General features: G+C 34.6%; 48 protein-coding genes (1 of these 48 only partly in view). 36 read left to right on the top strand and 12 right to left on the bottom strand.

What is annotated here, in order from left to right; translation table 11 throughout:
- Nucleotides 1-323: 323 nt before the first annotated feature.
- From IRZ78_RS20705 to IRZ78_RS20690, 4 genes are all read left to right on the top strand, one after another.
- Nucleotides 324-845: a hypothetical protein gene (locus tag IRZ78_RS20705; protein WP_194618335.1), complete on the top strand. Its 522-nt coding sequence runs from the start codon at nt 324-326 to the stop codon at nt 843-845.
- 11 nt (nt 846-856) lie between these two features.
- A complete protein-coding gene (locus IRZ78_RS20700) occupies nt 857-1,669 on the top strand; it encodes a hypothetical protein (protein WP_194618334.1) in 813 nt (270 codons plus the stop codon).
- A gap of 21 nt (nt 1,670-1,690) precedes the next feature.
- Nucleotides 1,691-2,482 carry a hypothetical protein gene (locus tag IRZ78_RS20695; protein WP_194618333.1) on the top strand — a complete coding sequence of 264 codons (792 nt, stop codon included), beginning with the start codon at nt 1,691-1,693 and terminating at the stop codon, nt 2,480-2,482.
- Between the two features lie 129 nt (nt 2,483-2,611).
- Nucleotides 2,612-3,019: a hypothetical protein gene (locus tag IRZ78_RS20690; RefSeq protein ID WP_194618332.1), complete on the top strand. Its 408-nt coding sequence runs from the start codon at nt 2,612-2,614 to the stop codon at nt 3,017-3,019.
- A gap of 525 nt (nt 3,020-3,544) precedes the next feature.
- Here the strand turns inward: IRZ78_RS20690 and IRZ78_RS20680 are convergent.
- Nucleotides 3,545-4,093, bottom strand: coding sequence for a type 1 glutamine amidotransferase domain-containing protein (locus IRZ78_RS20680; protein WP_194618331.1), 549 nt, complete (start codon nt 4,091-4,093; stop codon nt 3,545-3,547).
- 450 nt (nt 4,094-4,543) lie between these two features.
- Here IRZ78_RS20680 and IRZ78_RS20675 point away from each other — a divergent pair, with 450 nt between their 5' ends.
- The 9 genes from IRZ78_RS20675 (at nt 4,544) to IRZ78_RS20635 (ending at nt 14,260) form a co-directional block, all read left to right on the top strand.
- Nucleotides 4,544-4,771, top strand: a complete 228-nt coding sequence (locus IRZ78_RS20675) for a DUF2683 family protein (RefSeq protein WP_194618330.1) — start codon at nt 4,544-4,546, stop codon at nt 4,769-4,771.
- Entirely contained in the window at nt 4,761-5,060 is a 300-nt protein-coding gene (locus IRZ78_RS20670) for a type II toxin-antitoxin system RelE/ParE family toxin (RefSeq protein WP_194618329.1), read from the top strand. Before IRZ78_RS20675 ends, IRZ78_RS20670 begins: the two co-directional genes overlap by 11 nt.
- 209 nt (nt 5,061-5,269) lie before the next feature.
- Entirely contained in the window at nt 5,270-5,947 is a 678-nt protein-coding gene (locus IRZ78_RS20665; protein ID WP_194618328.1) for a response regulator transcription factor, read from the top strand.
- Nucleotides 5,944-7,302 carry a HAMP domain-containing sensor histidine kinase gene (locus IRZ78_RS20660; RefSeq protein WP_194618327.1) on the top strand — a complete coding sequence of 453 codons (1,359 nt, stop codon included), beginning with the start codon at nt 5,944-5,946 and terminating at the stop codon, nt 7,300-7,302. Before IRZ78_RS20665 ends, IRZ78_RS20660 begins: the two co-directional genes overlap by 4 nt.
- Before the next feature lie 97 nt (nt 7,303-7,399).
- A complete protein-coding gene (locus IRZ78_RS20655) occupies nt 7,400-8,686 on the top strand; it encodes a TolC family protein (protein ID WP_194618326.1) in 1,287 nt (428 codons plus the stop codon).
- A gap of 38 nt (nt 8,687-8,724) precedes the next feature.
- Complete coding sequence (locus IRZ78_RS20650) at nt 8,725-9,813, top strand: efflux RND transporter periplasmic adaptor subunit (RefSeq protein ID WP_194618325.1); 1,089 nt, start codon at nt 8,725-8,727, stop codon at nt 9,811-9,813.
- A 31-nt stretch (nt 9,814-9,844) separates the two neighbouring features.
- Nucleotides 9,845-12,949, top strand: a complete 3,105-nt coding sequence (locus IRZ78_RS20645) for a CusA/CzcA family heavy metal efflux RND transporter (protein WP_194618324.1) — start codon at nt 9,845-9,847, stop codon at nt 12,947-12,949.
- Between the two features lie 130 nt (nt 12,950-13,079).
- Nucleotides 13,080-13,505, top strand: coding sequence for a response regulator (locus IRZ78_RS20640; protein ID WP_194618323.1), 426 nt, complete (start codon nt 13,080-13,082; stop codon nt 13,503-13,505).
- Between the two features lie 326 nt (nt 13,506-13,831).
- Nucleotides 13,832-14,260, top strand: coding sequence for a GNAT family N-acetyltransferase (locus IRZ78_RS20635; RefSeq protein WP_194618322.1), 429 nt, complete (start codon nt 13,832-13,834; stop codon nt 14,258-14,260).
- A gap of 40 nt (nt 14,261-14,300) precedes the next feature.
- On the opposite strand, the gene IRZ78_RS20630 is transcribed toward IRZ78_RS20635, so the two are convergent.
- Nucleotides 14,301-15,137, bottom strand: a complete 837-nt coding sequence (locus tag IRZ78_RS20630) for an AraC family transcriptional regulator (RefSeq protein WP_194618321.1) — start codon at nt 15,135-15,137, stop codon at nt 14,301-14,303.
- A 97-nt stretch (nt 15,138-15,234) separates the two neighbouring features.
- On the opposite strand from IRZ78_RS20630, the gene IRZ78_RS20625 reads away from it, so the two are divergent.
- From IRZ78_RS20625 to IRZ78_RS20535, 19 genes are all read left to right on the top strand, one after another.
- The gene (locus IRZ78_RS20625; RefSeq protein WP_194618320.1) at nt 15,235-16,164 is read left to right on the top strand and encodes a 2-dehydropantoate 2-reductase; all 930 of its coding nucleotides are present in this window, start codon (nt 15,235-15,237) and stop codon (nt 16,162-16,164) included.
- A 4-nt stretch (nt 16,165-16,168) separates the two neighbouring features.
- Nucleotides 16,169-17,041, top strand: a complete 873-nt coding sequence (locus IRZ78_RS20620; protein ID WP_194618319.1) for an alpha/beta fold hydrolase — start codon at nt 16,169-16,171, stop codon at nt 17,039-17,041.
- A gap of 447 nt (nt 17,042-17,488) precedes the next feature.
- Complete coding sequence (locus IRZ78_RS20615) at nt 17,489-18,082, top strand: TetR/AcrR family transcriptional regulator (RefSeq protein WP_194618318.1); 594 nt, start codon at nt 17,489-17,491, stop codon at nt 18,080-18,082.
- Between the two features lie 241 nt (nt 18,083-18,323).
- Entirely contained in the window at nt 18,324-19,547 is a 1,224-nt protein-coding gene (locus tag IRZ78_RS20610) for an efflux RND transporter periplasmic adaptor subunit (RefSeq protein WP_194618317.1), read from the top strand.
- 11 nt (nt 19,548-19,558) lie between these two features.
- Nucleotides 19,559-22,720 carry an efflux RND transporter permease subunit gene (locus tag IRZ78_RS20605; RefSeq protein WP_194618316.1) on the top strand — a complete coding sequence of 1,054 codons (3,162 nt, stop codon included), beginning with the start codon at nt 19,559-19,561 and terminating at the stop codon, nt 22,718-22,720.
- Between the two features lie 130 nt (nt 22,721-22,850).
- The gene (locus IRZ78_RS20600) at nt 22,851-24,269 is read left to right on the top strand and encodes a TolC family protein (RefSeq protein WP_194618315.1); all 1,419 of its coding nucleotides are present in this window, start codon (nt 22,851-22,853) and stop codon (nt 24,267-24,269) included.
- Nucleotides 24,270-24,536: 267 nt separating this feature from the next.
- Nucleotides 24,537-25,142, top strand: a complete 606-nt coding sequence (locus IRZ78_RS20595) for a Crp/Fnr family transcriptional regulator (RefSeq protein ID WP_194618314.1) — start codon at nt 24,537-24,539, stop codon at nt 25,140-25,142.
- A 63-nt stretch (nt 25,143-25,205) separates the two neighbouring features.
- On the top strand, nt 25,206-25,943 hold the full coding sequence (locus tag IRZ78_RS20590) for a GNAT family N-acetyltransferase (RefSeq protein WP_194618313.1): 738 nt from the start codon (nt 25,206-25,208) through the stop codon (nt 25,941-25,943).
- A gap of 299 nt (nt 25,944-26,242) precedes the next feature.
- Nucleotides 26,243-26,623, top strand: coding sequence for a DoxX family protein (locus IRZ78_RS20585; RefSeq protein ID WP_194618312.1), 381 nt, complete (start codon nt 26,243-26,245; stop codon nt 26,621-26,623).
- A gap of 302 nt (nt 26,624-26,925) precedes the next feature.
- On the top strand, nt 26,926-27,303 hold the full coding sequence (locus IRZ78_RS20580) for a VOC family protein (protein WP_194618311.1): 378 nt from the start codon (nt 26,926-26,928) through the stop codon (nt 27,301-27,303).
- Between the two features lie 23 nt (nt 27,304-27,326).
- Nucleotides 27,327-27,836, top strand: coding sequence for a DinB family protein (locus IRZ78_RS20575; protein WP_194618310.1), 510 nt, complete (start codon nt 27,327-27,329; stop codon nt 27,834-27,836).
- A gap of 23 nt (nt 27,837-27,859) precedes the next feature.
- Nucleotides 27,860-28,318 carry a DUF1440 domain-containing protein gene (locus IRZ78_RS20570; protein WP_194618309.1) on the top strand — a complete coding sequence of 153 codons (459 nt, stop codon included), beginning with the start codon at nt 27,860-27,862 and terminating at the stop codon, nt 28,316-28,318.
- A gap of 498 nt (nt 28,319-28,816) precedes the next feature.
- Entirely contained in the window at nt 28,817-31,093 is a 2,277-nt protein-coding gene (locus tag IRZ78_RS20565) for a glycosyltransferase (RefSeq protein WP_194618308.1), read from the top strand.
- A gap of 269 nt (nt 31,094-31,362) precedes the next feature.
- Nucleotides 31,363-32,121 carry an ABC transporter permease gene (locus IRZ78_RS20560; protein ID WP_194618307.1) on the top strand — a complete coding sequence of 253 codons (759 nt, stop codon included), beginning with the start codon at nt 31,363-31,365 and terminating at the stop codon, nt 32,119-32,121.
- Nucleotide 32,122: 1 nt separating this feature from the next.
- On the top strand, nt 32,123-32,908 hold the full coding sequence (locus IRZ78_RS20555) for an ATP-binding cassette domain-containing protein (protein WP_194618306.1): 786 nt from the start codon (nt 32,123-32,125) through the stop codon (nt 32,906-32,908).
- A gap of 25 nt (nt 32,909-32,933) precedes the next feature.
- Nucleotides 32,934-33,827: an MlaD family protein gene (locus IRZ78_RS20550; RefSeq protein WP_194618305.1), complete on the top strand. Its 894-nt coding sequence runs from the start codon at nt 32,934-32,936 to the stop codon at nt 33,825-33,827.
- Nucleotides 33,828-33,906: 79 nt separating this feature from the next.
- Complete coding sequence (locus IRZ78_RS20545) at nt 33,907-36,726, top strand: AsmA-like C-terminal region-containing protein (RefSeq protein ID WP_194618304.1); 2,820 nt, start codon at nt 33,907-33,909, stop codon at nt 36,724-36,726.
- Between the two features lie 6 nt (nt 36,727-36,732).
- Nucleotides 36,733-37,221 (top strand): low affinity iron permease family protein, encoded by a 489-nt coding sequence (locus IRZ78_RS20540; protein WP_194618303.1) that lies wholly within the window; start codon nt 36,733-36,735, stop codon nt 37,219-37,221.
- On the top strand, nt 37,218-38,417 hold the full coding sequence (locus IRZ78_RS20535) for an FAD-dependent oxidoreductase (RefSeq protein ID WP_194618302.1): 1,200 nt from the start codon (nt 37,218-37,220) through the stop codon (nt 38,415-38,417). Before IRZ78_RS20540 ends, IRZ78_RS20535 begins: the two co-directional genes overlap by 4 nt.
- A gap of 57 nt (nt 38,418-38,474) precedes the next feature.
- Here IRZ78_RS20535 and IRZ78_RS20530 read toward each other — a convergent pair whose 3' ends face one another.
- Both IRZ78_RS20530 and IRZ78_RS20525 read right to left on the bottom strand, forming a co-directional pair.
- The gene (locus IRZ78_RS20530) at nt 38,475-39,425 is read right to left on the bottom strand and encodes a bifunctional helix-turn-helix transcriptional regulator/GNAT family N-acetyltransferase (RefSeq protein ID WP_194618301.1); all 951 of its coding nucleotides are present in this window, start codon (nt 39,423-39,425) and stop codon (nt 38,475-38,477) included.
- 347 nt (nt 39,426-39,772) lie between these two features.
- A complete protein-coding gene (locus IRZ78_RS20525; protein WP_194618300.1) occupies nt 39,773-40,798 on the bottom strand; it encodes an AraC family transcriptional regulator in 1,026 nt (341 codons plus the stop codon).
- Nucleotides 40,799-41,017: 219 nt separating this feature from the next.
- Here IRZ78_RS20525 and IRZ78_RS20520 point away from each other — a divergent pair, with 219 nt between their 5' ends.
- Together IRZ78_RS20520 and IRZ78_RS20515 are read left to right on the top strand one after the other, a co-directional pair.
- Nucleotides 41,018-41,542, top strand: coding sequence for a DNA-deoxyinosine glycosylase (locus IRZ78_RS20520; RefSeq protein WP_194618299.1), 525 nt, complete (start codon nt 41,018-41,020; stop codon nt 41,540-41,542).
- Between the two features lie 270 nt (nt 41,543-41,812).
- Entirely contained in the window at nt 41,813-42,247 is a 435-nt protein-coding gene (locus IRZ78_RS20515) for a DUF6526 family protein (RefSeq protein WP_065449087.1), read from the top strand.
- An 89-nt stretch (nt 42,248-42,336) separates the two neighbouring features.
- On the opposite strand, the gene IRZ78_RS20510 is transcribed toward IRZ78_RS20515, so the two are convergent.
- Nucleotides 42,337-43,548, bottom strand: a complete 1,212-nt coding sequence (locus IRZ78_RS20510; protein ID WP_228520548.1) for a hypothetical protein — start codon at nt 43,546-43,548, stop codon at nt 42,337-42,339.
- A gap of 449 nt (nt 43,549-43,997) precedes the next feature.
- On the opposite strand from IRZ78_RS20510, the gene IRZ78_RS20505 reads away from it, so the two are divergent.
- Nucleotides 43,998-44,915, top strand: a complete 918-nt coding sequence (locus IRZ78_RS20505; RefSeq protein ID WP_194618298.1) for a hypothetical protein — start codon at nt 43,998-44,000, stop codon at nt 44,913-44,915.
- Between the two features lie 241 nt (nt 44,916-45,156).
- On the opposite strand, the gene IRZ78_RS20500 is transcribed toward IRZ78_RS20505, so the two are convergent.
- The 6 genes from IRZ78_RS20500 to IRZ78_RS20475 all read right to left on the bottom strand — a co-directional run bounded on the left by IRZ78_RS20500 (nt 45,157) and on the right by IRZ78_RS20475 (nt 54,919).
- Complete coding sequence (locus IRZ78_RS20500) at nt 45,157-47,175, bottom strand: glycoside hydrolase family 97 protein (RefSeq protein WP_194618297.1); 2,019 nt, start codon at nt 47,173-47,175, stop codon at nt 45,157-45,159.
- Nucleotides 47,176-47,201: 26 nt separating this feature from the next.
- Nucleotides 47,202-48,446 (bottom strand): glycoside hydrolase family 71/99-like protein, encoded by a 1,245-nt coding sequence (locus IRZ78_RS20495; RefSeq protein ID WP_194618296.1) that lies wholly within the window; start codon nt 48,444-48,446, stop codon nt 47,202-47,204.
- A gap of 178 nt (nt 48,447-48,624) precedes the next feature.
- On the bottom strand, nt 48,625-50,139 hold the full coding sequence (locus tag IRZ78_RS20490) for a RagB/SusD family nutrient uptake outer membrane protein (RefSeq protein ID WP_194618295.1): 1,515 nt from the start codon (nt 50,137-50,139) through the stop codon (nt 48,625-48,627).
- A 24-nt stretch (nt 50,140-50,163) separates the two neighbouring features.
- Entirely contained in the window at nt 50,164-53,184 is a 3,021-nt protein-coding gene (locus IRZ78_RS20485) for a TonB-dependent receptor (RefSeq protein ID WP_194618294.1), read from the bottom strand.
- A 119-nt stretch (nt 53,185-53,303) separates the two neighbouring features.
- Nucleotides 53,304-54,386 (bottom strand): hypothetical protein, encoded by a 1,083-nt coding sequence (locus tag IRZ78_RS20480; protein WP_194618293.1) that lies wholly within the window; start codon nt 54,384-54,386, stop codon nt 53,304-53,306.
- 8 nt (nt 54,387-54,394) lie between these two features.
- Nucleotides 54,395-54,919 carry a DUF5004 domain-containing protein gene (locus IRZ78_RS20475; RefSeq protein ID WP_194618292.1) on the bottom strand — a complete coding sequence of 175 codons (525 nt, stop codon included), beginning with the start codon at nt 54,917-54,919 and terminating at the stop codon, nt 54,395-54,397.
- A gap of 483 nt (nt 54,920-55,402) precedes the next feature.
- Between IRZ78_RS20475 and IRZ78_RS20470 the strand changes: the two genes are divergently transcribed.
- Nucleotides 55,403-57,001, top strand: a complete 1,599-nt coding sequence (locus tag IRZ78_RS20470; protein WP_194618291.1) for a DUF6377 domain-containing protein — start codon at nt 55,403-55,405, stop codon at nt 56,999-57,001.
- A gap of 226 nt (nt 57,002-57,227) precedes the next feature.
- Here IRZ78_RS20470 and IRZ78_RS20465 read toward each other — a convergent pair whose 3' ends face one another.
- Nucleotides 57,228-57,671, bottom strand: the 3' end of a protein-coding gene (locus IRZ78_RS20465; protein WP_194618290.1) for a sterol desaturase family protein. Its footprint extends 780 nt past the window's final position; the window shows 444 of its 1,224 coding nt (coding positions 781-1,224); its start codon lies off the right edge, out of view; it ends in the stop codon at nt 57,228-57,230.

The following is a 57,671-nucleotide window of genomic DNA, read 5'->3' as shown; positions in this document are numbered from 1 at the left end:
TTTTTTTTAACTTTTAATTAAATGAAAGTTCTAGAATTTTTTAGGAGCTATTTCCTGCTATCATTGCAATCTTTTAAGCCGAACCCCTGATAAAATGATTTTCCCTTCTATCAGGGCTAGGAATCAGGTATAAATACTTGCTTTTTTTGTTTTATTTATAGCTACACTTGTTTCATACAAATTTATCATAATATGGATTTCCGTAAAAAAGATAATAATAGAGAACTGATATTTGCTTTAATATTCAATAAATCATCGGAAAGATTATTTAAGCTATCAAAAAACAACTGCAATTTAATATAATTAGCAAACTAGAAAAATTTATGAAATTTTTATATCAGTTATTTTTAGCATTCAATTCAACTTGGTTGATAGTTGTTGTTTTTTTAGTTAAAGAAAAATATAAGTTCAATATTTTGGATGAATATTCTACTTATTATTCTTGGATAATTTTTGCAATTATTCCAATTATTTTAACCGGTTTAAGTTTTTTGATTGCAATAAATTTACCCAAGGATACATTACGAAATAGCTCAGTTAAAGAAATTGAATTGGCAAATAATAATTTCCTACCAACATATTTAGGGTACTTTTTTGTATCTCTAGGTATAAACGATATTTCTACGTTAATAGTAGTTTTTACAATTATATACATTTTCACATTTCTGTCGCAGACGCTTTATTTCAATCCTATTTTTTTACTTTTTGGTTATCATTTTTACTTTATTAAAACCTCAGGAAACGTAAAAATATTCTTAATCACAAGAAAGCAATTGAAAAAACCTGGGGAAAATAGTTTTGAAAAATTAAGAAGAATTAACAACTATACATTTATCGAACTCTAATTAAATTTTATATGGCAAATTATATTTTCGGAAAAGTGAAAAGAAAACAGAATATGTTTCGTGTTATTGAAACTGAAACTGAAATTTACGAAATCGCACAGCTAAACTTAAGCGGTGTTGATTATAATCCAGCAACTCTCATTGAAGATGAAGAACTATATCAGCTTACAGATTTTTCAACCACAGACTTTATTTTAGATTTTCTTCAGAATGATTTGGATACAGTAAACCACGACCAAATAACAAAAGCAGACTTAAAAAAACTATCTTTTATTTGTACTGTACAGGCTGATCTATATTTTTTCCAAATAATAAATTCTAGTTTTTACATTAGTAAAAAATGGTTCTCAATTGATGAATTAACTTTAGAAGCGGATAAACCAATCATAACTATAAATCCTTTTGCGGATGCTATTTATGACAGACAGAGTGATACACTATATTTTAAAAAATTAACAGCTGCACAAAAAATTTTTAAGGGAATGGATCAATTATATAAAATAGCGACAGAAGATGAAACTCAGGCATTCTTAGATAGGGATTTTCTTGATGTGGGCGCTAATTTTGTTGTTAGAAATGTGACAATTCCAAATAGAAAGAGGATAGCTCTAGTGAATGATACATTGAATAATTTATCTAGTGATGAAAAGCAAGCAATTTATGATTATACGAATGAATATGGCAAGGTGACTTATCAAAATGGGAAATTTAAAATAGAAAGCGATGATGATTTAAAATTTGTTCTTTGGGGTATCCAACAGAGGTTTTACACTACACATATTGGTGGTGAAAAGAGAATAGCTAATTCAGTTATTAGTATTTAAAATCCAAATCAAACAAAATAAATGACCATTTCAGATTTATTAAAAGAAATTATTGATTCTTCAAAAGAACGTGTGAAAAGTCCAATAAGTGGTGCTTATTTGCTATCATTTACATTGTGGAATTGGAGACCAATTGCATTACTCCTTTTTGAAAAAGCTACAATAACCCAAAAAATTATAGTAATCAATTCTGAATATTGCGACAAAATGGCTGTTTTTGGCCCTTTCCTGCTTGGTCTTTTCTTTACAATTGGAATTCCATACATAATGACAGTTATTGATATTTTGTTAGTACCAGCAAAAAAGAAAAGATTGAAAACAATTTATCAAGCAAAAACTAATGAGCTTACCGAACAAATAGAACTCGTTGCAAAAGAATTAGAATTACAAGACAAAAAAAATAGAAGTAAAACAACTGAAGATTTTGAACAACAAATAAGCGAATTACAAAATAGACTAGACACTCTTAATAATTCAAATAAATCTATAATAGAAGATTATGAAAATAAAATTAATGATTTAACAACAATCTTACAAACAAATAATTCTGAAAAAGAAAAAGAGAAAGAAATCAATTATTTTACACGTTTAATGATTAATAATGAATTTCATCCCAAAGATTTTCGTTTTGTAAAAAACACTCAATTAACTACAAACGATGTTTATGGCAGTTCTTTAGTTGCTCCAGAAGTTTATAGTTTTCTTGTAAAACAAGAATATATAGAAACTTTTAATAATGGTTTCAGAATTACAAAAAAGGGAATACCTTTTTTGGAATATGTAAAACAAATAATCAAGAGCAGCGAAAAATAAACATCAACTGCATCTGGATGTTTTCTTAAACACACGATAGTACAGATATACGGAACTATAGCGCGTATTTGCAATCAGTGCTCTCAACGATTATACATAACTATTTTTTTAATATTAAAAATAAACCGTATGCAATTACTAGAAATAAAAGAAAAAGCAATTCTTATCAGAATTAATAAAACTTATCAGTCATCAATAAATAAAGAAGTTCTTTATGATTATACTCGCGGAAGATGTAAATTAAATCCAGAAAGAGCTAAAAATGCCAGATATGCAATTGCAATATACAAAGGAATTATTCTAGAATTATACGAAATTAATGATTGGCACAAGGCAGGAACAACTGAAAGCAGTAGAAAACCAAATGATAAACCAGAACTAAATTCAACAAAAAGTTTGATTGGACGATTCGAATTTAAAGGAAAACTGGCATCTGAAGAAATAAAAAATAAATTTGTAAATAAGTCAGTTAGACATTATTTTGTAAAAGGAAATTCTAATCCAATCAATTATGAAATATGTAGAAAAAGAAATTAAATAATAAAGCAAAAACCTCAACTTTTCAAGATCGAGGTTTTATTTATCTCTAATTCCAAAAAAATCCTACTCCACATCCAAATAAGGATTCAACACCTCAGCTAATTCATGCAGCCAATAAAACTGTTTTGTAAATTGTCTATTTCGTTTTGAAGCGTTTTATGTTGCCTAAAGCTCCTAAAGCAGGAACATAATTTACCTACTTTATAGATTTGGCCATTTCTTGCGGATCGATTGTGTTGAAAAAATTCATAAGCCTGATTTCGGCTTCTTTTGAAAGAGTTTTTGTGCTCATATCTCTAAAATTAAGAATAAGTGACTTTGTATTTTAGTGCTTTTAACGCCTATAAATACATTTACGGTCGTTTCCGATACCGCACACCTAATTCAAAGTAAAGGCTCGGGTGGAACGCACAGCGTGAAAAGCTCTTAATTAAAAATCAAATTCAAGTACAAAAAAATGCAAGACCAAAATTGATCCTGCATTTTTTGTAACCTGATAAATCTAAATAAAAATATATCTTTTTATACTTTCTGACGATCGTGTTTTCCTTCTTTAATTTCTTCCACCATTTTTTTATTAAAAGCGGGCAAATCATTCGGGTTTCGGCTGGTCACCAGTCCATTGTCTACGACTACTTCTGAGTCTTCCCATTGTGCTCCGGCATTTTTTAGATCGTTTTTAACAGAGAAGAACGAAGTTACTTTTCGGCCTTTTAAAACATCAGCATCTACCAGAATCTGAGGACCATGACAAATAGCCGCTACTGGTTTTTTACTTTCAAAAAAGGAACGTACAAAAGTTACTGCAGCCTCGTCTCTTCTTAATAAATCAGGATTTATCACTCCTCCTGGAAGAACCAAAGCATCGTAATTGGCTTCATTTGCCTGATCTAGTACTACATCAACATTATATTCTTTGCTCCAATTTCCGTCTTTCCAGGATTTGATAGTTCCAGATTTCAAACTGATGATATCTGCATTCCAGCCTTGCTCTTCGAGATAGGCTTTAGGAGATGATAATTCTGATTCTTCAAAACCGTTTGTGGCTAATATGGCTATATTCTTTTTCATAATTTTAAGTATTTAAAACGTTATTAATTTTGATTTAGTTAAAATTAGTTATTTCAGACAGTCAGCTAAAACAGACCGTGTTAAACCTTTCTTTAATAAAAGTTAATTAATTGAAAATCAGATTATTATTAAAAATTAAATTGAAATCATATAAAAATCATGTCAATTTGGTTTACTATTTTATAGGTGAAATCTCAGATAACAATTAAATTACTTAGTATAAAATGAAAGCGGCTTTTCTTTTAAAAAATAAACTTCTTACAAAATCAACTCTCCTAGCCTGATGGAAGGAAAAATCCTTTTTCTTGCTGCTGCCAACAAGGAAAAGATTTAGAAAGAACAGCAGGAATAGCTCTTTAATAAATTCCAAAAAAGAAATAAATTATTATGATTAACATTAAATTAGACTTTTGTCTTAACTTTGTAAATCAACTTTAGTAAATTATTACCATGCAAGCAATTAATATCACAGCGTATACAGAAGATGCTTCTCAGATAGAAGCTGTAAAAGCTTTTATGAAAGCACTAAAGATAAAATTTGAAATAGCAAATGTGAAGCCTTATGAATTATCTGCTGAACAACAGACTATTTTAGATAGTCAGGTTAATCTGGAAAAAAATCTTTACACAGATGCTGAATCACTTTATACTGATTTAAAAAAGAAGTATGAGCTATAAAATAATCGTTTCTCCAATTGCATTAAAAAATATTGAAGAAGCTGTCGAATATTACATTTTAAAAGCAAGCAAAAAGGTTGCTTTAGACTTTTTGAATGATTATAAAAAAGTCTACAAAGCTTTACAATTAAATCCTTTTTACCAATTTCACGACATTAATTATCGTTTTCTACCATTTAAAAAATTCCCATATATTGCTTTTTTTATTGTTGACGAATTATCGAAAACTGTATTTTTAAACGCAGTTTTTCATACTTCACAGCATCCTCAGAAATATCCAACAAAATAAAATTCAGATTAAAAAAAAATTGGTAGACAATTGTAATTTCAAGTACAAGCAAACCTTCTCTTTTCTACAAAATCCAATTTTAACAGCGATTGCGATAACTAATTGTTATTTTTGATTTTATCTTAAAAATACAATTCGTCAGTTAATTTCAACTTTAGTTTATTTTTAAGTCCCGATTCATACAAAACCAATTATAACAATATTAGATTATGAATGTTCTACTCATTGAGGATGATAAACGGATTAGCGAATTTATTATAAAAGGTTTAGAAGAAAACAATTTTACTGTGCATCTGGCTGAAACGGGCGAGATTGCAAGAGACCTGCTTCAGCACGATACCTGGGATATTATACTGATGGATATTATGCTTCCGGGAATTGATGGAATTCAGCTGACAAAAATAATGCGTTTCAAGAAAATTCATACTCCAATTTTAATGCTTAGCGCACTTAGTGATACTGATGATAAGGTAAATGCGTTGGATTCCGGTGCCGATGATTATTTGGTAAAACCTTTTCATTTTAAAGAACTGATTTCGCGAGTAAATGCTTTGACACGCAGAACTAAATTTAATTATGATAAAGTAGAAACCTTGCATAAATTGGGAAGTTTAGCCATAAACCCCGAAGAACATAAGGTTACAGAAAATGATGTACTGATCGATTTATCTCCAAGAGAATATAAACTATTGTTGTTTTTACTTGAAAACAGAAATAAGGTCATGTCCAGAACTCAGATTTTAAACGCGGTTTGGGGCATTAATTATGATAATAATACCAATGTTGTCGATGTATATATATCGTATTTAAGAAACAAAATCGAGCAAAACCATAAATTCATCCATACCATAAAAGGAACCGGATATATGCTTAAAGAAGAATCATGAAAATACGCAATAGGTTTACCTTAATATCGTCTTTTACTTTTAGCATTGTATTTCTAATTGCTTCGGTGATCACCTATTTTTCTTTTTACAGTTATTCGGAGAAGATTATTTATAACGAACTTCAAAAAACGGGTTTGCTAACGGGGATTTTCTATCTTGAAAAAGATGAATTACCTCAGAATCAGCATTTGATCATTGGTCAACAATTCAAAGAAAACTCACTTGAAATCATCACGCGTGTTTACAACGAAAGCAATCAGATTGTATATGGCGATAAAACAATAGATGGTAACATCAATTCCGAAAAACTGGATTATATCAGGAAGAATCGAAAGCTGAATTTTAAATCGAATCATCACTTTTACTTTGGGAGTTTTTATCATGACAATCAGGGTGATTTTGTAGTTTTTGTCAAAAAAAATGATCAGGAATTTAAAACCATTACCAACCGTTTGATGATTATTATGATTCTGGTTTTAATTAGCGGATTAATCACCATTTATATCGTGAGCCGTTTACTATCGAATCTGGCCTACAGTCCGATAAAAAACATCATCGATCAGGTCAATGAGATCGAAGCTTCTTCGCTGGATCGTCATATTACCTCGCCAAATACCAAAGATGATATTCAGGAATTGATCGAAACCTATAATAATTTGTTCAAGCGATTATCCGATACATTTATCATTCAGAAGAACTTTATCAATTATGTTTCCCACGAATTCAAAACACCTCTGACTGCCATTTCGGGAAACCTCGAAGTATTTGCCCAAAAAGACAGAACCAGTGCCGAATACAAAGAAATGTCTGAAAAAGTGCTGGATAATGTCTACCAGATCGAAGACACGATCAATACCCTTATGATGCTTTCGGGACTTCGAGACAATACAGAACTCAACGAGATTTTCAGGGTCGATGAACTGGTTTGGGATATCAACGATCAATTGCCGGATGTGTATCCCTTAAAAGGTTCTCAGATACAAATTGCTATCGAAATTATAAATGACAAACTCCTTTCGATTAAAGGAAACAGCAACGAGATTAAAATTGCCTTATACAACATTATAGAAAACGCCGTGAAATACTCTGGTGGAAATCCTATCAAAATAAGTCTGCTGCAAGAGGACAATCAGCTTAAAATTGTAATTGAAGACCATGGAACCGGAATTAGCGAAGAGGACTTGAAATTTATTAAACAAACCTTTTACAGAGGTAAAAACGTCAATGATATAAAAGGAAGCGGCGTTGGACTTTCGCTGGCCAATATCATCTTTAAACAAAACAATATCGATTTTACAATTACCTCTAAAAAAGACGTAGGAACGACTGTAATACTATTATTTCCGTCACTCTAATCGTTTTCTAATGCAACTCTAACTCCTTTCTAACACACATCAAATTAGGGTTTAATATGCCGCAAGTAGCTTTGCAACATATTAAAACAAACTTAATTTGAAACGTATAATCATAACCCTACTCGCTTTTGTATCCTGCAAAGGCTTTGCGCAAGCTGCTGCAATAAACGATACAATTGTTCTTTCCCGAACACAAGCCGAGGCGCTGTTTCTGGAAAAGAATATTGCTATTATTTCTGAAAAACTAAACATAGAGATTGCCGATGCGCAGGTGATTCAGGCAAAATTATGGCCTAATCCTACCCTTACCATTGGCGAGCTGAATCTTTGGCACAATGCTACTGCGCAAGAAGTACCTCCTCTATGGGGTAATTTTGGTAAAACATCCCAAGTAACTGCAGAGCTTGAACAACTGGTTCAAACAGCAGGAAAGCGAAAAAAGATGATCGCCATGGAAAAAGTGGGCGTAGATATCGCCAAAGAATACTTTAAAACTTTTCTTCGCAACCTTAAAATCGAATTTCGAGGCAATCTTACTGATTTGCAATATACTCAGGCTCAGGAAGCAGTTTATAAAAAACAACTTTCCTCGATGCAAACCATGCTAAAAGGATATGGCAATCAGGTGACGCAAGGCAATATTGGCAGAGGCGAATATATCAGGCTTCAGGCATCTGAACTACAATTTTTAAAAGAAATTGCTGATTTGCGCAAAGAGAACAATTCATTGCAAAAAGAATTGAAAGTCCTAATGAATCTTCCCCCGACCAGTTTTGTCAAACTTACCGATGAGGGTTTTGTTCCTGAAAATAAAAATATCGAGAATATCAACCTGGGTAATCTTATGGCATCGGCAATAGAGAATAGACCTGATATGAGAGTCATTAAACTTGGAAATGATTATAACGATCATAAGTACAAGTACGAGAAGGCCATGCGAACCCCAGATGTAACTCTTGGTATTAGTTATGATCGCGGCGCCAGTACGATGAACGATTTTGTGGGTCTTGGTTTTGCTTTGGATCTTCCGTTTTTCAGTAGAAATCAGGGAAATATAAAAGCGGCTAAATTAGCCATCGAACAAGGTAAATTATTGACCCAGGAGAAAACAATCAGCGTACAATCGGAAGTTTTACAAGCTTACCAAGATCTTATTGTAACCAAAAAACTGTATGACAGCGTAGAGGCCAATTACGAATCCGATCTGGATAAACTCCTGGAGAGTTATCGCAAAAACTTCCTGCAACGAAACACCAGCATGCTGGAATATCTTGATTTTGTTGATGCTTATCTAGACAACAAATCTATCGTGCTGAATTCTAAAAAAGACCTGAATAAAAATCTTGAAGAATTGCGCTATATCTCCGGTCAGCAAATAAATTAAACCCCAATTTGATTATCTAAAAAATAATAACAAACATAATGAAGAAACTTATTTTACTCCCTATACTTGGGTTAATGCTCCTTTACGGATGTGGCAAAAAAGAAGCAATCAAAGAAACAAAAGAGGATAAATTTTGTATCGATAAAGATTTAAAAGAAAAAATCACAATCGAACCTGTTCAAAAACGTGCCGTTAGCGAATCGATAAACCTTACCGGAAACATCACCTACAACAATGATCACGTAGTTCAGTTTAATAGCCTTGTAGAAGGGATTATTACCAAAACTACTTTCTCATTGGGAGATTATGTCAAAAAAGGACAGGTTCTGGCCGAAATAAAAAGTACAGAACTCAACAGTATGCAAGCTCAGAGTAAATCATTTCAATCGCAACTAGCCGTAGCACAACGCAATTTTCAATCGGCCAAATCAATGTTTGAGGACGGAATCGCATCTCAAAAAGATCTAATGCAGGCGCAAAGTGAGCTAGATGTTTTAAAATCTTCTTTAGAGAATGTAAGGGCCAATCTGGCCATGTTTAGCGCCAGCAGTGAAAGATCTGTTTTCCTTATAAAAGCGCCAACTGAAGGTTATATCGTGGCTAAAAACATTAGTCCGGGAATGCAGATCACAGATGCCAGCGAACCGCTTTTTACCATTTCGGATTTAAAAGAAATCTGGGTTTTGGTCAATGTGTACACCAGTAACTTGAAAAACGTAAGTGAAAACATGCCCGTTGATGTAACAACTCCGGCCTATCCTGGTGAAATTTTTAAAGGAAAAATCGCCATGCTTGCCAAAGTTTTTGATGCTGAGGAGCATGTTTTAAAAGCCCGAATTGTAATGGAAAACAAAAACTTAAAACTAAAACCGGGAATGACGGCAGATATTGTGATTGATAAAAGCAAAGGCGGCGATATGCTAGCTGCCCTTCCGGCAAAAGCAGTCATTTTTGATAACAATCGCCATCACATTTTGATCTATAAAGATGATTGCACTATTAAGACCAGAGAAGTGAATCCTATTATAAAAAATAATAACTGGATTTATTTTGATAAAGGAGTTAATGAAGGTGAAATGGTGATTACTAAAAATCAACTGCTAATTCACGAACGATTAAAAAACTAATTATCTCTAAGGGATAAACACCATAGAAGACATGAAAAAATTTGTACAAGGACTGGTCGCTTTCTCGCTAAAAAACTCCCTGATCGTTTTTTTCCTGACAGCCGTATTACTAGTCGCGGGTATAGTGAGCTATATTCACACGCCCATAGAAGCTTTTCCTGATGTAACCAATACAAGGGCAAGGATTATTACACAATGGCCGGGAAGAAGCGCCGAAGAAGTAGAGAAATTCATCACACTTCCCATTTCAAAACAAATGAATACCATCCCCAAAAAAACCGAAGTGCGTTCTATTTCGCTTTTCGGATTATCGGTTGTAACGGTATTGTTTGATGATGATGTTGAGGATTTTTACGCACAGCAATATGCCTCGAATCGCCTTAACGGATTAGATCTTCCCGAAGGTGCTGATGTGGATATTGAACCACCATCCGGAGCAACGGGTGAGATATTCAGATACGTAATCAAAAGTGATTTGCCTATCAAGGAGATCAAAGCCATTCAGGATTGGGTAATCGAGAGAGAACTCGTAGCTGTTCCCGGTGTTGCCGATGTGGTGAGTTTTGGTGGTGAAGAAAAAATCTTCGAGATCAAAATCAATCCTACGCAACTCGAAAATTATAATCTCTCTGCCTTAGATCTTTACGAAGCAGTGTCTAAGAGTAACGTAAATGTTGGTGGAGATGTAATTCAGCGCGGCGATCAGGCTTATGTAGTTCGAGGAGTGGGTTTAATTGATAAGGTCAAAGATATTGGCAATATTCTGATCCAAACCAAAGGATCATCGCCCATATTAGTCAAGCACGTAGCCGAGGTTTCCATATCGGCCAAACCAAGACTAGGACAAGTAGGTTTAGATGATCAGGGCGATGTGGTTGAAGGTATTGTAATTATGCTTCGCGGAGAAAATCCGGGCGAAGTCATCAAGAGATTAAAAGATCGTTTGGCAGAACTTAACGAGAGAGTGCTGCCCGATAATGTAAAAATTGTTCCCTTTATCGACCGTACCGAATTGGTAAACACAACGGTAAAAACAGTGACCAAAAACCTTGTTGAAGGTATTTTATTGGTATCACTCATCGTGTTTATTTTCCTTTACAACTGGAGAACTTCGTTGATTGTAGCCTCTGTGATTCCGCTTTCGTTTTTGTTTGCCATTATCATGCTTAGAATTCAGGGATTACCAGCCAACCTGATTTCTATGGGAGCACTGGACTTTGGATTGCTGCTCGAAGGAACACTTGTCATTGTCGAACAGGTCTTTGTATCGCTCGAAAAGAAAGCGCATAAAGTAGGAATGGAACGCTTTAATAATATGAGCAAAATGGGACTTATCAAGAAAAGTGTGGGCAGTGTAGCTACTTATATTTTCTTTGCCCTGATCATCCTGATTGTGGCACTGATGCCGATTTTCTCTTTCACCAAAGTGGAAGGAAAAATGTTCTCTCCCCTGGCCTTTACTTTAAGTTATGCGCTATTAGGATCACTTATTTTATCCCTTACTTACGTTCCGGCGATGTGTAAGGTCATGCTCAGGAAAAACATAGTGGAGAAAGAAAATATGATTTCGCGTTTCTTTAGAGAAAATCTTTATAAACTCTTTAAGTGGAGCACCAAACATCGCAAAGCCACACTATATGCTTTCATTGCTTTACTGGTAGTTTGCTGCGCGAAGTTTGCTTTTTACGGTTCAGAATTTATTCCTAAACTCAATGAAGGAGCCATTTACGTAAGAGCCACTTTGCCTAACAGTATCAATCTGGATGAAGCGGTAAGGCTAACCAAGGAAATGAAAGCCAAAATAAGGAAGTTTGAAGAAGTAAAATTTGTACTGACACAAACCGGACGACCAAATGATGGAACAGATCCAACGGGATTTTTTAATATCGAATTGCATATCGAATTAAAACATCAGGACCAGTGGAAACGAGAAATCAGTAAAGAAGAACTAATTGCCGAGATCAAAAAAGAACTCGATGTATATCCGGGAATCGGTTTTGGATTTAGCCAGCCTATTCAGGATAACGTAGAGGAATATGTTGCGGGAGTTAAAAGTCCGTTGGTCATTAAGATATTCGGAAATGATCTTTTTCAACTCGAGGCAATGGCTGCAAAAGTGGCCAAATCCATCAAAGATGTAAAAGGAATTGAAGATATTAATGTCTATAAAAACATTGGTTTACCTGAACTGAGAATTCAGCTTCATGACGAAAAAATGGCACGTTACGCCATAACAACTGCCGATGCGCAAGCTGTTATTAGAATGGCCATTGGAGGTCAGGCCGCAACCAAGTTTTATGATGATGAAAAGATTTTTGATATCACCTTGCGTTTCGAGAAAGAATATCGCGACTCAAAAGAAAAGATCGAAGATATCCTGATTCCAACTATGAACGGCAAAAAAGTTCCCTTAAAAGAAATTGCTACCGTAGAATATAAAACAGGTCCAACATTTATCTATCGTGAAGGAAATAGCCGATATATTGCCGTAGGATTCAGTATCGAAGGACGAGACCTGGGAAGCACAATCGATGAAGCTCAGAAAAAAGTAGCCCAAGAAGTAAAACTCCCTAAAGAAAATGTAATGAAATGGGCAGGAGAATTCGAAAGTAAAGAAAGGGCTTCGAGACAATTGGCGATGATTGTCCCGGTTGTACTGATCTTGATTTTATGTTTACTGTATTTCAATTTCGGGAATTTCAAAGACACTTTGGTCGCAGTAAGCGCAATGCCTTACGCCTTTATTGGTGGTTTTCTATCACTTTGGGTTACAGGAACTGTATTTGGCATCTCAGCTGGAATTGGCTTTATTATTCTCTTTGGGGTCAGTGCCATTGACAGTATTGTCCTTATCGGAATCATTAAAGAAAACATGAGGGCGGGAATGCATATAAAAGATGCCATATCCAACGGAATTTATGCCCGAATTCGTCCTATTGTTATGATTGCCTTAATGGGATCCTTGGGATTATTACCTGCAGCATTATCAACAGGAATGGGCTCTGAAGTTCAAAAACCATTGGCCATTATGATCGTTGGTGGATTAATAACCTGTATGATTTTATCCTTAACGGTATTGCCACAGGTATTTTACCTGGTATATCGTAAAAAAGATTTGAGCAACACAGCATCCTAATTTATCTTACTATATTTATTTTTAAAACACCTCTTGACCTATTCTTCAGAGGTGTTTTTTTTTGATTATGAGCAAATTATAAAAACCAGAAATAACTGAGAATAAACATCTACCTTTGAAAAAAATTTAAATGAACAAAGGCGGACCAATTATTATAATTGAAGATGATCTGGATGATCAGGAAATTTTAACTGACATCTTTACAGAACTTGATTATAAGAATGAAATTATCTTTTTTTCCGAAGGCGAAAAAGCATTAGAATACTTAACCTCTACACAAATTGAGCCTTTTATTATTTTCTCTGACATCAATATGCCAAAACTAAATGGTATGGAACTTAGGGAAAAAATTCATCAAAACGAAGATTTACGACTCAAATCAATTCCTTATTTGTTCTTTTCCACAAGCGCAGAACAAAAACATGTGGTAGATGCTTATTCAAAATCCATTCAGGGATTTTTTGTTAAGCCAAGTGGCTATAAGGAAATCAAAGAAATGATTAAGACAATTGTAAATTACTGGGAAACTTGTGTTTCTCCCAACTATGTAAAATAGATAATTTAACTCATTGAACTAAAAAAACACCTCTTAGATATAATCTTTACAGGTGTTTTTTTAGTTTTAGAAACAGAGAAATTTCATTCAAGTATCTCTTTTATGGTGTCCGGGGCTTTGCGACCGCCATAAAAGGATGCCGTTTCAATCGGAGATAATCTAAATATTTATTGCTCCAATCATCTTGTAGTATTGCTGCTAAGCCTTGTATTTATTATAAAAAAATACAAAATTTAAAATTTAACTTTGAATATATGTAGTTAACTACGTATATTTGCACGCAAATTATTTTTACTTTAATCAGGTATATCAAACACAGAAACAAAATGAACAACAATAGTATTAAAGTCGAGAAAGTCAACGATAAAAAACAAATAGAAACGGCCTTCTCAATTAGAAAAAAAGTTTTTGTAGAAGAACAAAATGTATCCCAGGAGCGCGAATCTATGGATGATCAAGAGGCTGTACATTATCTGGCAACCGTAAAGGGAGAACCAGCCGGAGCAGCACGATACAGAAAAATGGAAAAAGGAGCAAAAATTGAAAGAATTGCGGTCCTTAGTATCTTTAGAGGCCAACGAATTGGCCAAGCGATTTTGTCAAAAATATTAGACGATTTAAAACAGGAAGAGAAAATTTATCTTTATGCTCAGGTAATCGCTACTCCATTTTATATCAAAAATGGATTCAGACAAACTGATAACTATTTTCTGGATGCCGGAATTGAGCATGTCGAAATGGATTTTATAAAATAACTATCTCAAGAGTATTTCTTGGTAGCTACTAATTTTTCTGCTAAGAAATACTTACTGATTTTTTAAATTCCGATGGAGAAACACCAGTGCTTCGCATGATGAATTTATTAAAATGACTACTGTCAATAAAACCTAAATCGTTACTAATCTCAGAGAAGGTCAAATTGCTTCTGCTCAATTTTTCCCTAACCACTTTGAGCTTTGTTTGCTCGATATAATCCCGCAATGTGATATTGAGATGTGTTTTAAAATACTCGCCAATATAATGGATCGAAACATTAAAATGACTGGCCATTTCTTTTTTCTTGAGCAAATGCGGGTTGGCAATATTGGACCGGATGTAGCTTAAAATCGTATCAATTTTTAAAACTTCGGTGGTTTGAAAATTCAAATTGCTCTCCTTTATACTTGCATTTCGTCTAATGATCTGAATCAATGACATCATCAAACTTTTTATAATGATCTCGTTTTGTCCTTTTGGTCTGGCTACTTCTTCAAGGATCTTCACAATAACCATCTCGCAAAAGGTTTTGTCATCTTCAGGCAAAATCAAATTTCCATTGGTCTGATTGTGGTAAAAAAACAATTTTTCGATGTCTTCTATTTCTTTTTTATTCGAAAAGAAACCGGGCAGAAAACGCAAACAATGAAATTTTGTAGGCGTTACTGTTTTAAAAGAATGATAATCCTTTGGCGTAAGCAAATAAATATCGTGCGCTTTATAATTGTGATCAATAGAATTTAAGATATGATTGCCCGTTCCGTATTCGATATATAATAGTTCGAAAAAATTATGCCGGTGCACTTCCTTCTTCCAGGTAAGTTCTTCGACAGAATAAATTTCGAAATCTTTGTATATAAAAAACGTGTCTTTCATAATCCTTAATTTTTACAAATATAACCGATATTTTTACATCATTTAATAATTTAGAACCTCTTTACTTTGCAGGAGCAATTAAAATCAAAACTAGGATATGAACTCAAATACAATAAAAATAGGAATACTTGGAATTGGTGGCATCGGTGGATTTGTTGGTGCTCCCCTGGCCAAAAAATATAAAGACAGCGCTACAAAAATCATATTTATTTGCAGAGGCGAAACCAAAAACGCCATACAGAACGAAGGTTTATTATTTGATTCTAAAGGTACTACAACCACTATATTTCCTGATTTAGTTTCAGACAATCCAATAGAAATTGGAATTCTGGATATTTTAATCCTGACCTGTAAATCGTATTCTATAAAAGAGATATTAAATACATATAAAGATTGTATAAATGCTGAGACGACCATAATTACTTTGCAAAATGTGGTGAATGCCAAAGAAATAATACACGAGGTATTGCCAAATATCGGAAACATTTTACAAGGATGCATTTATGTGGCTTCGAATGTAAAACAACCCGGACATGTTCAGCATCTTGGCGGACCTGGAAAGATTTTTGTTGGAGGAAAAGAGAATCAATCTTTAATTGATTTATTACTTGGCGGAGGTTTAGACATTACATATGTTCCTAACATCAATAACATCCTATGGAAGAAGTATCTATTTGTTGCTCCCGTTGCTGCAATAACATCCGCTTACAAAGTTACATTTGGTCAACTCTTAGAAGATCAAAACCTGATGCACATTCTCCAAAACATGATGCTAGAGATTCAGTCCCTTGCAAAGAAAAACCATATTACTCTCACAAAGGAAGATATGCAAACCTCTAAAGATTTATTGACTAAATTCCCGTTTGAATCCAAATCTTCTTTGCAGCTGGATTTTGAGAATAACAACCCAACAGAGAAACAATTCTTAGTGGATTACATAATTGAAAACGCTAAAAAATATGGAATTCAAACTCCTTTTTATAATGGTGTAAATGAGAAAATAGAAGCCACCTATAGAATTGCTTAATGAAATGAAATATTATAGCGAGTTATCATACTGGAGAAGATACAATGCTTTTTTGCCTGAAGATTTACAATACAGGGAAGATAACCTTCCCTGTGAAGAATATTGGAAATGGAAAGATTTTGATATTCATTTAGACCGAATGAAAAATCCCTCCTCGCCGGTAAAAGTAATTGTAATTCATGGTGCTGGCGCAAACGGAAGGGTAATTGGTTTGTATGGTAATTTCCTGTACAATCAGGGCTATGAATATGTAGCACCGGATTTAATTGGCTACGGACTGACCAAAAATCCTAAAAAAATAAATATTAATTATTCCCTTTGGGTAGACTCTCTATCTGATTTTTTAGACGCTGAATTAATCAAAGATAACAGACCAATTGTTTTGTTAGGACTAAGCGTTGGCGGGATGTTAGCTTATCAGGTTGCGGCAAAAAATAAAAATGTAAAAGCCATCATAGTAACAACATTGGCAGATCCACGTTCGCAAAAAGTAAGGGATGATCTTGCAGCAAATCTACTTTTAAGTAGAATTGGTTTGCCGTTAAGTAATTTTTTCAGGCTCTTTTCAGATTCTATTAAATTACCCATAAAGTGGGTTTGTAAAATGGATAAGATTACAAATGAGGTTTCTTTTTCAAAAATCTTTTCCAATGATAAACTCGCCGGAGGAAGTAAAATAAAATTACGCTTTCTAAGAACCTATCTGAATTTTATCCCTGCAATAGAACCGGAAAACTTTACTGCTGCCCCTGTTCTGTTCCTGCAGCCTGAAAAAGATCTTTGGACAACATTTCAAACCAGTAAACCATTTTTACGAGAAATTAAATTGTCTCAAAAAAGTAGTTTTTCTGGAAAATTGTGGCCATGCTCCCTATGAAGAACCCGGGTTATCCACTATGAAAACGCAGATCATTAAATTCTTAGAGCATTTATAAAGTTTAAGAGCTCAGTTTTTATGTTCTTTTCTTGGCATTCCGATTTGGCTATATTCTATTCTCATTTGGAAAAATTTGAGCTAAAAAATATAAAAGTCTCATAAAAAATATGATTTCCCGCCTAGCCCCGATCGAAACGAGATCCTTTTAGAGTGGGGTTCACCATAAAAGACATAGTGTAGAACGGGACAAATAGTCTTAAAAACACAAAAAAGGTCTGCTGCTTAAAAAAATTAAAATTAACCAAGGTCTTATTCTTAAAGGCCTTCGGCTCATTTTAATACTTGTCTATACAACAATAAGAAAATATTATGACAAATTTATTTCATAATCAGAAAAACCGCCATACATTTGCCTAACGGTGTTAAACAATTTAATACTTAAATAAAATGGCTAGTAAAGATCGTATTTTAAGACAAAAAGAAGAGACAAGAAGTAACATTCTTGAGGCTGCTTATGCTATCGTGAAAGAAGAAGGATGGCAAGGTCTGAGCATGCGAAAAATTGCTGACAAGATTGAATATACGGCTCCTATCATTTATGAATACTTCTCCAATAAAGAAGCTATCCTTAATGAACTTACCGGGAAAGGTTTTATCAAGTTAGCCAAAGAACTTCAGCAAGCCCGAGATAAATTTGAAAAACCAGAAGAACAATTAGAAGCTATGTGGATGGCCTATTGGGATTTCGCTTTTACAGATACTGAAATGTATCAGGTAATGTTTGGGGTGCAAATGAATTGTTGTTCTGACCGATGTTCTGCTGCCGAAGCACCTTATAAATTGTTTACTGCAGTTATTGGTGAGATAATGAAAAACAGCAACCCTACTGATGAAGTTATCAAACAAAAGTATTTTACTTTCTTCTCTGTAATACATGGTTTGATTGCAATTAATATCATCAACAAAAGTGAAATAATGGAAACTATCAACAATCAAATCCTAAAAGATGCGATTGGTGGAATCATAAAATCAATACAATAAAAAAAATTTCATTTTAACTTAACAGTGATAAATGATTTAATAGGTAATTTAGCAACTATTTTTTTACTACTTTACTTAACAGTGTTAGAAAATTTAATAAAGTAATATAGCGTTTTTTTCTCTTGTTACTTAACAGTGATAAATAATTTAATACCGATTACAAATAGAATCGGAAAGCATCATTGTATGGTTTTTTACGCAATTATACTTAACAACGTTAGGTAATTTAATATAATTAAATATGAATGCCCAGAATATCAGAATATCACAAAATTTAAACAATAAGAATGTCCAACAAATTAAAACCAATACAAAAATGAAAAATGTAATTATAACCAGCTTTATTCTGGCACTCGTGCTAAGCAGTTGTGCAGATAAGTCGCAGGCTCCGGCAGCTCCTGCTCCACCATTATTACCAGTTTTAGCCATCACAAGCGAGAACACTACTACTGATGCTGAATATCCTGCTTCGATACAAGGAACAGTTGATGTTGAAATTCGCCCACAAGTTAGCGGAAACCTTGAAAGAGTGTATGTAGACGAAGGTGCTTATGTAACTAAAGGTCAGACTTTATTTAAAATAAACGAACGTCCTTTTCGTGAGCAATTAAACAATGCCTTGGCAAGTCTTCATGCTTATGAAGCTGCTTTAATTAACGCCAACTTAGAAGTGGATAAATTGACTCCTTTGGTACAAAACAAAGTAGTTTCAGACTATCAGTTAAAAACGGCTAAGGCTTCTCAAAAAATTGCTGCTGCCAACATCGAACAAGCAAAAGCAATGGTTGGTTCAGCTAAAATTAATTTAGGATATACCAATGTTACAGCTCCAGTGAGTGGCTACATTGGAAGATTGCCTAAAAAACAAGGAAGTTTAGTTTCTGCAACTGATCTTGAGCCATTAACAAACTTATCTGATGTCCATGAAGTTTATGCTTATTTCTCTTTAGGAGAAACTGATTTTATCAACTTTAAAGCGCAATACGCTGGAAACAGCCTTGGTGATAAACTAAAAAAATTACCTCCTGTTACTTTGGTTTTGGCCGATAACAACCCCTATCCTCAAACCGGAAAAATTGATATGGTCGACGGTCAGTTTGATAAAACTACCGGGGCAATTACCCTAAGGGCTACTTTCCCGAATACTGGCGGAACTCTACGTTCAGGAAACACGGGGAAAATTCGTTTAGGTCTTCAACATGACGATGCTGTTTTGGTTCCTCAATCGGCTACTGTAGAAATGCAGGATAAAGTTTTTGTTTTCACAGTAAACAAAGAAAACAAAGTTACCAAAATGCCTATCACGGTTTCTGGTAAAAGCGGAACAAACTATTTAATTAAAGATGGTGTAAAATCTGGTGACCAAATTGTATTGAGCGGTATTGATAAACTACAGGACGGACAAGTGATTCAGCCTGAGAAATCATCGCCTGCAAAAGTTGCCCAAATAATTAATAAAAAATAATTTTTACGAAAATGTTCAAAATATTTATACAAAGACCTGTACTGGCAACCGTTATTTCCATTTTATTGGTCATATTAGGTATACTTGGTCTTACCAAGTTGCCCTTACAACAGTTTCCCGATATTGCCCCACCATCGGTTTTGGTAACGGCGGTTTATCCGGGAGCCAATGCAGAAACGGTTTTACGTTCTGTGGCACCATCTCTGGAAGAATCTATAAATGGTGTAGAGAACATGACTTACATGAGTTCTACAGCCAGTAATGACGGATCTCTTGCTATTACAGTTTTCTTTAAATTAGGAACAAATGCAGATCAGGCAGCCGTTAACGTGCAGAACAGAGTTGCTCAGGCAACGAGTCAATTGCCTGCAGAGGTTGTTCAGCAAGGTGTAACAACTGCCAAACAACAAAACAGTTTTATCATGGCTATTGGTATGTATACCGATGATGAGTCAAAATACGATCAGACTTTTGTTGCCAATTATGCACAGATTAATATTATTCCAGAGATCAAACGTATTCCGGGAGTTGGTTCTGCCAGTATTTTTGGAGGTGTAAAAGATTACTCTATGCGTGTTTGGTTAAACCCTACACAAATGTCGACTTACAAAGTGACTCCAAATGAAATCATGGGCGCGATTCAGGACAAAAGTTTGGAAGCTGCTCCGGGTAAATTTGGTGAAAGAAGTAAAGAAGTTTTTGAATATGTAATTAAATACAAAGGAAAATTAACCAAACCCGAAGAATATGAAAATATTGCTATACGTTCTAATGCTGATGGTTCAGTACTTCGTCTCAAAGATGTAGCCAGAGTAGAACTTGGTGCTTACTCTTACAACAGTTTAACTCGTTTAAATGGTAAAAAAGGAGTTGTGATTGGTATTATTCAGTTAGCGGGTTCTAACTCAAATGATATTCAGGTGGCCATCAATAAATTGATGGTGAAAGCCTCAAAAGATTTCCCAACGGGAATCAAACATAACATTTTCTATAGTACAAAAGTTGCCTTAGATCAGTCTATTGAGCAAGTTCAGCATACTTTACTTGAAGCGTTTATATTGGTATTTATCGTAGTATTTATATTCCTTCAGGATTTTAGATCAACATTAATCCCGGCTATTGCTGTACCTGTAGCAATTTTAGGAACGTTCTTCTTCATGCAGTTATTCGGATTTTCGATCAATCTTCTAACCCTTTTCGCTTTAATTCTGGCGATTGGTATTGTGGTAGATGATGCGATTGTGGTCGTCGAAGCCGTGCATGCGAAAATGGAGCACAAACATCTGTCTCCAAAAGTAGCCACACATGAAGCAATGCACGAAATAACGGGTGCTATTATCTCGATTACGCTGGTAATGGCTGCTGTATTCCTGCCGGTTGGTTTTATGGAAGGCTCAACAGGAGTTTTCTATCGTCAGTTTGCCTTTACAATGGCAATTGCAATTGTAATTTCGGCAGTAAATGCTTTAACTTTAAGTCCTGCACTTGCTGCATTGTTCTTAAAAGACAATCACTCAGCACATGGAGATGCTCCATATGAGAAAAAAGGATTTAAAGAGAAGTTCTTTAACGGATTCAACAAAAGTTTTGATTCCCTAACCAACCGTTATGTTGGAGGTTTGAAATTTTTAATCCGCAGAAAATGGTTAAGTTTAGGAGGTTTAGCTTTAATTACTCTAGCTACTATAGTGATGGTAAAAACAACCCCTGCCGGATTTATCCCAACTGAAGATCAAGGATTTATTGCCATTGCAGTAAATACGCCTTCTGGAACATCTCTTGACGGAACTCAAAAAGTAATGACCCAGGCAGAAAACACTTTAAGAGGTTTAGATGCATCGCGATTTGTAACAGCAATTTCAGGTTTCAACTTATTGACCAATTCTACAAGTCCATCTTCAGCGGTTGTTTTCGTATTGCTTAAACCAAATGAAGATCGTGGAGATATCAAAAATATCGACGAGATTATGAATCAGGTTCGTGGTAAGTTAGGTGCTATTTCAGGGGGAAGTTTCTTTGTATTTAGTTTTCCAACCGTTCCTGGATTTAGTAACGTAGAGGCTTTAGATTTAGTGCTTCAGGATAAAACTGGTGGAAAACTCGATAAGTTTAGTGGAATTTCGCAAAACTTCATCGGAGAATTAATGAAACGTCCGGAAATTGCCGTAGCCTTTACCTCTTTCAAAGCCGATTATCCTCAATTGCAATTGGATATCAACGACGAGAAAGCAAACCAATTGGGTGTGAATGTAAAAGACATTTTACAAACCATGCAAACCTATTTTGGTAGCGCGCAAGCTTCTGACTTTAACCGATTTGGTAAATATTACCGGGTTGTGGTTCAGGCCGATATTGCCGACAGAGCTGATCCCTCATCAATTGACCGAGTTTTCGTTAAAAACAAAACAGGCGAAATGGTGCCCATAAATACCTTAGTGAAACTAACCCGTATTTATGGTTCAGAAACCGCTTCGAGATACAACTTGTTTAATTCGATTTCCATTAATGCGATCCCCAAACCAGGATTTAGTTCCGGAGATGCCATTAAAGCAATTCAGGAAGTAGCTGCACAACAATTGCCTGCGGGTTATGGTTTTGAATTTTCAGGACAAACTCGTGAAGAGATTTCCTCTGGAGGTCAGTCAGCAACAATTTTCTTACTGTGTTTGATATTCATCTATTTCTTACTTGCTGCACAGTATGAGAGTTACATATTGCCATTGGCCGTAATCTTATCTATCCCTGCAGGTATATTTGGAGTATTCGTAGCTATTGGATTGACAGGAATTGAAAATAACATTTATGTGCAGGTTGCACTGGTAATGCTTATTGGACTGCTGGCCAAAAATGCCATTCTGATTGTGGAGTTTGCGGTGCAGAAACGAAAATCTGGTCAGGCTTTAGTCAAAGCGTCAATCGATGCGGCGAAACTGCGTCTTAGACCAATTATCATGACATCTCTAGCATTCGTAGTGGGATTAATCCCGATGATGAGCGCCAAAGGACCGTCAGCACAAGGTAACCACTCTATTAGTATTGGTGCCGCCGGAGGTATGATTTCAGGAGTAATATTAGGGTTGTTTATCATCCCTGTTTTATTTATCATCTTCCAATTTTTACAAGAAAAGGTTTCTGGAAAACCAGTAGCCGTAATTCATAACGAAGAAAAATAAAAATGGAAAACTATATAACGACAATCCTTGTAGCCATTATCATTGGCATTGGATACATATCCTATAGAATCTCAAGAGATCTTGATAGTAGAAAAGATACTTGTACAGAAATTTAATGACAACATATAAAATGAAAAATTATATAACCAAAATCGTGATGATCGCCATTTTGATCACGACTATAATATCCTGTAAAGTTTCTAAGGATATTGAAACTCCAAAAGATGCATTTCCTGAAAATTTCAGGAATGCATCGGTTTCAAAAGATACCACGAGTATTGCAGATGTGGAGTGGAAAAATTTCTTTACAGAAAAAGATATTATTGAGCTCATCGATAGCGCTGTAGCCAGAAACAATGACCTGCAGATTGCTACTAAAAATATCGAAATTGCGCAATACAGATTCACGCAGTCAAAATGGGGAAATGTTCCTCAGGTGAATCTAAATGTGAGTGCAAGCACAAGCAATCCTTCTGATAATAGTTTTACAGGAAAGAATTTAGGTCAGGCTTTAGGCCAAAATCATATTGATGATTATTCTGCCGGAGCAACACTTTCCTGGGAAGCTGATATTTGGGGTAAAATCCGTAATCAGAAAAAAGGCGCTTATGCCGGTTATCTTCAGTCAGAAGAAGTTAAAAAAGCATTGCAAACCACAATTGTAGCCAATGTTTCTAAAGGATATTATAATCTTTTGATGTTAGATGCGCAATTAGAAATTGCCAAACAAAACTTTAAATTGAATGATAGTACAACCAATATCATCAAATTAAAATATGATGCCGGGCAAGTAACTACATTAGCCATTCAACAATCGGAAGCACAGAAATTGGTTTCGGCGCAATTGATTCCGCAATTAGAACAGAACATTGCCATTCAGGAAAATGCTTTAAGCGTTCTAACAGGATCATTCCCGAACTCTAAAACCAGAACCACTCGTTTGAGTGTTCTTGAAGTGAAAAACAATAATGCAATTGGAATTCCCTCTTCATTAGTAAGCCGCAGACCGGATGTAAAAAGTGCCGAATTAGCCCTTAAAGTTGCCAATGCAAACGTAGGAATCACAAAAGCCGACTTGTATCCGTCACTTAAAATTACCGCTCAGGGCGGAGTAAACTCATTTGAAACCAGTAATTGGTTCAACATTCCGGCTTCATTATTCGGAACCGTTGCCGGAGGTTTAACTCAACCTTTACTAAACAATAAAAAGGTAAGAACTCAATATAATATTGCAGTTGCCGAACGAGAAAAAGCAGTTTTAAGCTTTAGACAATCGGTTCTTGTAGCCGTTAGCGAAGTATCTGATGCTTTGGTAAGAGTAGAGAAATTGCAACAGCAAGAATCTTTCCTTAAAGAAAGAGTAAAAACATTACAACAAGCCATTAAAAATGCCAATTTGTTATTCAAAAATGGTATGGCTGAATATCTGGAAGTGCTTTCAGCGCAATCAAATTTACTACAAAGTGAATTAGAATTAGCTGACATAAAAAGACAGCAGCTTTCTGCCAACACCGAGTTATATCGCGCGTTGGGCGGAGGTTGGAGATAATACCCATTACCCGTTAATTATTTATTTTTTGAGATGAAAACGCTGTGAGACTTTTAGTTTCATGGCGTTTTTTTATGCTTTGTCATCCAATGGTTTTCTCATGGCACGCAGATGAGAAAAATCAGAGCATAAAATGTGCATAAAAAATTCCGTGTTAAATCTGCGCCTTTGCCAAGCTAATCCGTGTAATTAGCGTACTATTATTTGCCAGCCACTTATTACACTTTATTTCTTTACTTTTGATAAGCCGAAAAACCTTCAACATAAATGACACTCCATCACGATAAATACATCAACGATTTAAAGCTAAAATTCGAAAGCTATGCTCCTATTTCTGAGGAATCCTGGCAATTAATCGAAAATAACATTGAGATAAAATCAATAAAAAAAGCAGAATTACTTTTAAGAAACGGTCAAATTGCAAAAGAAATTTACTTTGTTGCTAAAGGGGCGCTACGCGCTTTTATAACCGATACAGAAGGAAATATCTACAACAAAAACATTTTTCTTGAAGGAGATCTCGCAGGATCAACCGCTTCTTTGATACAGCAAAATCCTTCGTACTTTGCAATTGAAGCGCTGGAAAATTCTATTATAATGAGTATTAATTATAAAAAATATAGAGAACTGATCTTTCAAAAAGATGATTTAAAAAACTTTTATATCGCGTATTTAGAAAAAAATTGGGTTATCGAAAAAGAACAAAGAGAAATCTCTATCGTTATGGAAAATGCAACCGAACGATATCTGGATCTCTTAGCCAAACATCCTGATATTTCAGAGCGAATCGCATTGCTTCATATTGCATCACATTTAGGAATTACTCCAACTCAATTAAGCCGCATTAGAAAAACGCTCGAAAAAGATTTGTAAATCAACATATGTAAAGTTTTTTGATAAAGCCTAAAGTTATCTTTGTTTCTCAATTGCATCAAAATGAAAAATACAAACCTCATCCAAGACAATATTAATAACCTTACCGATTTCTGGAAAACTGTTGGAACTCCTTTCCTCTCCTATCATAAAAACGATACTTTCGAATACTGCAAAATCGAAAATTCGGGTTGGCCCAATAAATTGTGGTTGCGTAAAGACATTACTAAAAAAGACTTACCGGATATTATCAAAACCATGCAATCCAATTCGGGTTTGGTTTTGCCTCATTGGGATATCTTCGGAACAAAGTCTTTTGAAATACTGGAAGTGTACGGCTTTTCATTAAAAACCGAGCAAATCGCAATGGCATTACAACTAAACGAAAAATTCAAATTAGAACATCAGCTTAGCTTTAAGAAAATTGACAATGAACAAGATGCTAAAATCTGGTCAGAGCTATACCCTAATGCTTTTGGTTATGTAATCAGCAAAGAAATCCTGATTCAACATTATACAAATGTTCATTTTTATTTGGTTTCTAATGAAGATCAACCCATAGGGACATTTATGCTTTTTCAAACCGGAAAAACTATCGGAATTCATGGCGTTGGAGTAATCCCTGAAATGCGAAGAAAAGGTTTTGCCGAAGAAATCATGAAATTTGCCCTTAATCTTGCTATAGATTTAAAAGCTGATTATGCTTTATTGCAAGCCTCTGCAATGGGAAAAGACATTTATACCAGATTAGGTTTTCAGGATTTATTTGTCATTAAAAATTATATTTTGAAAGCAGAGTAAACAAGGTACCGATAACACGGATTCGCTTTTTGAAAACGCAGATCAAATCAGATTTTTTTATTGACAATCCTCTCTTTCCCAACAAGGGATGATACACTGTATGACAAATCTGGTCTAAAAATCTATATTCTATTATCATTACTCCATTGTAAAAAAAAATCTAAGAAATCTCTTGTAAAACTCAACATCCCTATTTTGTCCTAAATGACCTTAAAATAGTCGTAAATAACTATTCGATAAAAAAATAACATTTGTAAGTTTGTAATACATTAACTAATAACCATTTAAAAAACAAACCTATGAAAAAAGCAAAAATTATTTTTTGGATTGCTACAATTATTATTTTCTTATTTGAAGGAGTTATGCCGGCACTAACTTCGCAAACTGAACTTGCAAAGGAAGGAATCAAACATTTAGGCTATCCTGAATATTTCGGCAATGCATTAGTTGTTTTTAAAATCCTAGGGGTTTTAGCATTGGTGATTCCACAAGTTCCTAAAAATGTAAAAGAATGGGCATATGCCGGATTTGGTTTCGATTTTATATTTGCCTCTATAAGTCATTTTGCGGTTGACGGGGTTGGTTTTCAATCCTTTTTTCCTTTGATCTTTTTAGTAATCCTGGCCATTTCATATCATTATTACCATAAAATTGAACGATATAAAAATATCGCTTTATAATCGGGAACGATGATCGAGGTTTTTAAAACAAATGTTCAGCAAGTGGAACAATCTCAAATGATTGTCGAGAAACTTTTGGAACATTTTCCAAACAGCTCCATTAATTTTGATTTGGAAGATTGTGATAAAATTTTACGGATTCACAGTTTATCGATTTCAAGTAGAAAAATTATTGCAATTCTTAAAGCGAACGGTTTCTATTGTGAGGTTCTTGCCTAAAAGAAACAATCATAATATCCTGATTTTTAAATTATTAAATTTAAAATTGTAAATTTATCGTACTAATTATAAAACCGACAAACATGAATTTACCCTCAGGACATCAGACTATAATGCCTTATTTAATTTTAAAAGGCGCTTCTCAGTTTATTGACTTCACAAAAAAAGTTTTTGATGCAAAAGATGCTAATGAGAAGGTTTTACGCGATGACGGAACTGTAAAGCATGCTGAAATTATTCTAAACGACAGCACCATTATGGTTACCGATGAAATTAAAGACTGGCCTGAACAAAACGCCAACTTATTTGTTTATGTTCCTGATGCTGACAAAACATATAAAAAAGCACTGGAGAATGGCGCAACAAGTTTAATGGGATTAAGTGATCAGGATTATGGCAGAACTTGTGGCGTCAGGGATCCTTTTGGAAATATCTGGTGGATTACCTCTATTAGGCAGTAAGTTAAATTTCAAATAGCAACAAAATGAAAACAGAACTTCAAAAAAACATTGTTGAAACCTTTAAAAAATTAAACGAAACCCTTTCATCATTTTCTGAAGAAGAAATCAATACTGTGCCGTTTAAAGGAAGCTGGACACCAGGACAGGTTGCGCAACATATCATTTTGGGCAATTCTGGTTATCCTGAATTATTTCAAGGAAAAACCAAAGCTACTATTCGAAAATACGATGAGCATGTAAAAGAACTCGAATCCATATTTTTGAATTTCAATACCAAAATGGATGCTCCGGATTTCCTAAAACCCGAAATGAAAAACTACAATAAAAATTCGCTTACTTTAGCTTTACTTAAAATAGAATCTGATTTATTAAACACATCGGAAAATTATGATCTAACACTCACCTGTCTGGATTTTCAGATTCCAGGTTTCGAAAATTTTACGATCTATGAATGGATTAATTTTGCTCTTGTTCACTCTGAGAGACATACTCATCAACTTCAAAAAATTTCACATTATATAACAACACTATAATATATAACACAATCTTTATCTACATGAAATCAAAATCAGGAACTATTTTTTTATCAGGATTAATCGCCGGAACACTTGATATTCTGGCTGCAGTTATTATCTATGCTGTTATACTTGAAAAAACAACCGCCGTAAAAATCCTTCAATCTATTGCAAGTGGTATCTTCAAAAAAGAAGCTTATACCGCAGGCCCACAAATGGCGTGGTACGGACTTGGACTTCACTATCTGATTGCCTTTATTTTTGCCTGGTTTTATTTTATGATCTATCCTTACTTTCCGTTTCTTAAAAAGAATCTTATGCTTTCCGGATTTTTATACGGTATTTTTGTCTGGATAATAATGAATCTCATTGTTCTTCCAATTGCATTTCCTCTGCTGCCTGAAAAACACTTGGATTTCCCTTTGATATTGTCTATTTTAATTCTGATCGTTTGTATCGGGCTTCCTATTGCATCTATTACACGAAAATTTTATCGTTAAGTCGCAGTATTCAGTCTCATTTTTTAGTCGCAGTGGCAGTATTGAGTCACAGTTTTCAGTTACAGTTACAGTCTCAATAAAAAAGTTTCGATTTTCAGTTGCAGTAAAACTGTAAACTGAAAACCGATACTATAAACTCACTCACTAAGATAATCTCATTTTTTAGTTAATAATTTGACTTTTTATGATCTGATTTGTTTGTTTTTTAAAAGTTCCATAATTCGTACAAAATCCACTACCTACAACAGCAATTTTTCGATCGCAATCCACTATTAATCAGAATTTTGACTTACTTTTATAATTCCCCATTTTCGTTACAAAATTCCCACATAAACGCTTTTGAGTTAATTTTTTGATTGATTGGATTAATAGAGCCTTTGGGCTTAAGGTAATTTTAAATAAATATTTTAAAAGATATGAAAGTAGCTCAGAAACGGCCAAATTCATATTCTTATATGTACCAAAATGACTTATTAACTGAACTAAAAAAGAATCCCCATGAAAACGATATCAAATAAATCAAAAATAGTTTTTCTATCTACATTTCCACCAACACAATGCGGAATCGCGACTTATACACAAGATACCATTAAAGGAATTACGGATGTTTTTGGTAAATCAATTACATGCGAAATTTGCGAATTAGTAAAAGAACCAAAAGAAACACCAACCCAGGCTTATACATTAAACACAAAAAACAAAGAGGAATATACCAAAGTTGCTCTTGAGATTAATAAAGATAAAGCGGTAAAGTTGGTTCATATTCAACATGAATTTGGTTTGTTTGATGGAAATTACGGAGACTATTTATTAGATTTTTTGAATGAGGTTAAAAAACCTTTAACCTATACGTTTCATAGTGTGATTCAAAATCCAAATAAGGAATTAAAAACATTTGTAAAACTCTTGCTTTCTTATAGTAATTCAGTTTTTGTTATGACCAATAAGTCAAAAGAAATTTTGATGAGAGATTATGACATCGATGAAGATATAATCACTTGTGTACCACATGGAACCCATATTGTAATTTACGAAGCTCCACAACAAGCCAAAGAAAAATTCAATATTCAGGATCGTAAAGTACTAGCTACGTTTGGTCTTTTAGGAGAAGGTAAAAATATCGAAACAGGTTTAAAAGCCCTTCCTAAAATTATCGAAAATACACCCAATGCTTTGTATTTAATTATTGGCAAAACACACCCTAATTTAATTATTGACGGCGTTGATGCGTATCGTGATAAACTTGAAGGTATTGTTGCCGATTTAAATTTACAGGATCACGTCCGTTTTATCAATCAATATTTAGATACTAACGAACTTTTGGATTACCTAAAAGCGGCAGATATCTACTTATTTACATCAAAAGATCCTAATCAGGCAGTAAGCGGAACTTTTGCCTATGCGATGAGTTGTGCTTGCCCTATTGTAGCTTCAAAAATCCCTCATACTTTAGAAGTTTTAACTCCTGATTCTGGAATATTAGTTGACATCGGAGAAGTAGATCAGTTTGCTGATGCAGCCATTACATTACTTTCAAATGATGAATTAAGAGAAGAAATGGGAATTAATGCCTTTAGAAAAACCAGAGCTTCATCTTGGGAAAATGTGGCCATTACTCATATGGACACTTACAAACAATTGATTGATAATCCGGCAGAAATAAAATACAATTATCCATCGATTCAGTTAGGGCACATCAAAAGAATGACTACTGATCTGGGTATTATTCAGTTTAGCAAAATTTCGATTCCGGATTTAGAATCAGGATATACACTCGATGATAATGCACGCGCTTTAATTGCGATTTGCATGCACTATAAACTTACTCAGGACAAAGAAGATTTAGCCTATATTTTAATATACTTAGACTTTATTATTCGCTGCCAACAGCCAAAAGGAAACTTTATCAATTATGTGGATCAGGAAAATCGCGAACATATCGAGCAAAATGCCGAAGTAAACCTGGAAGATTCTAATGCAAGAGCGATCTGGGCTTTAGGAACTGTAGTGGCCAATAAAGAAATTTTACCTGAAGCGATTGTCAAAAAAGCTTCTCAATGTTTACTAAACTCATTAAAATGGGCCGAGGGTATTCAGTCACCACGTTCTATTGGTTTTGCAACAAAAGGCTTGTACTTATACCATACTGCTGTTCCTAACTTGTATGTAGCGGCAATTATCAATAAACTGAATGCTAAATTGCTTTCTAATTATGAAATTCACGCTTCGCACGATTGGAAATGGTTTGAAAATTACATGACCTACGGAAACGGAATTTTACCCGAATCTATGCTTTTCGCCTTTTTAACTACCAATAAACCTATTTACAAAAAAGTAGCTTTAGACTCTCTTGACTTTTTGATGTCGAAAATGTTTAAGGATAAAAACTTCAAGGTAATTTCTAATAACGGATGGCTGCACAGAGATTCACAAGAACAAGTACACGAATACGGAGAACAGCCTATAGATGTTGCCTATACTATTCATACCTTAAATTCATTTTATAGCGCTTTTGGTACTCCTGAATACAAACAAAAAATGAAAATGGCCTTTAATTGGTTTTTAGGAAGAAATCATCTTGGTCAAATCATGTACAATCCAATAAGTGGCGGTGGTTATGACGGACTTGAAAAAGAAAATGTCAACCTCAATCAGGGAGCCGAATCTACGGTATGCTTTTTAACTGCCCGATTATTAATGGAGAACCTTAAAATAGCAGAAATAAAAGTGATTCCGCTCATGAAAGCTAAAACCGGAATTGCCATCAATTCATAATTGATTTACCGTATATTCTAACTAAATATACTATTGAACCCTAAAAATCCCTTTTCTAAAGGGATTTTTTGTTTTTTAACATTTTCCCGACAACGTTACTTTATTATAATTATTGTGTTTGATTATGTTAATTATATAAACTTCTAAAAAAGTTGTGTAAGATTTTCTCTGTACTTCTAAACTAATTTTAAGTTATAATAATCAAGGGGTATACAACCTTTTAAACCGTTGATTTTCATGCATTAGCTTTAACTTAAAAATATAGTATTTTGATACTTACTCTAAAAAATACATTCACAGAAATAGGAAACGCAACAGTGTTTGCAAAGCAGTTTTTTAAGGAGGTTTTTGTTCCGCCTTACGAAACAAAAGAGTTTTTGAAACAATGTTATGTTATTGGCTATAAATCATTACCGCTGGTAGCTATTACCGGCTTTATTATGGGTTTGGTACTTACGCTACAATCCAGGCCAACCTTAGTAAAATTTGGAGCAGAATCCTGGTTACCGGGTATGGTCGCTCTTTCTTTAATAAGAGAAATTGCTCCTGTGATTACAGCTTTAATTTGTGCAGGTAAAATTTCATCAGGAATTGGTGCCGAATTAGGTTCTATGAAAGTAACAGAACAAATCGATGCCATGGAAGTTTCTGCCATCAATCCTTATAACTATTTAGTAGTAACAAGAATATTAGCCTGTACCTTGATGGTACCTCTATTAGTATTTTTTGCTGATGCCGTAGGTATTATTGGCGGATATGTAGGTATCAATATTCACGGAGATGTAAACTTTTACCGCTACCTGACCCAAATCCTGCAATCACTCGAATTTTTAGATTTAATTCCCGCAACCGTTAAAACATTCTTCTTTGGATTTTTTATAGGAATGATTGGCTGTTATAAAGGATTTAATGCTTCTAACGGAACCGAAAGTGTTGGTAAAGCAGCAAACTCTGCAGTAGTAACCGCTTCGTTAACCATATTTATTATTGATATGGTTGCTGTTCAAATAACCGATTTATTTTTTTAAGATGATTAAGGAAAAAGAAAATATAGAAAAAGATAAAGTTGCTAAAACCAAAAAGCAAGATCCTATCATTGTAATTAAAGACTTGCATAAAACTTTTGGTAAAGACAACAAAGTCCTGCAAGGTGTAAATCTTACGGTAAACAAAGGAGAGGATTTGGTGATCTTGGGACGTTCAGGATCAGGAAAATCGGTAACGATAAAATGTATTGTGGGGCTAATTGAACCTGATAAAGGCGAAATAAAAGTTTTTGATGAAAATGTACTAAATATCACAAAACCAGAACTGAATGAAATTAGAGTACGAATTGGATTTCTGTTCCAAAGTGGTGCTTTATACGATTCAATGTCGGTTCGCGAAAATCTGGCTTTTACATTAAAAAAACACAAGAGAGATTTAACTCCGCAAGAAGTTGAAAGTGAAGTAATGGAAGCCCTTGACAATGTAGGATTGAGTGATGCAATTGATAAAATGCCTTCTGAATTATCAGGCGGTATGCAAAAACGAATTGGTCTTGCCAGAACTTTAATCCTTAAACCGGAAATCATTTTGTATGATGAACCAACAACCGGATTAGATACGATAACCTCTCGTGAAATAAGCGAATTGATTCTGGATATCAAACACAAACGCAAAACAACATCAATCATTATTACCCACGATATGGCTTGCGCCAAACTGACCGCCGACAGAATTATGGTTTTAAAAGACGGTGTAATACATGCTGAAGGAACATACGAAGAACTAGAAAAAGACGAAGACCAATGGGTCCGTTCTTTTTTTCAATAATACTAAAAACAAATAATTAGAAATCATGGATAAGCAATCTGGATATACTTGGAAATTAGGAATGTTTGTAACAATAGGTTTATTGCTTTTTATAATGGCGATTTACTTTATTGGTAAACAAAAAAATCTTTTTGGATCAACATTCAACATCACATCACAGTTTAAAACCGTTAGTGGTTTAGAGGTGGGAAACAATGTTCGTTTTTCAGGAATTAATATCGGAACAGTCGAAGAAATTCAGTTAATAAACGATTCTTCTGTTGTAGTGAGAATGGTCATTAAGGATGAAGTTCGTGAATTCATTAAAACAGATGCCCGTGCAAGTATTGGTTCTGACGGATTAATGGGTGACAAAGTACTTACTATTTCTCCAGGAGTTAAATCTACAAAAGTGATCGAAAATGGTGGTGCAATTGCTTCGGTAAACGGAATTGAGATGCAGGATTTAATGAAAAGCGTGAAAAAAAGTGTTGATAATGCTGCTGTAATCACCGATGAGCTTGCGATTTTTAGCCATAGTATGAATACCGGAAATGGTGCTTTGGCAAGATTAGTTCGTGATGATAAAATGGCCAACAGCGTTTCCAATACGCTTTCGAACTTAGAATCAGGTACAAAAGGTTTTAGCGAAAATATGGAAGCTGCAAAAAGCAACTTCCTGCTTAAAGGCTACTTTAAGAAAAAAGAGAAAGAAAAAGAAAAGAAAAAAGAGGAAATAAAAGAGCAACAAGAAGAACAGCAGAAAAAGGCAGAAAAAGAGAAAGAAGAAAAGGCTAAGGAAGAAAAAGAGAAAGCTGAAAAAGCCGAAAAAGAAAAAGCTAAAGCAGAGAAGGAAAAAGCAGAGAAAGCCAAAGAAGAAAAAGAAAAACTGGAAAAACAAAAAGCTGAAGATGCTAAAAAAGCTGAAAAAGGAAAATAAAAAATACCTCGTTTGTTTATTCTATGAGCCCTATTTTAAAATCGATCCATGTAAATTATATGGAATAAATTAAAATACAATGAAAACCTCACATAAAAATATAAGCCTGAAAATCTTAAAAGTAACAGGAATAGTAATAGCAAGTATCTTGCTATTATTGTTTTTGATACCCTTGCTATTTCCCGGAACCGTTGCTGCAGAAGTAAAAAAAATCGCCAACGAACGATTAGACACTAAACTGGATTTCTCAAAATCCAGACTTTCGTTTTTTACACACTTTCCTTCCCTGACTGTTTCTCTGGATGATTTGTCTATGACAGGATCAGCCCCCTTTAGCAATGATACTTTACTACAAGCAGAACAGGTAGCCTTTGGTATCAACCTAAAGAGATTGATTTTTAATAATGAAGTAAAAATTAATAAATTATATGTTTCTAAAGCCTTAATCAATATAATGGTCAACCAAAAAGGACAGGCCAATTATAATATTTATGTGGCTCCGGAAGATCGTGATAAAAAACCGGACGATCCTAATGCCCCCGAAGAAGGAACTGCCATTCGACTCGAACGAATTGATCTTGAGGACTGTCATGTAAAATACAACGATCGTTCAGCCAAAATCCTGGTTGATGCAAAAGGTTTTAATTATGTTGGAAAAGGAAATTTGAGTGAAGATATTTTTGATTTGAATACGGATGCCCAAATCGATAATGTCGATTTCTATTACGACCGAACGGCTTATCTTAGAAAAAAAGAAGTTCGTGCTGATTTAATTACCCGAATTAATACTCATGCACTTTCGTTTATTCTTCAAAAAAATGAATTACGAATCAATAAATTACCCTTAAAATTTACTGGTTTATTTACCATTTTAAGAGATGGATATAAAATTAATATCAAAGCGGCATCTGAAAATACTACGCTTAAAGATCTGTTTTCTGTAATGCCTCCGGAATATTTAACCTGGATGAATGAAACCGAAATCTCAGGCAATAGTGATTTACTATTTACTTTTAAAGGAAATTACAATGTTGCCAAAAAACAAAAACCCGATTTAGCTTTTAATTTAAAAATAGACAAGGGCGCGATCAATTACCAAAATGCTCCTGCCCCGCTTACCGATTTTCAGATGAATCTAAATGCTGTTCTACCTTCATTAGATATCGAAAAATTATTAATAAATCTGGATACTTTTAAATTTAAAGTAGGCCAAAAAGACTATTTCAACGCTTATTTACGCAGCAAAGGTTTTAACGAAATGACTGTCGATGCAAGCGTAAAAGGAGATTTAGACTTAGCTACAGTTGATGCTGCTCTGGGTTTAAGCACTATTGATCTAAAAGGAACTTTAAAAACAAACATTCAGGCCAAAGGAATTTTTAGTACTTCGAAAAAATTATTCCCTAAAACAATTGGCGGAATTTCATTGCGAAACGGATGGCTAAAAACCGACTCGTATCCTAATCCTATAAAAGACATCACTTTTGTAGCCAATGTGCTCAACAAAGCCGGAACTTTTCAGGATTTGATTGTGGCTGTTGCTCCTGCATCCTTTGTTTTTGAAGGAAACCCAATGTATGTAAATGCAACCTTATCTGATTTTAGTGATCTGTCTTACAATGCCAAAATAAAAGGAGAGTTAAACATTGGACGAATTTATCAGGTTTTCTCTCAAAAAGGACTTGATGTAACGGGTTATGCAAAAGCAGATCTTTCGCTCAAAGGAAAACAAAGTTATGCCACAAAAGGGCAATATGAGAAACTGGATAATAGAGGAACTATTATTTTAAAAAACATCAAAGCTACATCAGAACTTTTCCCGAAAGCTTTTTTTATCAAACAAGGAAACTTCCGTTTTCAGAATGAGAAAATGTGGTTTGAAAAATTTGATGCTTTTTACGGAAAATCAGATTTTGCCATCAATGGATATTTACTCAATACCATTAATTACTTTCTGGAATCGCACGGAACCCTAAGCGGGGATTTTAAAATGAAATCCAAACTGATCAATGTGGATGAATTTATGGCCCTTAAAAAAGGTGAAAACACAGATCGTAACCTTGAAGTAGAATACGCCAAAGAAGATCATCCAAAAATGAGCGGAGTGGTTATTGTACCCAAAAACCTAAACGTTGCACTTACTGCAGATGCAGATAAAGTAGAATATAACGGACTGGTTTTAAACAAACTTCTTGGTAAAGTCGGAATGACAAAAGATGGTTTTTATTTAGAAAATGCCAATTTTAATATTATCGATTGTTTAGTAGGGGTCAATGCTACATACAAAGATGAATCGCCAACATCTGCGCACTTTGATGCTCATTTTACGGCCAAAGATTTTAGCGTTCAGAGAGCTTACAAAGAAATTCCGATGTTTCATGATATGGTAACTGCAGCAGAAAATGCACAGGGAATTATTTCTGTAGATTATAAAGTAAAAGGCGATTTAGACGGAAACATGAGTCCAATTTATGCCTCTCTGGAAGGTGGGGGAAAATTGAATTTACGTGATGTAAAAGTCAAAGGATTAAAGTTATTTGATGGCATTAGTTCTCAAACCGGACAAAAAGGTTTGAACGATCCTAATTTGAAAGGAATCGAAATCAATTCCACTATCGATAATAATTTAATTCATATTGAAGGTTTCACCTTTAGCGTGGCTGGTTTTAGACCTACCATAAAAGGAACCACAAGTTTCGACGGGCTTTTAGATTTACGTATGCGATTGGGTTTACCTCCTTTTGGTATTATCGGATTTCCTATTGTTATTACCGGAACACATAAGGATCCTAAAATTAAAATCTTTAGTAAAACAGGCCAAAAAATTTATGACGCCGTTTATGATGAAAAACACAACAAAGTGATTCGCAAAGAAAAAGTAAGTAAACGTAAAAGTTAAATTCAAATGAAAACTAAAAAACAAAAGAAAGGCAGTTCTTTCGAAAAGTTTGCAACCCACGTTTCTAAAGCAGCAGGAAGTACAACCGCTTTTATAGGTGCATTTTTAATTGTAGTAGTTTGGGCAGTTTCAGGACCTATTTTTGATTACTCCGAAACCTGGCAGCTGGTCATTAATACCGGAACAACAATTATTACCTTTTTGATGGTTTTCCTTATTCAGAAAGCCCAAAACAAAGATTCACTTGCGATTCAATTAAAATTAAATGAATTGGTGGCTTCAAATGAATATTCCAGCAACAGTCTGGTTGATATTGAAAGTATGACCGAAGAAGAAATGATAATAGTTCAGAAATATTATCATAAACTTAGCGAGTTGGCCAAAAAAGACGAAAGCATCAGAAATTCACATTCTATTGCAGAAGCCTCTGAACAGCACGAACGCAAAGACAAAAACAGAACTAAATTACGCACCCGAAATATAACCAAAAAATGAAACTACGTTCCTCTGAAACTTTCTGGCCTTTAAAAAGTGCCATGACATACAGTTATCCGTCTATTGATTCAGATCATACTACCGAAATTTTAATTATTGGCGGAGGAATTACCGGAGCCTTAATTGCTTATAAATTAATCTCCGAAGGCAAAAAGGTCATACTAGTTGATCGCCGCGACGTGGCTAACGGAAGTACTGCCGCAAGCACCGCCCTGCTCCAATATGAAATCGATGTGCCGCTGCATCAACTCATAAAAATTAGAGGTACAGAATGCGCTGTGGACAGTTACAAAAATGGAAAAAAAGCCATTTTTGATTTACGAACTATTATAGACACCATAAAAAGTGACTGTCATTTCGAGTTTAAAAAAAGTATTTATTACTGTTCTTTAAAAAAGGATATTCCGTTTTTGAAGAACGAATTTAAATGCCGAAAAGAACACGGATTTGATGTTAACTGGCTCGAACGATGGGATCTTGAAAAAATGGGCTTAAATGCCATTGCAGCGATAGAATCTAAAACTGCAGCGGTTATGGATCCTTATAAACTTGCCAATGACTTGCTGCACTACTGCAAAAAAAAGGGAATGCTTATCTATGACCGTACCAATATTACCTCGATCCACCATCAAAAAGCAAAATCTATTGCCCATACCGAAAATAAATTCACCATCAACGCAGAACATATTATTCATTGCAGCGGTTACGAAAGCACCGAAACACTAGCCGAGAAGGTAGTAGACTTAAAAAGTACGTTTGTCATTGCCTCAGAGAATTTAGAAGTTTTACCAGCAGGCTTTAAAAATGCCATTTTTTGGGATACTTCTTCACCCTATTTGTATTTTAGAGTAACCGCAGATAACAGGATTATAATGGGCGGCGGCGATGAGGATTTTAAAGATGCAAAAAAACGTGATAAATTATTGCCTAAAAAAGAGCAATATCTTTTAAGGCATTTTAAGAGAAAATTCCCCAAGATCGATTTTAAAATTGATTATTCCTGGGCAGGAACTTTTGGAGAAACCAAAGATGGCTTACCTTATTTTGGAAAACCCGACCCCAACAAAAACGAACACTACGTTCTGGGCTTTGGAGGAAACGGGATCACCTTTAGCGTTATAGGCATGAACTCGATTATGGATTCTATTAATAATAAAAAGAATCAGGATTTAGAGTATTATCGTTTTGGGAGATAAATAAGATTCTAAGTTGCTAAGTCTCTAAGTTTTTTTCTTAGCAACTTAGCAACTTTTTTAAACAATTAACTCCATCTGAATATTGCAACGTTTATAAGGTGTTGCTAAACCATATACTCTCTGGAAACCTAATTTGTAATACAAGTTAATGGCGGGTTTCAGGATCGTATTACTTTCCAGATATATTTTGTTTGCTCCCAGTTCTTTGGCCGTGTTTACGATTGCCTGACCTAATAAAAAGCCAATATTTTTTCCCTGGGCTTTTGGCGAAACCGCCATTTTTGCCATTTCAAAATCATAGTTGGAATCCTTCATTTTAATAAGCGCACAAACTCCTACGGGTTCATTACGGTACAAAGCCACCAGAATTTTTCCGCCCTTGTTTAAGATATATTCCTCAGGATTGTCTAAAGCTTTATAATCAGCTTCTTCCATTTCGAAGTAAGTCGAAATCCATTCTATGTTTAAGGATTTGAAAGCTTCGAGATAATGAGGTTCGAATGCTACAATTTGCACATCCTGGCTTTCGCGCTTTTTCTTTGCTTGGTTTACTCTTTTAAAAAGGCTTTTTTGTTCTAATAGAAACTCCCATTCTTCCAATGCTGCCCAAAGATTGTGTTTTGATTCGGTTATTAAGCTGTCAACTGCTGCTTCTACATCTTTTAATTGTAGTTTTAATTCTTTCGAAAATTCCCATCCTTGCGCTGTAAGACCCACAATATTTCTACGCTTATCACTGCTTTTCAGGCTTTCTTCTACCAATCCGGCAGTGATCATTTCCTGAATAATTTTACTTACCGATGGTTGCGAATGACCAATTTCGTTGGCAATTTCTGTAATGGTTATTTCCCTTTCATCCATAAGGGTATAAAAAACAGGAAACCATTTTGGCATAAAAGTCATACCATAAGCCTCATATATTTTGGCAGCATCATCTGTGATAATTGCCGTCATTAAACGTAAGCGACTTCCTAAAGCCACCTTTCCTACTTTGTCGAAAAATTCCATATATAATCAATTACATAACTAATTATGCAAATGTATATATTTTTTACATAGCAAGGTTCTAAGTTGCTAATAATCTTCCTTTTTTTTGAAATACTTAAAAATAAAAGTAACTATTTTATGAAAACGAGTCTCATAGCCCTGATGGTAATGGAAATCATTTTGTAGTGATGTTTAGCACAAAAGACTCAAACAGATCACAGGACTCAATCAAAGCCAATAGACAAAGTAAACAGCTCCTAAAGAAAATTATAAAATAAAAAAAAGACGCACCAGATTAGACTTAATATAATTGTTTGCATGTCAAAAAACTTAGCAACTCAAAATCTTAGCGACTTAGCAATTTTTAATCAAGCTGTTATAGCCAGTGGATTCAAATTGAATTTATATTCTTTTGGGCTGCAATTGAATTTTTGTTTGAATATTTTTGAAAAATAGCTTCTGCTGGTAAAACCAATACAATAAACGATTTCGGATATATTAAGATCAGATGTTCTTATTAAGATTTCGGCTTTTAGAACGCGCATGTGGGTAATATAATCGTTAACGGTTCTGTTGTGTATCAGTTTAAAACCTTCCTGTAATTTGTTTGGCGATAAACCTGATTTTTTGCTTAGGGATTTAATGGTAAAAGCTTCCTCCGGATTGGCTTTGATGGCTTCAGATAGTTCTTTTATTTCCTCCATTTCGCGTAGCGTCAGGCAATTTGTATCTTTAGAATTCATACTTAAATCGTCTGTATGCTGTTGAATTTCCATTGCCAGGATGATGCGCAGAATTCCTTCTTTTAGAAGATTCCTAACAATTCCGGTTTGAGTAATGGCATTCAATTGTTCGATTTTTTCAGCAATTTTCAGGTTATGAGAACCCACGTAAAAGAAATCCTGAACAGCCTCAGTTTCAAAGAAAGTTTCTTTTACTTTCTGATTCAGAGAATTGTCCGGGTTTTGGTGCAAAACCTGAGTTCCTACTATTATTAAGGTAAATTTTGTTTTTTTATCTTTTTCGAAAAACAGGACATTATCCTGATTTTTCTTTGAGGTGACAATAGCGGTCTGAAATGTTTTAAATTTTCGCTCTTCGCCAGCAGTGCCAAAACTATGCGACAAACTTCCTTTAGAACAATAGGCAAAATAAACCGGTGATTCTATAGGATTTACAATATCCATTCTAACATCTGCAGCAAAAGTCATATCGAACTGAACGTAGGAAATATTATCATTAAAAGAGGCACCAATTATAGCACCTTTTGCAAAACTATTGTTGGTTTCAAGCGTGTATTGGTCTAAATCAAAAGTTACTTTACCGCCGAAGTTTGTATGTAATTCATCAAAAATATTTTGAATTCTTTCTGTGTTTATAGTAACTATTTTCATCTTGCATGGGATTTAAATTCAACATCATTTTATATAGATTTACAAAAAAAAGAAAGCCCGTTTTGTGGTATAGGATTTCTAAAAATCTACGATTCAAAGTTCGCTCACAAGTCAGCCAAGTATGTTATATAATTTTTCTAAATTGTTTTATAATTACTTATGGATGATGTTTTTAACAGTAATTTTTTTTACCTTTCTGCTAGAATTAGTATAGCCAGTATGAAAAGTTTTTCTTTTGCCCCTATAGCCACTTATGATGCTAATGTTTTGATTTTAGGCACAATGCCCGGAACAAAATCATTAGAACTCAACCAATATTATGGCCATAACCAAAATAATTTCTGGAAATTTATGTTCGATATTTATAAAACAGACTTTTCGAATGATTACGAAACTAAAAAGGCGCTTTTGCAAAATAACAAAATTGCCCTGTGGGATGTTTTGCAGTTTTGCGACAGGGTTGGGAGTTTAGACAGCGCTATAAAAAATGAGATTGCCAATGATTTCGAAACGTTTTTAGAACAGCATCCCAACATTAAAACCATATTATTCAACGGACAAAAAGCAGCCGCTTTCTTTAAAAAATATGTTCATTTAAAGAAAGATTATCAACTCATCACTTTACCTTCTACAAGCCCGGCAAATGCAAGCAAAAGCTATGAGTCTAAATTAGACCAATGGAAAATTATAAGTGCATTACAATTAGAAAAGAATAAATTTTATGACAATAAAATAACCCGTTAGCCAAAAAGTTGAAATAATATAACATTTACATTTTAAAATATAACAGTTTTTTTTCACCTCCTGACTAATTTTACCAAACAAATTAAAGCCATTGAAAAAGAGAATGCAGCGTGAGGCTTTTTTTTAACTATAGATACTACTAAGAGAACTTTCAAAAAAGTTTAATTATAAAGAGAACATTGGTTATGTTAGTTTATTTTTGGAAAAAAAGCTATTCTATTTTTTAGGGTAGCTTTTGTTTTTTAATATCACACCATAAACGAAATAATTATGAAAATTCAGACTTACTACAACCATATTCGGTTTTACACACCGCATCATTTTGTTTACTATCCTATTCTTACAATATTTTTGGCAGCAAGTATTTACTTTGCGTTTACCACAAACGATACATTAATATGGTCTTTTATCAGCGTTGTTTTTGTATTTTTATTTTGCCTTGCCTTTATGTTGCGTCAGCATTATGCCCTAATTCTTCAAAACCGAATCGTGCGTCTCGAACTTCGCTACCGTTATTTTACCCTTACCGGAAAAAGATTTGAGGAAATCGAATACAAACTAACCGACGATCAAATTTTCGGCCTTCGTTTTGCTCCGGATGATGAACTATTGCCACTTATAGAAGATGCGCTAAAAAACAACCTGAGCGGAGATGCCATAAAAAAAGCCATCGTGCACTGGAAAGCCGATTACAACAGGGTTTAACAAATTTTAAATTGCAAATTTTAAATGACAATGGTAATGGCAAAATCAATTTAAATGTCAAAAAATAAAAAGCTCCATTTGATGTTTATTTATACTGTTTTTCTTTTATAATTAAACAAAATATAAATCAAGAAACCTATCAGCCACGCGCCAAAAACAACGCCAAAGAAGATTTCGATAATAGTCGGGTGAAGATATTTTGGTTCATAGAATAATCGCTCCAGAGTATTAAATTTGTCTGTTAGCGCCTTTCTGTCAAAATTATTTCTTATCGCGTTTAAAGGTTCATTGGCATGACTTTGATAAAATCTGACATCTTTCGCCAAATCTTTAGGCACCAGGCTTGTTTCGATTTTGTATTTCCTTAAAAGCGTATCCAGTTGCTTAAAATTATATAGTAACGAATCCTGCTTAATTTTATAAAGCAGCTTGTATCTCTTTACCGCAGCATCATATTGTTGTTTCTCTATCGCAACACCATTTACAGGCTTGTACAAAGCTTTATTTTCTACAAAGATGCAAATATTCTCATCGTAGTCAGGATTTACACGCATACCTTTGTAGATAATTTCAGTACTGTCTTTTATAACATTCTTCTTGATGATACGCTCCAAAAGTTCTTTTTTACCAAAACCAATACTATCCAAAATCGTACTGGTTGCAGACGAAACTTTATTCAAATCCGTCGTTAACATCTTCAAAGTATCAATGCTATAATAATTCGTTTCGGTAATATAATTATCGTTCTGAATCATCACACTGTCAACAACCTCCATAACCGGATACGGTTTTGGATATAAAATATTAAGCGGATTAAATAATTTCTCTGAACTATACGACGTATAATTATACAAAAACGGACGTAAAACATTTAGTAAAGTTTTGTCCTTATTAAGTTTGTATTCAGACAATTCCGTTCTCATCTTAGCGTTCATTCCAAAACTATAACTAACAAAAAATGAAAAACTAAAGAACGAAATCAGCAATAATAAAGCTCCTATTTTAAGCAGATTTACAAAAGAATAATTTTGTTTCGAATGATTTTTAAGTAAAAAAATCAGAAAGAAAAGCAAAAACAAACCCGTTATAAAAAAGTGGGAAATAGAGACATCATCATAAAACTTAAACCTGTAAAACTCAGTATAAATATCGATATTCCCAATTCCTTCAAACTTAAAATAGCCATATAAAAAATAGCCCAGATGAATCAATAATAGTACTACGAAAGACTTTACAAGGTATTGTTTTAATTTTTTATCCATAATTGTTTTCAGATTTACACTCAAATATAGAGAATCCATTTTAAAAACAAAACCTTTATTACTTCGCAATTAAAACTTTACAAATACAAAACTTAGAACTTATAAAACTTAGTGATTTAGAACCTTTAAAAAAAGTTGGGCTTATCACCATTCGATAAGAGGGCAAATTTACTTTGCCCTAGAGTCACTCTTATCAGTACGCTATTGAACTATCCGCGCTACTTTGGTAGCCTGCTCTAATCTATCAGGCGACTCACGTGTGCGAGAGATGTTTTTGCCAAACATTTTCCTGGAAACAAAAGGATTCTAAATAAACTAGAGCTAATTATTTAGATTGATTACCTGTAGAGAGAACAACCACAAAAAACATAATATACTGATATTCAGATAAATTATTCAAATTACAAACTCTAAAACGAAAAATGAATGATTTTTTTTGTTAACTTTAAATGTTAAAATTTTATCAATAAAATCTAAAAATAAGTCTCATGAAAAAATTATTTTATTTTTTGATAGTTTCCCTCTTCTTCACTACAATTCAGGCTCAGACTACTGCCGAGATAATGGTAGAAAAACCTTTACCTACATTACAAAATAATTCAGAGGCTCCACCCCAGGATTATGATCCAGCAGATTTAACATGGCACGGCCGACGATTTAAAGTAACTGCCGGTGTTTTTTTTCCCACCAATAATACACAGGTAGAAGTGGGAAGTAATAATGGTGATTTTGGAAACATGATTGATTTTGAAAAAGATCTTGGATTTAACAAAAATACCACATCATTTGCTGGTGCATTTGAATGGAAAATTTCAAGAAGATCAAGACTTGGTGCAGAATACTTTTATTTGAAAAGAACCGCCAGCAAAACCCTTCAAAAAGAAATAGAATTTGGTGATCATACCTATCCTGTAAATGCGAGAGTTTCAGCTTTTATGGACAACCAAATTTATCGAATTACCTACGGATACGCTTTTGTATCTAAACCCAAGTACGAAATTGGGGCACTTATAGGGGCGCACATCATGCTTGCTGATGTTGGGATAAAACTGGAAGGAGTTACTGCTGCAGTAGAATACAGTGACGATTTTGATTTTACTGCCCCTCTTCCTGATCTGGGACTTTGGACAGAAATTGTATTAGCAAAAAAATGGGGACTCTATGCCAATGCCAATTACTTCGCCATTAAAATAGATAATATCGACGGACGTATTTTAAGTTACAATCTATCTATATTATATAACGTTTACAAAAACTTAAGTTTAACAGCGGGTTACACAGGCTTAAACATTCGGGTTGATGCAGAAAAAGAAAGACTAAACGGTTATTTTAAATGGGGATACAATGGCCCAACATTAACTGCAACATATGCCTTTGGAAATCATGTAAAGTTTTACAAACATTAATAAAATCTTAAACCATATAAGATATTATAATTTTTGATTTTAGTTAGATTGTCATGAAATGAAGAAAAAAAAACACCCCCAAAGTTCGCTACTATTTTTTCTCATAAAATACTCAGTAATACAAAGTTCGTTTATTGATTTTTCAATCTGACACTTTAAAAATATAACAAACCCGATAACTATTACAGCTATCGGGTTTATTGCTCAAACTTAAACTTAACTCAAAATAAAACTTACTAACTTATTTTTCTATTGGAGTAAATTTTATAGCTGTTCCTCCTGCAGCTGCCAACTTAAGAGCTAAAACTGTTTTATTGTTTACTTTTTGTTTTGAAATTCTCACAGGATACGGATTCGTTTTATAATTTGCTCCAGCTCCATCGGAATAGACTTCGGCTTCGTATTCTTTTCCGGCATCCAAAAATGATAAATTTACTTTTAGGTTTCTGGCAAAACTATTGGTTATAGCTCCCAAATACCAGTTTTTCTCCTCCCAGTCTTTTCTGGCAATAGTGGTATATTCTCCTATTTTAGAATCTAAAACTTTGGTATCTGACCAGCTGCACGGAACATCTTTTATAAACTGAAATTCCGGTTTGCCTTCGTAATTCTCCGGTAAATCTGAAGCCATTTGCAACGGACTAAAAATGATAACATACAAGGCCAACTGGTTTGCCAAAGTCGTTTGCACTCTTGCTCCCGAAGGTGTTTTATAATCAAAATTGAAATTCCCCGGTGTATAATCAAAAGGGCCGGAAAGCATTCTTGTAAAAGGCAAAGTCGTTAGATGTTCCGGCGTATTTCCTCCATCAACCGACCACGCGTTGTATTCCTGACCTCTTCCGCCTTCTTGTGTCATAAAATTTGGGTACGTACGCTGTAATCCGGTTCCTTTTATAGGCTCATGATTGTCGATCATGATATGGTATTTGGCCGCAGTTTCCATTACTTTTCTGTAATGACGTGCTCCGTACTGGCTATCGTGCCATTCTTTTTTATCCAGATATTTATTTACATAACCGGTTTTCACGGTATTTACGCCCATTTTTTGATACAATTTAAAAGCATCTTCTAACTGGCTTTCGTAATGTTTTGTAGCTCCCGCCGTTTCGTGATGTCCTATTAAACGAACATTTTTCATAGCGGCATATTTTGTAATTTCTTCCAGATTAAAATCCCGATAGGCTTTTACAAAACTAAAAGAAGCACCATCAGCAGTCCAGTCGCCATCCCAGCCTTCGTTCCAGCCTTCTACCAGAACTCCGTCTAAATTGTTTTTCGCAGCAAAATCAATGTATTGTTTTGTATTCTTAGTCGTTGCGCCATGTTTTGGCCCTTGTCCCCAGGTGAATTTCTCTAAATGCATTCCCCACCAGATTCCGATATATTTAGACGGTGTAATCCAGGAAAGATCTTCAATTTTCGATGGTTCATTTAAATTCAGCATAATAGTAGATATCGCCACTTCGCCCGGAGTTTTCCCTACTACAATAGTTCTCCACGGTGTTCTAAAAGGCGTTTGGGCATATACTTTTACCCCATTGGCCCACGGCACTAATTCGCTTTTGTATTGTTTATCATTTGTTTTAAGTAAGGTCATTGAGGCAAAATCGGTTAGGTTGGCTTCGTGAATGGCCACAAATAATTTTTCTTTGGTTTCTAAAGTTGCCGGTGTATTGATCGTATCGGTTTTACTCACAGGCGTTTTACGGTAGGTACTCTCGTAATAGCTGTTTTCGCGATGCACCGGAATCCACCAAACATCATTATCTGATTTAAAGGTAAATTGCGTGATTTCGTTTGAAATTTCTACTTTCCCTAAATTAGGCTGTTTTGGAAATTCATATCGAAAACCAACACCATCATCAAAAACCCTGAAAACAATATCAACCAGACGTTCTTCTCCTTTTGATTCTTTCAAATGCACAATGAGTTCGTTGTGGTGATCTCTCACTTTTTTGAATTCACCCCAAGGCTGTTCCCAGGTTTCATCAGCCGATTTTTCTTCGGTGGAAAGCACTTCAAAACCCTCTGTCATTTTTTGGATTCCTTTAAATTCAAATCCTAATAATGAAGGTTCTATAACTGATTTTCCCTTTGATGTTAAACTATATAGCGGCTGACCTGACGGAGTTAATTCAAAAACTAATTCGGTGTTTTTTCCGGGAGAACTTATTTTGTATGTTTTTTTAGTACTGCAGGCAACAATCAACATTGATGCTAAAGCGATTAGACAGTATCTATATTTTATGTTTTTCATTATTTAATTGTATTAATTACAACTCTTTATTTAATTTCGTTTAGTAACTGTTTTGCTTTTGCTGGCTGCATAGAGACAAAATAATTAAAAGCCTGATCTAATTTTTTCTGTGCATCGGCATTGCCTTTCTTTTCTAATCTCAGATTATACATTTTACTGATTTCAGGAAAAACAGTTTCGGTACTTTTTACCCCCGCAAATGCTTTTACTTTTTCGATATACGTATAACCAAATTCTACTGTTGGCTCGAACATTGTCCCTTCTCCAAAGTCATTCCATGTAATTAATTGCAGGTAATTTAAATTTGCATTTTTAGCCAGAGAAAGTGTTTCATCAAGAGTTGCTCCATTGTTGTGTTCTATTGTCCATCCAATTGCAGCTCCGCCACCACCTTCGGCATAAAAATCTTTAAAGCCAGGATAAGCACCTCCCATTGCAACAGCTAATTTTGGTTTATTATTGGTATAAAAATTAGTCAGATAGGTGTTGTTTTTATAAACCCAGGCATATTCTCCCGAGGCATTATCCCCCGCATCTACAGATTCATTCCAGAGCGTTAAAAAAGTAGGTTTTGTGGTCAGGGTATTAAAAACGTTGGTCCACTGGGCTGGCGTCTGCAATACAATCGGCCCAAAATTAAGCAGTAATGGTTTTCCGTTTATTTTGATGTAATTTTTATCATCAAAGTAATTTTTCTCCATATAACCTAAATCGGTTTTGGCTGCGCTGGTAACTGAAATTGCTTTTCCGGCATCGACAACATTTTTGGTTACGCGGTCTTCATAAACTATGGCATATTCTAATCCCACTTTGTCTAACATGGCAATAAGCTGTTCTGTGTTTTCTTTTACCATTCGATAATCGTTTACATCAAAAGTCCCGTACCAATCGATCAGAACTCCATCGATTCCTGAATATTTCATCAATAATAAATGATTTTCGATCACATTTTTATCGCCTGAATGATAGGGGCCAATGAGTGGATAATAGTACGACGCAATTTCTCTGCGATTGTTTGCGCCAATGTTGTTTGGATTTTTGTTAGCCATTGTCCAGTGATATCCCCATTTTTTATCGGCACTACTTTCATTTGTTTCAAACCAAGGCATATAATGAACATAAATTTTGGTGCTATTTGTTTTTTCAATCGCAACAGGTTCAAATGTTTCCGGTTCTGTAGGTGTATCAGAATTTTTATCATCGCTGCTACAACCCGCGGCGACTATAATATTCAGGATCCCAAAAAACAATAATGTGATAGATCTTTTCATATTGATATATTATTTATTTTTATTTTTTTGCCACTGATTAAAAGATTAAAAAGATTGTATATAAGCCTGATTTACTTGCTTATAATCTTTAAAAAACCCACAAATCTGTGGCAAAAATTATTTTAAAACATGTCAGCCTTCCACGACTAGCCAACACGGAAGACTGACATTCAATAACCTAGTTTACAGGATACCCAGGATTTTGTACTAGATTTTTATTTGTTGTTAAAACTGTACTTGGAATTGGGAAAATCGCTCTGTATTTCTCCGTTGGTCCTTTTTCCCACCATGATTCGAAGAATGTTCCAAAACGGATATTATCTGTTCTTCTTCTTCCTTCAAAAGTGAATTCCTTAAGCAATTCTTTGTCTATAAAAGCAAGGTCTATTACGGTAGGCATTTCTTCTCCGGCACGTGCTGTAATTTGCTGTAGAAAAGGTTTTGCCAAATCTGCAGCTCCTAAACGTACATAACACTCTGCCTGCATCATTAAAATTTCGGCATAACGAATTAAAACTAAATCATGATCGCGTTCCCATTGTTCACCGGCTTTCATTTCGTATTTTCCTAAGCGAACTCCCTGGTTTTCTTTGGCATCAGCCACACTTGTAACTTCTTCTGTATAGGTTAAAGGCTCTCCGTTATCCATAATAATTACAGAACCTGTAGCTAGGCTAATCTGGTCACCTGCCACCATACATTTTCTTCTTTTATCTGTAGCAGCAAAGGCTGAATAAACACCCGGTTGCGCGCACATTCCGTTGGCACTCCAAGGATAATCAGTTCCTGAAGCAGAAATGGTTAGTTTATGTAAATAATGAAGCGACATTGAGTTCATATAATTTCCTACTGTTCCTGCTTTTTGATCGTAAGGAATAGAGAAAATAATCTCTGGGGATTTTTCGTTTTCTGTAGCAAAATTGGCAAAGAAATCAGGCGCCAATGTATATCCTGTTACTTTTTGACACATATCGATACAATCCTGCCAGCGCGGCGTACCAATAAAAGCTTCTGAATTTAAGTACAGTCTTGCCAATAGCGAATAGGCTACATTTTTTGTAAATTTAGAATACACCACATTTGAAGTTAAATGCGGAATGGCATCGAGCAATTCTTTTTCTACGAAATCATATACTTGTTTTCTGGTAGAATTTGATGGTAAAGAGGTATCTTCAAAATTCACTACGATGGGCACATTTCCGAATAAATCTAAAAGGTTATAGTAATAATACGCTCTTAAGGATTTTAATTCGGCATAAATTGGCGCTTTTGCCCCAGCTGTCAATGATGATTTATCTACCTGATAAATAATCGAATTGATTTTTGCAATTCCGGTGTAATTGTAACGCCATGCCGATAAAATCATACGGTTATCTGCTTTCCAGGTGTGTCTTTGCGCGTCCTGATATTGACCGCCATCGTACCAGTTGGTTCCTCTGGTAGGAATGGTAGCTTCATCTGAAACGGTCTCATTCAAAAAGAATACGTACTCACTGGTTGGGTAATTGGTTGATATACCATCAGAGAAACCTCTTAGGGAAGAATACGCTCCTCCTACTAATGCATCAACTTCTTTTGGAGTTTGTCCAAAATCCCCGTCTTCTACCCTATCATATAAATCTTCATTTAAATCTGTACATGATATCGTAAAAAGCATACTTACTAATAATAATGCTGTTATTTTGACTTTCATTTTTTATATTTTTGAGTTATTCGCTTAATTATTCAGCGTAAAATTTAATCCAACAGAAATCGTAGTTGGCCGAGGATAATTATTAAATCTATCAATTCCGGGAGCCGCCAATCCGGTCAAATCCATTACTCCGGTTTGATTGATACCGTCTTGCGCATTTAATCCAATCTCAGGATCTACACCTTTGTATTTTGTAAATACGGCAAGGTTTTCTCCCATAAGATAAATTCTAAGTTTTGAACTTTTGTATTTTAATGGCAAAGTATATCCTACTGAAACGGTCTGAAGTCTGAAGAAAGAAGCATCTTCGATCCAGTAATCTGAATATTTAGGAGCAGATGTGATACCGGTATTCAGGAAATCATCAGGAACATTAAAAGTAGGCAGTCGGTTAGGATCGTTCAACATCATATTGGTTGCGTTTAATGCTTTTTGACCAAACATTCCGTATCCTGTAACCCCTAAATCAAAATTTCCGTAAGTAAAGTTCATTCCGATACCCATCGTTAAATCAGGCTGAATATTTCCTAAATCTCTTTTATCAGCATCTACAAGAGCACTTTCTGCCACTATACTTCCTGCTGCATTATAGTATTGAATTTTACCATCTGCATCAAGACCCGCATTTTTGAATCCCCAGAAAGTTCCAACAGGATAACCCTCGGCAATAATTTGAGAATATTGTCCTGACATACCCGCTAATCCGTGTAAAGATCCGCTGTAAATAACATCTGTTTTATAAGTAGGATTCGATAACTTTTCGATTTTTTGAACATTGTGTCCTAAAGTCAAATTAGCATTCCACGAAAATTTATCTGCTTTTATAATATCTGCATTCAAAGTAAGTTCCACACCTTTATTAGACATTTCACCAACGTTGGCCAGCATTGTTCCTACTAAATAAGGAGGCTGAGGCACTTCGTAGGTATAAAGCAAATCGTTTGTGTTTTTTGAATAATACTCCAATGAACCTGTAATTCTGTTGAACAAACTAAAATCTACCCCAATGTTTAATTGTTTTGTTGATTCCCATTTTAAGTCAGGATTCGGGTTTTGTTTTGGTGAATAAGCCAAACTCCATCTTCCTGTACTTGGATCGTAGTAACTGTCATTTCCAACTCCTAAAATCGAAAGCGATTTGTACTCTCCAATTCCGTCCTGATTACCGGTAACTCCGTAACCTACTCTAAATTTAAGCGTGTCTAACCATCCTTTTGTTGAACTCATAAACTCTTCGCTTGATAATTTCCAGGCGAGAGATGCAGATGGGAAAGTTCCCCATTTATTGTTTTCACCAAAACGGCTTGAACCATCTCGTCTTACTGTACCGGTTAGCAAATATTTTCCCTCATAAGAATAATTAGCGCGGGCATAAAACGAAACCAGATTTGATTTTCCTTTATAAGAATACACATCGCCCAAACGATAATTGTAACCTGCACCAAGATTGTTATAACTAAAAGCATCTGTAACAAAACCACTACGTTGTGCGCCAAAACCTTCGTAAATATTCTCTAAGTAAGAGTATCCGGCAAGAGCACCAATAGTATGCTTATCGATTACTTTATTATAATTTACATAAAGTTCTCCTTGTGCATTGGCGTATTCAGCATATGTTTTTTGAGCATATCCTTTTTCGTCAATCCCTTCCATAATCGCATAAGTTGGTTTGTATGTACTGCCTTTTACTGCATTATGTTCGTAGGAAATATTGGCTACAGCAAGAAAATCTTTAAGGAACTTAACTTCGGTTTTAAAATAACCTAACAATCTGTGTCTTTCGTTATCAACAGTTCTGTTGGTTAAAATTTCAACCGGATTTTGGTAGATATTTCCACTAACGGCAGAGAAATCTCCATTAGAATCATATACCGGAATGGTTGGATTTAAATTATAAGTACGCTCAAAAATTCTGTAATCCATTGGATGCCATTTATCAACATTAGCAAATAAACCCATGTCGAATTTTACGTCTTTATTATCTCCAAGATATTGGTAAGCGTTAATATTTCCGCTTAATCTTTCAAGGCCTGTCTTTTTGATCACCCCTTCATTGTTTAAGTACGAAAGTGAAGTTCTAAAACCACTCTCAGCCTTACCTGAATTTATGCTCAAAGTATGCGATTGTGAAATAGCCGTCTGCTGGATTGCTTTTTGCCAGTTTGTATTTCCACCATAATCAACAGCATCTTTGTTTCCTGTACTGCGCACATAACCTCTCCATTGATTGGCTGATAAAAGATCTAAGTTATCTGTTACATAACCCACGCTTGATAATCCGCTGTAGGTTACCGAAACTCCTTTTGTACCTGATTTTGTGGTAATGATAATAACTCCATTTGCTCCCCTTGATCCGTAGATGGCTGTCGCCGAGGCATCTTTAAGAACGTCTACCGATTTAATATCTGATGGCTGAACAATATTAATATCAACCCCTGCAATACCATCAACCACAATAAGGGGACTGTTGCTTGCTGTAAGTGAAGTTCCTCCGCGTAAACGGATTGTAGAACCCGCGGCAGGATCTCCAGAAGGACGAATGATATTTAATCCCGCCACTTTTCCTTGTAAAACCTGTTCTGTAGAAGAAATTGTTCCTTTTACCAGATCATCTGCTTTTACACTCGAAATGGCTCCGGTTAAATCTGATTTTTTTTGCGTTCCGTATCCCACAGAAACTACCTGAACTTCTGCAAGCTGATACCCGTCATTTTGCAAACGAACATCTATGTTTGGTTTTGTGGCTGCTGTAATCTGAATCTTTTGGTTGGTAGATCCAATAAAGGAAACTTCGATAGAACTTCCTAGGGCTACAGTCAGGACAAATTTTCCGTCAAAATCTGTAGTGGTCGCATTTCTGGTGCCTACCTCAATTACCGTTGCTCCAGGCAATACATTTCCTGTATTATCATAAACGGTACCTGATACCTGCTTTTTTTCCTGCGCAAAGATTCCTGCCGAAAGAAAAAGCATGAAAATCATGAATACCACATTTTTAGTAGTCCACATTTGATGCAGGACTATTTTTTTATTTTTACTATTCATATGTAGTTATTTATTGTTTTTTATCGGTCATCTGAATTCGCATATCCACTATTAGTTATTATGACCAATTTTGGGTTATGCTCATTTGATTAGAATTGATGATTTAATTTGATAGTGACTTATTTGTCTAAAGTTTTAAGGGGAATGGTAGTATCCGAAATTGTTTTGTCTTTATTGTCTTTTACCACAACATGAATTTCAGTTAAATTTGGAACATCCTTAAGTTCTGAAACCAAATTCACAAATCCTTTTATCTCAGCGGTTCCTCCGGTAAACTCACCAGAAATTATTTTACTTCCCCCTGTAATGGTGTAGATTAATTTGTTTACACCCGATTCGTTATTTTTTCTCGACATTCCAAGAAAATCCTTTTGACTAATTTGTAAAGGGAAAAATCCAAAAACCGGCGCTGGTGGTGGTACAAAAGCTCCGGCGTATAGAACCTGATCCGGAGTTGTTCCTGCCCAATTGTCTTTTACCATCAAAAAAACCAGGTTTTCCATCACGTAACCCTCTGGCGCATTGTAATAATCTTTGGGAACCAAATCCATTTTATAAAAACCGTTTCCTAAATCTTTCAATTTTGTTTTCTCTGCAATCTCCGGTTTCGATGCTTCATACATTTGCTGAATATTCCAGTCGTTTAGTCCGCTGTGCATGTGAACACTTGTAGCACCAGCAAATCCCGGAGCCAGATTGGCATTAAACAAAATACTTACTCCTTTATCAATTGTTGGTTTTGTCGGATAAGCTCTGATCAGCTCATTGGCCGTGTAAAATGATGAAAAATCAGTGTACGGCATATTGGCCACTTCACTTTGTTTGGATCCGTTTTTGTTTTTTATACGAAGCCAGAATCCTGCACTTGCTGCGATTTCAGCAGGGGTTCTGGAAAAATATTCTGTTGGAGTTAAAGTAAAACTCCAGATTTTGTCTTTTACATGGGTTAGTTTGGCAAATTCTGATGAGTTTTCCCAATTTCCTGAATCTGGTTCTGATGGAGACCAAATCCATAAATATAAATTCTCATTCTCAGCAAATGTAGTTCCCGAAAGATCAAAAAACCACGTCACTTTTTCATCATATTTGTATACTACAGGAAATGATGTCATACTCCCTACAGCTCCGGTTGTTTCTTGTGCCTGCACAAAATTAGGAGCGATCAATAGGGCAAGTAAAATTGTATATATAATTTTTTTCATATTACTTTTTAATTAATAGCAGTTAATTTAAACACATAGGAAATAAACACACTTCCCCCGGACCCGCGTGCTAACTGAATTTCCATCTCTGCGTTTTTACCCGGAACCGATGATAATCGAAGTTCATCTGTTTTTTGAGTTTTTTGAGCATCACTATACAAATAAATTTTGACAGGATTACCCGGATTTGTTGGCTGAAAATCTGAGCTCAACTGCCAATATCCTTTTGGGGCAAATAAAGGGGGCACATCTCCTGTAACTTCGTAACTTGTTGGATGGTTCTTTTCATCTACATTAAATTTGATTTTAAAATCTTCGTAGTTGAAATAGGTACTCAAGTTTTCTTCACTTGGCTCGATCTTATTTGCCTTTGCAAATTCATCGACCATTTTCAAATTTGTTAATCCCCAGTTTCCATTTACTTTCTCATAAATGGTAATCGGATCATTGTAGCTTCCGTCTTCTGTGTTATCACAGCCAATGGCAAATAAACACATAAAAACAGCTAACCAGTAAATACTTTTACATCTCATAAATTTTGGTTTTTGTTAGTTTTTTTATCCCTTTAAAAGGACAGTACGAAACTAGATGTTAAATAAATCTAAAAAAAAATATCTGTAAAAAATCAAGATATAATTCAGCAATTTTAAATTATAATTTATTGAAAATCAATAAACTATAACGTTTTCATAAATTAAAAAATCAAGGTTTTGTTGAGATGAAAAATGTAAATAAACTATGGTAAAAATGACAATAACCAAATTAAAACAGATTTTTTTTTCACTATACATATATTTAATTGCTTTTTATTGTATAATTGCAAGTCATTAGATTACTTTTAACATTCTAAACCCGATTTTTCCCTATAATCTTCCTTTCTCCTGTTATATTTTACAAAAGAAGCTACCCATTTTTTAAAAGTTGCTAATCATCAGCTCTTAAACTATTTTTGAATTAAAAAACGAATTAACGCAAGTAAGACTTAAACATTTTTTCCCCTAAACCAAACCAAAAACATGCGAAGAATAGTAATTCTATATTTTTTACTTGCAGGTTTTTCTCTCTCTGCGAAAGAGACAAATCCTGTTCTGGAAGAATTAGATAAAGTGCTCCTTAAAAAGGAAATCTACTTAAACCAGAAGTATCGTAAAATCGAAGCTCTTAAGAAAAACGTTTCTAAGTTTACTTTGAGCCAGAACAACCAGCAGCTTTATAATAATTATATGCTGCTCTTTGAAGAATATAAATCTTTTAAATACGACTCGGCCTATTATTATTTAGAACAGGCCAAGATCAAAGCAATTGTGCTTAAAGAACCTATTTACTTAGCCAAAAGCCGAATTAAAGAAGGTTTTGTATTACTTTCCTCCGGTCTTTTTAAAGAAGCTATTGATACCCTGAATGTGATTGACGATGAAAAACTCGACCAAAGAAACAAGTTCGAATTTTATTCGATAAAAGCCCGCGCCTATTATGATCTTGCCGATTATAATAAAGACCAGCGCTTTAATATTCATTATATACAACAAGGCAATCATTTCCTAAAAAAAGCACTGGAATTAATAGGAACCAATACCAACGAATATTGGGCAGCAGAGAGCTTAAAACGATTGAAACAGCAAGACTGGCGTGGCGCCGAATTTGCCTTTAGCTACTGGATCAACAACTACAAATTACCGCCTGACTATTATGGCATTGCAACCTCGAGTCTGGGATATATTTATTCTGAAAGAGGATATACTAAAAAGGCGATTTATTACCTGGCCCTGGCCGCAATTGCCGATGTTAAAAATGCTACAAAAGAAACTGTTGCGCTTAGAAATCTGGCCAACGAGCTTTTTAAAATGGGTTATCTGGACAAAGCCAATGAGTACATTAACATTGCCATGGATGATGCTACTTTTTATAATGCCAGACATCGTAAAATCGAAATTTCGTCGATATTGCCTATTATCGAAAAAGCACAATTGAACAATGTAAAAGAGAAAAATGATAAACTCGAAAGGATCATTATTCTGCTGACAATCCTTACGGTAATTATTATTTTATTCTCGATTATCATTTTCAAACAATTAAAAGAGAGAAATAAAGCCAGAAAAATAATGGCTTCCTCCTATGCACAACTTCAGGAAATGAATATTAGTCTGAGTGAAGCCAATGCCATTAAAGAGGAATATATTACTTATTTTATTAAAGCAACTTCGGCTTTCATCAATAAAATAGATCATATTCAGAAAAGCACGCTTCATAAAATTATTACCAAGAAAACAGACGAAGTTATTGCGAGTTTAAAACGTTATAATGTAAAGGAAGAACGCGAGAATCTTTTTCATCAGTTTGATGAAATCTTCCTGAAGTTATTCCCCACTTTTGTGACCGATTTTAATCATTTATTCCCCAATGATCATAAATGTGTCGTTAAAAAAGGAGAACTTTTAAACACCGAATTACGCATTTTTGCCTTGTACCGGTTAGGAATTCAGGACAGCAACCAAATGGCGGAATTTTTGGAACTTTCTGTAGCTACAATCTATACCTACAAAACCAGAATCAAAAGCAAATCAGACTTTAAGGATACTTTTGAAGAGAAGATTATGGCGATTAAAACGATATAATTTTTTTGCCCGCGGGTTGAACGGGTTAAAACGGATTTACACAGATTCTCTTTTTTTTCAACCTTTGAGAAAAAACAGCCACAAGTTCACGAATTTTTCACATAAAGAATATGTATAATAATTCGTGAACTTGTGGCTAACTTTTTAGACCGCTACTCTGTTTTCCAGATCAACAATAAAAAATCTGCGAAAATCTGTTTTAATCCGCATAATCAGTGGCCTATTTTTACTCTGATGCCTCCAACTGAAGAATCACATTTTGATATCTGGTACTTAACGAAAATAACTGCTCGGCAAAAATCATGATTGCAAGTGGAATAAAGAAAAACGAAATTAGATTTTCTATGTATAAAAAGTACGTCGTAAAGATAAAAATACGAGCATATTCAAGATAATACATCCATTTTCGCTGTTCTAATAAAGCCCCACAATTCACTAAAGTAATGAGAATAATCAAAAGCACAAAAACCTTATCAACGAGATTCAGATATTCAAAATAATATGTGAAAACCGTCAAGAACAAAGTGCAAACTCCCAATTGAATATAAAGGTAATTCTTAAATCGAAGCCTTTGATGCGGATTGGCTTTATCCTGCAGAAATCGCTTTTCTAATATAGGACGAATATCCTGATCCATGTGGGCTGGGCTTCCAAAAACAGCTTTCCATTT

It is taken from the genome of Flavobacterium sp. CSZ (genome assembly GCF_015350725.1).
GTDB lineage: Bacteria > Bacteroidota > Bacteroidia > Flavobacteriales > Flavobacteriaceae > Flavobacterium.
Note: the sequence above shows the minus strand (reverse complement) of the source record. Positions and strands in the feature narration are given on the sequence as shown.

Excerpts from the sequence above, each read along its gene's own strand:
- IRZ78_RS20665 (WP_194618328.1), top strand. The coding sequence starts at position 5,270 with ATGAATGTTCTACTCATTGAGGATGATAAACGGATTAGCGAATTTATT.
- IRZ78_RS20630 (WP_194618321.1), bottom strand. The coding sequence starts at position 15,137 with ATGAAAGACACGTTTTTTATATACAAAGATTTCGAAATTTATTCTGTC.
- IRZ78_RS20520 (WP_194618299.1), top strand. The coding sequence starts at position 41,018 with ATGAAAAGTTTTTCTTTTGCCCCTATAGCCACTTATGATGCTAATGTT.
- IRZ78_RS20530 (WP_194618301.1), bottom strand. The coding sequence starts at position 39,425 with ATGGAATTTTTCGACAAAGTAGGAAAGGTGGCTTTAGGAAGTCGCTTA.
- IRZ78_RS20525 (WP_194618300.1), bottom strand. The coding sequence starts at position 40,798 with ATGAAAATAGTTACTATAAACACAGAAAGAATTCAAAATATTTTTGAT.
- IRZ78_RS20485 (WP_194618294.1), bottom strand. The coding sequence starts at position 53,184 with ATGAATAGTAAAAATAAAAAAATAGTCCTGCATCAAATGTGGACTACT.
- IRZ78_RS20625 (WP_194618320.1), top strand. The coding sequence starts at position 15,235 with ATGAACTCAAATACAATAAAAATAGGAATACTTGGAATTGGTGGCATC.
- IRZ78_RS20660 (WP_194618327.1), top strand. The coding sequence starts at position 5,944 with ATGAAAATACGCAATAGGTTTACCTTAATATCGTCTTTTACTTTTAGC.
- IRZ78_RS20545 (WP_194618304.1), top strand. The coding sequence starts at position 33,907 with ATGAAAACCTCACATAAAAATATAAGCCTGAAAATCTTAAAAGTAACA.
- IRZ78_RS20550 (WP_194618305.1), top strand. The coding sequence starts at position 32,934 with ATGGATAAGCAATCTGGATATACTTGGAAATTAGGAATGTTTGTAACA.
- IRZ78_RS20635 (WP_194618322.1), top strand. The coding sequence starts at position 13,832 with ATGAACAACAATAGTATTAAAGTCGAGAAAGTCAACGATAAAAAACAA.
- IRZ78_RS20695 (WP_194618333.1), top strand. The coding sequence starts at position 1,691 with ATGACCATTTCAGATTTATTAAAAGAAATTATTGATTCTTCAAAAGAA.
- IRZ78_RS20690 (WP_194618332.1), top strand. The coding sequence starts at position 2,612 with ATGCAATTACTAGAAATAAAAGAAAAAGCAATTCTTATCAGAATTAAT.
- IRZ78_RS20535 (WP_194618302.1), top strand. The coding sequence starts at position 37,218 with ATGAAACTACGTTCCTCTGAAACTTTCTGGCCTTTAAAAAGTGCCATG.
- IRZ78_RS20595 (WP_194618314.1), top strand. The coding sequence starts at position 24,537 with ATGACACTCCATCACGATAAATACATCAACGATTTAAAGCTAAAATTC.
- IRZ78_RS20480 (WP_194618293.1), bottom strand. The coding sequence starts at position 54,386 with ATGAAAAAAATTATATATACAATTTTACTTGCCCTATTGATCGCTCCT.
- IRZ78_RS20590 (WP_194618313.1), top strand. The coding sequence starts at position 25,206 with ATGAAAAATACAAACCTCATCCAAGACAATATTAATAACCTTACCGAT.
- IRZ78_RS20670 (WP_194618329.1), top strand. The coding sequence starts at position 4,761 with ATGAGCTATAAAATAATCGTTTCTCCAATTGCATTAAAAAATATTGAA.
- IRZ78_RS20645 (WP_194618324.1), top strand. The coding sequence starts at position 9,845 with ATGAAAAAATTTGTACAAGGACTGGTCGCTTTCTCGCTAAAAAACTCC.
- IRZ78_RS20540 (WP_194618303.1), top strand. The coding sequence starts at position 36,733 with ATGAAAACTAAAAAACAAAAGAAAGGCAGTTCTTTCGAAAAGTTTGCA.
- IRZ78_RS20615 (WP_194618318.1), top strand. The coding sequence starts at position 17,489 with ATGGCTAGTAAAGATCGTATTTTAAGACAAAAAGAAGAGACAAGAAGT.
- IRZ78_RS20680 (WP_194618331.1), bottom strand. The coding sequence starts at position 4,093 with ATGAAAAAGAATATAGCCATATTAGCCACAAACGGTTTTGAAGAATCA.
- IRZ78_RS20585 (WP_194618312.1), top strand. The coding sequence starts at position 26,243 with ATGAAAAAAGCAAAAATTATTTTTTGGATTGCTACAATTATTATTTTC.
- IRZ78_RS20600 (WP_194618315.1), top strand. The coding sequence starts at position 22,851 with ATGAAAAATTATATAACCAAAATCGTGATGATCGCCATTTTGATCACG.
- IRZ78_RS20565 (WP_194618308.1), top strand. The coding sequence starts at position 28,817 with ATGAAAACGATATCAAATAAATCAAAAATAGTTTTTCTATCTACATTT.
- IRZ78_RS20700 (WP_194618334.1), top strand. The coding sequence starts at position 857 with ATGGCAAATTATATTTTCGGAAAAGTGAAAAGAAAACAGAATATGTTT.
- IRZ78_RS20575 (WP_194618310.1), top strand. The coding sequence starts at position 27,327 with ATGAAAACAGAACTTCAAAAAAACATTGTTGAAACCTTTAAAAAATTA.
- IRZ78_RS20475 (WP_194618292.1), bottom strand. The coding sequence starts at position 54,919 with ATGAGATGTAAAAGTATTTACTGGTTAGCTGTTTTTATGTGTTTATTT.
- IRZ78_RS20705 (WP_194618335.1), top strand. The coding sequence starts at position 324 with ATGAAATTTTTATATCAGTTATTTTTAGCATTCAATTCAACTTGGTTG.
- IRZ78_RS20580 (WP_194618311.1), top strand. The coding sequence starts at position 26,926 with ATGAATTTACCCTCAGGACATCAGACTATAATGCCTTATTTAATTTTA.
- IRZ78_RS20555 (WP_194618306.1), top strand. The coding sequence starts at position 32,123 with ATGATTAAGGAAAAAGAAAATATAGAAAAAGATAAAGTTGCTAAAACC.
- IRZ78_RS20640 (WP_194618323.1), top strand. The coding sequence starts at position 13,080 with ATGAACAAAGGCGGACCAATTATTATAATTGAAGATGATCTGGATGAT.
- IRZ78_RS20570 (WP_194618309.1), top strand. The coding sequence starts at position 27,860 with ATGAAATCAAAATCAGGAACTATTTTTTTATCAGGATTAATCGCCGGA.
- IRZ78_RS20620 (WP_194618319.1), top strand. The coding sequence starts at position 16,169 with ATGAAATATTATAGCGAGTTATCATACTGGAGAAGATACAATGCTTTT.
- IRZ78_RS20605 (WP_194618316.1), top strand. The coding sequence starts at position 19,559 with ATGTTCAAAATATTTATACAAAGACCTGTACTGGCAACCGTTATTTCC.
- IRZ78_RS20510 (WP_228520548.1), bottom strand. The coding sequence starts at position 43,548 with ATGGATTCTCTATATTTGAGTGTAAATCTGAAAACAATTATGGATAAA.
- IRZ78_RS20495 (WP_194618296.1), bottom strand. The coding sequence starts at position 48,446 with ATGAAAAGATCTATCACATTATTGTTTTTTGGGATCCTGAATATTATA.
- IRZ78_RS20470 (WP_194618291.1), top strand. The coding sequence starts at position 55,403 with ATGCGAAGAATAGTAATTCTATATTTTTTACTTGCAGGTTTTTCTCTC.
- IRZ78_RS20675 (WP_194618330.1), top strand. The coding sequence starts at position 4,544 with ATGCAAGCAATTAATATCACAGCGTATACAGAAGATGCTTCTCAGATA.
- IRZ78_RS20610 (WP_194618317.1), top strand. The coding sequence starts at position 18,324 with ATGAATGCCCAGAATATCAGAATATCACAAAATTTAAACAATAAGAAT.
- IRZ78_RS20505 (WP_194618298.1), top strand. The coding sequence starts at position 43,998 with ATGAAAAAATTATTTTATTTTTTGATAGTTTCCCTCTTCTTCACTACA.
- IRZ78_RS20490 (WP_194618295.1), bottom strand. The coding sequence starts at position 50,139 with ATGAAAGTCAAAATAACAGCATTATTATTAGTAAGTATGCTTTTTACG.
- IRZ78_RS20650 (WP_194618325.1), top strand. The coding sequence starts at position 8,725 with ATGAAGAAACTTATTTTACTCCCTATACTTGGGTTAATGCTCCTTTAC.
- IRZ78_RS20500 (WP_194618297.1), bottom strand. The coding sequence starts at position 47,175 with ATGAAAAACATAAAATATAGATACTGTCTAATCGCTTTAGCATCAATG.
- IRZ78_RS20515 (WP_065449087.1), top strand. The coding sequence starts at position 41,813 with ATGAAAATTCAGACTTACTACAACCATATTCGGTTTTACACACCGCAT.